The sequence below is a fragment of the Vibrio sp. JPW-9-11-11 genome (assembly GCF_013369335.1).
In the GTDB taxonomy this organism is placed as follows: Bacteria; Pseudomonadota; Gammaproteobacteria; order Enterobacterales; family Vibrionaceae; genus Vibrio.
On the sequence record NZ_SZQJ01000011.1, the window covers coordinates 1 to 52884 of the forward strand.

The window sequence follows — 52884 nt, forward strand, 5'->3', positions numbered from 1 at the left end:
TTATGCGGTATTAGCCATCGTTTCCAATGGTTATCCCCCACATCAGGGCAATTTCCCAGGCATTACTCACCCGTCCGCCGCTCGACGCCGTTATCGCCACCCGAAGGCTTTGATAACTCGTTTCCGCTCGACTTGCATGTGTTAGGCCTGCCGCCAGCGTTCAATCTGAGCCATGATCAAACTCTTCAATTTAAGATTTTGTCGGCTCAATGAATACTGAACACTCCTTTGCTAATAAATAGCTAAAGTAATGTTTGAATTGACTGTGCTGAATCTTTCGATTCAATGGTCACTTCGTTTCATTGAAACCTAAATTGTTTCCGAAGAAACTATTTGGATTATCATCAACGAGTGCCCACACAGATTGATAGGTCTATATTTTTAAAGAGCTTTTTCTAACTTACTTGGCATTAAATGCCTCGTCGTTAGGGGTGCGTATCTTACGCTTCCCGAATTGAGAGTCAAGCATTTTTTCAAACTTTCTTTTCTCTCATTCCAACGCGCTGTGTGACGTTTGTCTCACTCCGTGTCGGTGAGGCGGCATTATAGGGAGGTCTGAAAGGAAGACAAGTGTTTTTTTGAAATTAATTTCTGTTTGGTCAAAAAGAAAACAAAGCGCTGAGAATAGAATAAAATTTCAACATTTGAGACATGTCACATCAATAGGTTGGAAAAACATCAACCATATACGTAATATCCCTGTGTCTATTTTGTTAACGGTAGACTTTTTTTCTCAAACCTAAAAGTTGTATTCCAATATGAATTCAAACAAATCAACCTTAATGATGGTCACCTTAGCGGTATTAGGTGGAATCATCTTTTCGCAGGTCGATGTTTCCCCTGCTTTAAGCTTTGTTGTTGGTGTTGTGGCTTGCGCTTTTATACCTAAACTTTCCACCACAAACATCGAAACAGACTCAACCAAAGATCCAGCGACTAAAACGCTTTATGTGGGGAACTTGCCATATAAAGCTAATGAATCCCATGTGAAAGATCTGTTCGCCAAACACGGTGAAGTGTTTGCCGTGCGCCTTATGAAGGACAAACGGACAGGCAAGCGAAGAGGATTTGGTTTTGTTGTTGTTGCTGCGACCGATGCTCAAGCAACCATTGATGCACTCAATGAGCAAGACTATATGCAGCGCACTTTAAAAGTACGAATCGCTAACGACCCGAAATCTCAAGCGGATAGTAACGAACAGGAGTAAAGCCCAACTCCTTTAATGCTACGTTGAGCGCTCCCTCTTCCCAAGGGGGAGCCGTAGCAAAAATCTCTCGCTTACCGATATGATTCTTTTTCATTTGAGGCGCAAGCAGTGCCTCTACCCTACGTGCAATCGCCTCACCCGAGTCAATCAACACTACATTTTCAGTTAATACCTGATGTATCTCCGCCTTGATGAGCGGAAAGTGAGTACAACCTAACACGGCGACATCAACCTTATTTATCAAGGGCGCTAAAATTGATTGCAACTCATCACAGTCGACAGGTTTGCCGCGCAGCTTTCCCTCCGCCATGTCGACTAACCGCGTTGAACCAATCAATTTAACGGGTTTACGCTGTGAAAAATCACGGATAAGGTCATGGATATAGGGGCGAGTAATGGTCGCAGGCGTCGCGATTAAGCCTACTGCTTGATTGGCAAGGTTTGATGCTGGTTTGATAGCGGGTACAACCCCAACCACTGGGATATCGAGCTTTGCTCTCAAGCTTGGTAACACAATAGTGCTCGCTGTATTGCAAGCGATCACCACGAGATTAATCGCATACTGTTCCACCAGCGATGTCACCAGCGCCTCTACTCTAGTGACCAAAACATCATGCTCTAGTTCACCATAGGGGTAAGCTTTGTTGTCAAAGATATACAGATAATCAAGCTGCGGGCATTTGGTCACAATCTCTTTGTAGACAGAAAGGCCCCCTACTCCGGAGTCAAAGATAAGGATTTTTGCTTGCTGATGGGCCACTTGATTTGCTCGTTAAGTATTGACTTGGCAATAATACTCACTGGCTTGAATTTGGCAATCTCTTCGCGGCATAACGTAGATAAGAGAAGCGCTCTCCAGATTCAATATGACTCGGCGTAACAACCAACTGGCCTGAGAAACTTCGAGTGGCGGTGACCAAAGTGTGAAACTCTCCATTCTCTCCACAAGGGTCAATCCCTGTTGGCAAGCTATCGACAAACTCTCGTGTGTACCATTGACCACAGTAGCGACTCTTAAGTTGGTGACCATCAGTCGTGACAACTAAGGTTTGAATTTCTCGGTCGAGGATCTCTTGGGCCAGCTCAGCACAATGCTCTCCTAATAAAGGAAAAACACACTCCCAGCCCGCAGGATCGATATAGCTGCGGCGATAGTCCGCGATGCCGTTGCAGAACATATCGCCGAACGCAACAGCATCAATCGCTAAGCCGCTTTGTTTGAGTGCATTCACGATCGAAGATTGGTACACCTCGTTACTAGGGAAGACAGCAGGCAGCTCGATTTTAATAAGTGGCAGATCAAGTAATTGCGCTTGAAGTTCCAAAACCTTAATCGGTGTCGCTTGAAATGGTACTTCATCTTTTACAAAAGTCGTGTAAAGCCCTACGACATGATACTCATCGCTCTCTAATAGCCTTTCGAGGGTCAGTGTCGAGTCTTTGCCACTCGACCAACTAATAATGACGTTCTTTTTCATCGTCTTTAGAAAAGTAAAACCGCCCGAAGGCGGTTGTAAGTAGTTAGAATTGGTAAGTTAGGTTGGCAAAATAACGGCGCTCTGGTGCGTTGTAACTTAACGCTGTTTGATACTTCTCATTAGTTAAATTATCGACTCGCGCACGTACAACCAGCTCAGGAGAGATCCAATATCCAACTGACGCATCCCATAAACTTACCGATGGTAATTCATTATTAGGATCACTCACTTCTTTAGGATTGCCCAACCGCTCTCCTGTATAGGTATAGGTCAGATTAAAATCAAAGTCTTCGTAAGATGCATCCAGTAACCATTTGTAGTTTTCATCCGCTCGTTTAGCAAGCTTATTGCCTCGTGAATCTTGGTGATCTTTAAACTCAGCAATAAGCGTATGGTGAATAAAGCCTGTATTGAACGTTCCGCTAATTTCAAGGCCACGTAATTCTGCGTCTACATTCTCTGGATACCACCAAGGAGAACCTTCGTACCATATGATAAGGTTATCAACATCATTGTCGTAAGCACTAACATCCAAAGTGAACAACTCAAACTCACCCGTATATCCGATTTCACGACTGATCGCTTCTTCTGGTTTCAAATCTGAGTTGTTGGTTAAATCAGAGTAGCTCGGCGCTTTAAAAGAGGTGCCTAGTGCCGCTCTTAAAGAGTGAGCTTGCGTAAGGTGATAGCGCGTTCCTAGCGACCAAGTAACATGGTTATCGTATGTATCGTGCTTATCATTACGAACACTGCCCGTAAGTTGTAAATCTCCAAACTGAAAATCAGTAGATATATACACACCCGTTGTATTACGAGACTCTCCAGCTAATTTATCTGGGTTTCCATAACTTAGCGCATCATCATCCAACTTTTCTCTACGCCAATCGACACCGCCACCAACGGTAAAGTTTTCAGAAAACGTATATTGATTAAGGAACTGAAGATTCGTCAAAGAAATTTTCTTCTCAGTACCTGCATTATCTTTACCTTGGGCCTGTGAGTAGTTTAGATTTTCAATGGCTTGTTGGTTGGCTCGAAACGTCGAGCTGAGTTTGTCACCGTTATATTGAACATCCGCAGTAATACTCAGATTTTCTGAATAACCGTAGTTTTTACCGCCTGAATCATATTCAGTTAAACTGTCATACCAACGAACCGATGCAGAGCCTGAGAATTGATCGTTGAAGGCCTGAGAATAGGAAACAAACAAATTTTGGCTTTCATACCCATAATCTAAGTCCGTTGCCGGATCTTTAATATCAAAACCATCGGTCTCCTCAAAACCACCAGCGAGCTTTAAAATACCGCCGTTAGCAAATGCACGCGTCATAGAGAAATTCGCATCTTTTTGAGCATCACTTCCGACGCCCAAAGAAACAACTGTGCCTTCAGTTGATTCACTTGAAGAGGTAATGACGTTAATCACACCGGCGATTGCATCAGACCCGTAAAGGGCACCACCAGGGCCTTTAATGACTTCTACACGCTCGATAATGCCAACAGGAATATGGTTAAAGCTGATCCCACCAGCCGCAGAATTGATACGTACGCCGTCAACCAAAAACAAAACTTGATTGCTATTAAAACCGCGAATAAATACCGAGGTAGAATGACCACGGCCGCCACTTTGAGAAACTTCAACACTTGGTACTCGTTTTAATACGTCAACCAGAGACTTAGCTTGAATCTCTTCAATTTCTTGCTTTGATACAATCGTCGTTGAAGTGATAACTTCACTAAGAGGTTGCTCAAAACGGTTAGCAGTAACGACGATGGTTTCGTCGACAGAGATTTCTTCGGCGGATAAATAAGGGGCATGCCCTAGCAGCGACGTCACTGCTAGCGCTAAAATAGAACGGTTCATGTTGTAATCCTAAATCGCGTAAGTCCTACTGAGTGGTCATCACTCAGCCGCTGGCAGGTATTCGGACTCAAGAGCTCGGCTTCGCCGCCTAATCACTCGACTTCCCACATCAATATAATGCAGTGTCTGATTGAGTTTTCGTTCTCTTTTACCGCTGCGCGTCAGTTCTGGATTCTCACCAGATTCCCTTTTGGCCATCTATACATCTAGACAGCACCAGCTTGGCGATGATGTTATTGAGGATTGAATAATTTGTCCAGCCAATATTGCTCTAATCTATTAATAAAGTGATTAATGAGCTTGGGTTTCTCTCCGCTTTGCCTCAATCTTTGCCGGATCGTCCGCGCAAAACTGGACATAGCGCTGAGATTGAATAAAATCTGCGCTCTTAAATAAAATGCACCCTCCACAGGTACACAGACCAAAGGTAATAATCATGGCGACTCTTGATGTAAACCCACAACGCTACCAAGAACAATTGGCCGAGAAGATCGACCGTCTCACTGAGATGTTCGCAGCTTACAATGTACCTGAGTTGGAAGTGTTTGAATCTCCAGAGCAACACTATCGAATGCGCGCCGAATTTCGCGTTTGGCATGAAGGTGAAGATCTTTACTACATCATGTTCAACCAAGAGACGCGTGAAAAGTACCGTGTTGACCAGTTCCCTGCAGCGAGCCGCTTGATCAACGACGTGATGCCTCTGCTTATTGATGCGATGAAAGACAATGATTCGCTGCGTCGTAAGCTGTTTCAAGTAGACTTTTTATCGACCTTGAGTGGTGAAATTTTGGTGTCGCTGCTTTACCACCGTCAACTCGATGAACAGTGGACCACTGAAGCTAAGGCGTTAAAACAACGCTTAAATGATGAAGGCTTCAATCTCAACCTCATTGGTCGTGCGCGTAAGATGAAAATTGTTCTTGATCGTGACTATGTGATCGAGAAGCTCGATGTCAATGGGCAGCCTTATGTCTATCAACAAGTCGAAAACAGTTTCACCCAACCAAATGGCAAGGTAGCAGAGAAGATGTTGGAATGGGCGGTCGATTGCACCCAAGATAGCCAAGGTGACTTACTCGAGCTCTACTGCGGTAATGGCAACTTTTCATTGGCACTGGCGCAAAACTTTGACCGAGTACTGGCGACTGAGCTAGCCAAGCCATCAGTTGAATCAGCACAATACAATATCAAAGCCAATAATATCGACAATGTTCAGATCCTGCGTCTATCTGCTGAAGAGTTTACCCAGGCAATTGAGGGCAAACGAGAGTTTCGCCGTTTGAAAGATGCTGGCGTCGACCTAAAAAGCTACAACTGCAATACCATTTTCGTTGATCCACCTCGTGCAGGTATGGATATCGATACCTGTAAGATGGTTCAAGGTTATGAACGTATTATGTACATCTCGTGCAACCCAGAAACACTGAAAGAGAACCTCGATGTGCTTTGCGAAACACATCAAATCACACGATTTGCTCTGTTTGATCAGTTTCCATATACCCACCATATGGAAGCGGGCGTACTGCTAGAGCGCAGAAACTAGACCAATCCCAATAAAAAACGAGCCGCTTGAGGCTCGTTCTTTCATTTGGGCTAGCGTTACGACTGCACCTTTTCACTCGAGGTGAGGAAGCCGAGCTTTTTCGCCACCCACAGCAGCAAACCTAAAGTGATGAAAATCGCTAACATATTCGATCCTGCGTCGGGATACTGAGCTTTCACAAACGCAGAGTGACCGAACGCCCCAACAAAGAAACAGGCTAATCCCACCAATGGAATGTCTTCAGAGACAGGGTTAGTCAAATATTCTCGGTACAGAGCTTGTACTGATAGCACTAGCGCTATCAATGGAAAAATAGAGAAAGAGACTTCACTCATCGTTAGCCAAGACAACATGGCATCACCACACATGCCTGCAATCAGAGCGAGTAGCAAGGTTTTTCTTTCAGAGCCACGATTAACTTGGTTTGTTTCATTCGACATTAATCTATCCCACCTTTTAATCGGTTACGTTCACGTTCTTTGCGATACCAGAAAGCCCCTTTGGCTATCATTCGCAATTGCATAATTAGACGTTCCGCGAGTTCATCACGCTGATGTCTATCTAAATCTAACGCCTCAGCTCCTGAGCTAAAGACTAAGGTCACTGACGCTTCGGCTTGGGTAAAAGCTTCATCACGAGCCATACCCGTGCCGATCAAATATTCGGTCATCTCTGCCACAAAATGTTGGATTTCGCGCGCAACCGCATTACGAAATTCAAACGAGGTTCCAGAGCGTTCACGCAGCAGCAAGCGAAATACGTTTGGGCTGCTTTCAATGAACTCCATAAAGGTTTCAACCGAAGTACGGATCACGCTTCCCTCTTTTACGATGCGTTGCCGCGCTTGGCGCATTAGCTGACGCAATAATAGGCCACCTTCATCGACCATGGTCAAACCTAACTCATCCATATCTTTAAAATGACGATAGAACGAGGTCGGTGCAATGCCCGCTTCGCGCGCGACTTCACGCAAACTCAAGTTAGAAAAGCTACGGTCGGCACTGAGTTGACTGAACGCAGCATCGATTAAAGAACGACGCGTCTTCTCTTTCTGCTGTGCTCTAATTCCCATGGATTTCATAAGTTGTCATTCTGTTTTTACTGCGAATGTCCTTAATATACAACGATTGGCTTAACGAGATAAGCCATAATCGTTTGCTTTGATGACCAAGTGGCCATTAAACCGAGCTGAGATCAGAATTCAATCTTATCGCTATCAATTAGAGACATACGGCATACCCTTTAAGCAATTTCCCTTCTTGTGCGTGATCTCGCCGACTCTCTAGTGTGCTTTTCATTTACGCTTGCAGTGAATCAGTTAAAATCTCGCTACAGCAATGTTAAGACTCTATAACAAGGAAAAAGCGCTATGGCCGAGAATAACCACTTTGATGTAATCGTTATTGGTAGTGGCCCCGGTGGTGAAGGGGCTGCGATGGGATTAACCAAAGCAGGATTAAATGTCGCCATAGTCGAAAAGGAAAGCAGCGTTGGCGGAGGGTGTACTCACTGGGGAACCATCCCCTCGAAAGCGCTGCGCCACGCGGTGAGCCGCATTATCGAGTTCAATAACAACCCACTGTTTTGTCACAATAACACCAGCATCCATTCCACCTTCTCCAATATTCTTGGTCACGCCAAGTCGGTGATCGACAAGCAAACCAGACTGCGTCAGGGCTTCTATGACCGCAACCAGTGCTCACTGATTTTTGGTACCGCGCGCTTTATCGATAAATACACCATTGCCGTTATGCAGAGCGATGGAACAGAGGAAACCTACAGCGCCGATCGCTTTGTGATTGCGACAGGATCTCGTCCTTACCAACCTGCCGACGTCGATTTTCTACATGAACGCATCTACGACAGTGACTCAATTTTAAGCCTCAAACACGACCCTCGCCATATCATCATATACGGCGCTGGGGTGATCGGTTGTGAATACGCGTCTATCTTCCGTGGTTTAGGGGTGAAAACCGATTTAATCAATACTCGCGACCGCTTGTTATCTTTCCTTGATAATGAAGTCTCTGACGCTCTGTCATACCACTTTTGGAACAGCGGTGTGGTCATTCGCAACGATGAAACATATGAAAAAATAGAAGGCACTGAAGATGGCGTGATTGTCCATCTTCAGTCAGGCAAAAAGATGCGTGCGGATTGTCTGCTCTATGCCAATGGTCGCACGGGTAATACCGATAAACTAAACTTGGCGGCGGTTGGTCTTGAAGCCGACTCGCGTGGCCAGCTCAAAGTTGATGGCAACTACCAAACCGAGGTCGAGCACATCTACGCGGTCGGCGATGTTATTGGCTACCCAAGCCTCGCCAGTGCCGCTTATGATCAAGGACGTTTTGTCGCACAAGCGATCAATAAAGGCCAAGCGGATGGCAACCTCATCGAAGATATTCCAACCGGCATCTACACCATTCCTGAAATCAGCTCGGTAGGCAAAACGGAGCAGGAGCTAACCGCAGCAAAAGTACCTTACGAAGTGGGCCGTTCCTCTTTCAAACACTTAGCTCGCGCCCAAATCGCTGGTAAAGATATTGGTAGCTTGAAGATTCTGTTCCATCGCGAAACTAAAGAGATCTTAGGTATTCACTGTTTTGGTGAGCGAGCAGCCGAAATCATCCATATCGGACAGGCAATTATGGAGCAAAAAGGCCAAGCAAATACCATTGAATACTTCGTCAATACTACCTTTAACTACCCAACCATGGCGGAAGCGTATCGCGTCGCGGCGCTTAATGGTTTGAATCGATTGTTTTAACCAGAGAAAAGCCGGACCATGTCCGGCTTTTTTAGGCGCTCAGCAAAAACGTTTGCCGACGCCAATGATATAACAATACCGCAGCGAGCGTGACGCCACGCAGCGCCATAAAACTTAGCATCGCTAGCCACAAGGCGTGGTTACCCATTTCAGCATTCGCATAGAACATCACGAAAAAGCCACTGGTTGACACAAACATGGCATTGCGCATTTCTCGACCTTTGGTCGCGCCAATAAAAATGCCATCCAATAGAAAACACCACATCGAGACCAGCGGCATCGCCACCAGCCAAGGGAGATAAGCGGTTGCCATCGCTTGTACGGATTCAATGTCGGTGATCAGGGCGATCAAACGCGATCCGGATATGGCAAATAATCCCGTCAAGATCACGCTGATAATCAGACTCCAAAAGAAAGTGCCAACCAATGAACGAGATAGCTGGCGTTTATCGTTCGCGCCTACCGCTTTACCGACCATGGCTTCCATCGCATAGGCGAACCCATCCATCGCGTAGGAGATCATCATTAAAAAGCTCATCAGCACTGCATTGGCTGCCACAACCTCATCACCAAAACTCGCGCCTTGAAAAGTCATAAAAGTGAACGTCGCTTGCAAGCAAAGAGAACGTAAAAAGATATCGCGATTGAGCCGCACAAAGCGGCTAAGTCCTAGGCTGGTATCTCTGAGCAAGTCGAAAAGCGAAGGTAACGCCTCTTGATGCCATCGACGCCAGACACAAAGTAAACCAAACATCATCCCGGAGTAATCAGCCAATACCGAAGCGAGCGCCGCTCCCTCAACTTTCCAGCCCAAACCAACCACAAACAACAGATCGAGAACAATGTTGGTCACATTGATAATGATCACCATCCACATCGGGGCTTTAGCGTTTTGAGCGCCAAGTAACCACCCCAGTATGACATAATTCGCCAGTGCCGCTGGGGCGCTCCAAACTCGTACAGAGAAATACTCCGCCGCATAGTGTTTCACCTCATCACTGGCCTCGCTGAGCCCCAACACCCATTGACTAATGGGTTCGTGCAATACAAGAAATAACACCGCAAACATCAGCGCCATGACCATGCCTTGAGTCAAGACCAAGCCAAACTGGTGCTTATTATTAGAGCCATAGGCTTGAGCGGTAAGGCCAGTGGTCGACATGCGCAAGAAACCCAGTAACCAAAAAGTCACACTGATCATTGTGCTTCCAAGGGCCACGCCCCCTAAATACCAAGCATGTTCAAGATGGCCAATCACCGCAGCGTCGACTAAACCGAGCAATGGAACGGTAATATTGGAGAGCACCATAGGAATGGCCAACAACAGCACTTGTTTGTGTACCGTGCGGTCGGAAAGAGTTTGTAGTAATGACAAGATGATTACTCGTAGGGGACTTGTGCCACCAGTGTAACTGAGATCACCAACGAAGCTGAACCACTACCGGAGTTAATCGTTGCTTAAAGAACTGGAGTTTAGTTACCAAACGCTGCCATATTTTCCAACGTCCACAGTCGCGTTCTAGTGGAGAATCAATACGCACCCAACGTGCCCAAGGCAAGCAGTTGAGCATGGCATCCCCCGGGGAGCGATAACCATGTCGATAATGAGACGTCCCCATTTTTTGACCGAGTCTGCTATTACAGAGATCGCCCGCCAACACCATACAAACTCGCGCGCTATCAAAGTGACACCCAAGCGCTTGAATAAATTTCGCGACTTGCTGAGCCGTGCAGTCCAATAATGCGTGTTCACACACAATCATCACGGGTGCTTTTTCTGCGATGGGCAACTGACCGAGCCAGCTGAGGTCATCGACGCTGCCGCACAAATGATGGTAGCGTTCACTATGATGGAAGAGCTTCTCACGCCAGAGTAAATGCTCGCTTACATCGAGCTCTAACCAATGACAGCGACCATTATCGACGCGATAAAAACGGGTATCTAACCCCGCACCAACGTTAATAATCCAGCCATCAGGATTACGTTTAATAAAGGCTGAAACGTGCTGATCACACAAGCGAGCCAGTGTCACATGCAGTAGCTGTTTCTGATGAATATCACCGGCGAAGCATTCAGGGGCAAGTTGGCAACGCAGGCAGGCTCGCGTTGCGATAGGATCGTAAACTAGGCCGTTATCGACCAAACTTTCACGGCTACGCAACCACATTGGTTGCAACAAATTCGTTGGGATTTGGTAGCGATGTGTGTTCGCATCTGATTTAGCGGCCATTATCATCTTCCTTTTATACCGAGAAGAAAGATGATAATGAATATCAATTACAAAATCAACAAATGAGAATGACTCTCAAGTGAGATTTACATCCAATCGGTATTGCGAATGATACCGACGGCCAGCCCCTCGATAGTAAGGTGCTGACTGGTCAAATCGACCTTAATTGGAGCGAACTCTTCATTCTCTGCATGGAGTAATATCGTCGAGCCTTTACGCTCTAGACGCTTAACGGTCACATCATCGTCGACTCGTGCTACCACCACTTGGCCATCTCGCACATCTTGAGTTTTGTGTACCGCGAGTAAATCTCCATCCATAATGCCAATATCTTTCATACTCTCACCGTTAACACGGAGCAAGAAATCGGCTTGAGGCTTAAACATGCTGGGATCAACTTGATAGTGGGTTTCGACATGCTCTTGCGCAAGAATAGGCTCACCAGCCGCCACCTGACCAATTAAAGGTAACCCTTCTTCGTCATTGGCCGCATCTTCAAGCAGAATACGAATCCCACGCGATGCGCCTGGAATGATTTCAATCGCTTGTTTGCGAGCTAGCGCTTTTAAATGTTCTTCTGCTGCGTTCGCAGAGCGAAAGCCTAACTCTCGTGCGATTTCGGCGCGAGTTGGCGGCATACCCGTGTCATCAATTTTGCTTTTGATGAGGTCAAATACTTGTTGTTGGCGGGGCGTTAACGGCTTCATAAGTCACCTGTCTTTTTATACAGTTAACTGTGAGTATATCCAGTAATTTGAGAAATGAAAAGCCAATTGATTGTTTTTTAGCAGGTTTAGCGAATTGTCGATGGATTAAGACAAAAAGAGGACTTCAAGCCATACATACCCAGCAAGCAGCATGCTCACCATAACGGCGGCAGACGCCATGTCTTTTGCTCTTTTAGCATAGGCATGATACTCGGTCCCCATTCTGTCAACCGCGGCCTCAATGGCACTGTTGACGAGCTCCACAACGAGCACAAGCACCACGCTACCTATTAAAGCAATGCGCTGCGACGAGTTCTCAGCCAGCAGCACTGCTAACGGAATCAAGATAGTCGCAAGCCATACTTCTTCTTTAAATGCGGGTTCATTTTTAAACGCAGCGCTTAGCCCTTGAAGAGAGTACCTGAGTGCGTTCTTCAGTCGTTTGACTCCATGCGTCGATTTGGTTTGCAAATGCGGTCTCTTGTCTAATGAAATGACGATATTATCGATGTGAGAATTGACGTTTTCCTAATCAATAATAGGTAAAAGGTTCGACCAGTTTCTGGTATCCTTGCCGGCTATAAAAATCACGCTTGGGCACATCTCCACTTCTACAGCAAAAGAACTGGAAATGTGCTTATGCAAACTATTTAATTTTGAGGCCAAGAACCTTATGTCTTCTGGACGAATGTTATCGCACTCTTTACTAAAGTTGCCGATGTCACTGTTAGTAAAAGGGACAACAATTCCTTCAAATCCTATTGAAGATCATAGTATTGATTTAAACAAGCCAATCATTTACGCACTGCCATACCGATCAAATGTTGACTTACTGGCAGTGCAAAAACAAGCGCTTGCTCTCGGCTTACCAGACCCACTGCAAGCGGTTGAAATTAATGGCAAGTCGTTCAATCGCTATGTGTTTACCTCTGCACGCGACACAGTGATCAGCGATGACCAAGACGTCCCCAACGAGTCAATCACTCTATTTTCTGATTTGTTGGAACTGCATAAATTCGACTCAGAGCTGGATGTTCAAGTGATTCCGACCACAGTATTGTGGGGGCGCAAACCGGGTAAAGAGTCACAACATAAGCCCTACCTACAATCACTTAACGGACCACAAAAAGCAAAAGCGGTGTTGGTGTCAGGGCGTGACTGCTTAGTACGCATTAGCCCAGTGGTTTCTCTGCGCTACATGGCCGATTCACACGGTACCGATACCTCCATTGCTCATAAACTGGCGCGTGTTGCTCGTATTCACTTTTCGCGGCAAAAACTGGCGGCTTCAGGGCCTAACCTACCCAGTCGCCAGGCGTTGTTTGATCGTCTGATGAAATCGAAGGCGATTGAGAAAGTGATCCGCGACGAAGCCAACTCGAAAGATGTCTCTATCGATAAGGTACGCAAAGAAGCGCACGCGATTATGGACGAGATTGCCGCTGACTTTTCGTACTCATTGGTCAAAAGCGGTGACCGACTGCTGGGCTGGCTATGGAACCGAATCTACCAAGGTTTAAACATCAACAATGCGGCAACGGTGCGTAAACTGGCGCAAGACGGCCATGAGATTGTCTACGTTCCTTGTCACCGCAGTCATATGGATTACCTGTTGCTTTCCTATGTGCTGTATCACGAAGGCATGGTACCGCCGCACATTGCCGCGGGTATTAACCTCAACTTTTTCCCAGCCGGACCACTATTTCGTCGCGGCGGCGCATTCTTTATCCGCCGCAGCTTTAAAGGCAACAAGCTCTACTCGACCATCTTTCGCGAGTATCTAGCCGAGCTGTTTGCTAAAGGCTACTCGGTTGAATACTTCAGTGAAGGAGGCCGCTCACGCACTGGTCGCTTGCTGCAAGCTAAAACCGGAATGCTCGCAATGACGATTCAGGCGATGCTGCGAGGCCTGAATCGTCCAGTAACGCTGGTTCCGGTCTATATCGGTTATGAGCATGTGATGGAAGTAGGCACCTACGCCAAAGAGCTACGCGGTAAGCGTAAAGAAAAAGAGAACGCCAGTTTGGTGCTGCGCACCATTCGCAAACTGAAGAACTTTGGCCAAGGTTACGTGAACTTTGGTGAGCCAATTCCACTCAATCAATACCTCAACGAGCAAGCGCCAGAGTGGACTAAAGACATCGACCCTATGGGCAGCAACAAACCACAATGGCTTAACCCGGTGGTGAATTCGCTCGCGACTAAGATGATGACCCATATCAATGATGCCGCAGCGGCGAATGCGATGACCTTGTGCGCCACCGCGCTATTGGCGTCTCGTCAACGGGCATTATCGCGCGACAGCCTCGTCAACCAGATCAATTGCTATCTTTCGATTCTCAACAATGTGCCTTACTCTGATACTTATACCGTACCGGAAGAGAGCGCGGAATCACTAGTCAAACATTCCGAGTCTCTGGATAAGTTTGTTATCGAAACCGATAGCATGGGCGATATCGTTTCTCTGGATCGCAACCAGTCGATCTTAATGACCTACTATCGCAATAACATCATTCATTTATTGGCGATCCCATCACTGATTGCCCAGATGTTGGTCCGCCATCAGCAGCTCTCATTACAGCAGATCCAGCACAATGTCGCGCTCATCTATCCGTTCCTAAAACAAGAATTGTTCCTGAGTATTGAGGCGGCAAAACTGGCCGAGCTGACTGAAGCCTATATAGAAGAGCTAGCGCATCAAGGCTTAGTGACCATCGATGACAAACATAATGTAGCGATGAACCAAGCCAATAATCAGGTGCTAGTCCTACTGGGTCGCACTATCACTGAAACACTACAGCGTTACGCGATTGCACTGAACTTGTTGGTTGCGAGCCCCGATCTCGCCAAATCAGATTTAGAGCAGAAAAGCCAAGATATCGCGCAGCGTTTAGGTCGCTTGCACGGGATCAACGCGCCAGAGTTCTTTGACAAAGGGGTATTCTCGGCGATGTTTACCACGCTCAAGCAGCAAGCGTATCTCGACAGTGAAGGGAACAGCGATAGCGTGAAGAGCAAAGAGTTAGCAAAACTGCTCTACTCGATGCTCTATCCAGAGGTGCGATTGACGATTAAAGAGAGCATCTATCAAGCAACCGAACACAAGTAGCGACAAAAAAGGGCATCATAATGATGCCCTTTTTCTTTACCAGAAAGCGATGAACAGACCGATAGTAATGACCATGCCGACATAATTATTGTTGAGGAAAGCACGGAAACAGAGTTCACGATCACGATGGCGAATGAGATGCTGCTGAAAAACAAACAAGGCTCCAGCAACCAGCAAACACCAGTAATAGCTTGCACCAAGTTGGTAGTAAACACCCACCCACATCAGCATAGCTAATGTCGTCAATTGCAACACGCCTATCACCATCTTATCGAAGCGACCAAATAGTATCGCCGTCGACTTAACACCAATTTTCAAGTCATCGTCTCTGTCGACCATCGCATACTGAGTATCGTAGGCGATAGTCCAGAGCGCATTAATCGCAAAAATAAACCAGACCATCATAGGTACCTCATTGGCCTCCGCCGCCCAAGCCATCGGGATAGACCAACTAAACGCCAAGCCCAAAAACAATTGAGGTAAATGGGTGTAGCGCTTCATAAACGGATAGATAAAGGCGAGAAAGATGCCGACAAAAGAGAGCTTTATGGTCAGCGCATTCATACTCATAACCAATAAGAACGAGCTTACGGCGAGTACCACAAACAAGCCAATCGCTTCTTTCGCGCTCACTCTGCCCGAGGGTAACGGACGCTGCTTGGTGCGCTTGACGTGTCCGTCCACCTTACGGTCGGCGAAGTCATTGATCACACACCCTGCCGCACGCATGAAAATCACCCCCAACACAAACACGACAAGAACATTAATGCTTGGCATTCCTTGCGCCGAGATAATCAATGCCCATAAGGTTGGCCACAGTAAAAGCAAGGTACCGATTGGCTTATCCATGCGCATTAACTGCCAGTAAGCAACAGCTTTATCCGCGGTCATTGCAACTATTCTCCTTCGCATAAATCGGGGCGGTGGGCAAAAACAGCTCGGCCACCAGCATAGGTTTGTGATTCATCCATAAACGCGATCGCCGCGCCAATAGGGTTTTACCCTCTAACTCAAGACTTGCCACTTGAAGCGCATCGCGTTTGACGTTGCTAGCGCTAAACACCGTTAATCCAAGTGGGATTTCGCCTTGCTCCGCGAGATCAAAATGCTGCCCCTGCATTGATGTCTGTGGGATCAGCGTTCGCCCCAGTACCCAAGCTTGGCCATCGCCCTTCAATACCACTTTGCGCAACAAACACTGTTCTTGTGCCAATAAGTCAATCTCTTGTGCATTGAGTTTTTCTGCTTTAACGACCTTGTTGTGCAGTAAATCGACGCTCAAGAGTTGGCAATACGACTCCAATAAACGTGATAACGAGCCCTGTTCTAGCAACCAATTCTTCGCTGCAAGAGTGGGAAAGTTAAAATGAGTAGGATCTTGCCATTCAACTTGACGTAAAGCAGATAAATAGAGCGCAGTTGATTGATTCATACTAATATTCAATAAGTAGCCTTATCATCGTACAATAAAGCTTTATTCTTTGATGTTAACCACCGACAAGAGTGTTTAACGCATTTTTATTACAAAAAGATGCTCTATTGTAACAAGACTCAGGCGATTCGAGTATCGTGATTGGAAGAAAGAAAAGTTATAAATATGATTAAACGTTACCTAGCCCAAATAATTATCGCTTGGGGGTTACTCGTCAGCCTGCCGGTATTGGCAGAAGAGGAAGGCGCACCAACACTGGCTTACTTTACCCTAGAGCCCGATTTGACCACCAACTTTTATACCAAGGGTAAAAAGCTCGGTTACATTCAAGTTCGCATCGATATCATGGTTGCCAGCCAAGCCGATCTTAGTGTGATCGAACGTCATCAACCGCTGATACGCGACGCCGTGGTTGAGCTACTGGGTAAACAAACAGAAGAGACTATTACTTCACTCGCCGGCCGAGAAGATCTGCGTAAAACTCTCGTCGAGCAGTTAAACGCCACCCTGCTACCAGAAACAGGCAAGACTATCATTGCCGACCTGTTGTTTACTAAGTATCTCTATCAATAATAAAACGGCGTATCAGCGCCGTTTTTTTATGCTTGTTTACTCACTCGACTAGCATCGACCATTCCCAACACGATCCCCGATAACAAGCCAGCCAAATGGGCGGTATTGGCAATAGCCATAAACGGCTGAACAAACCCCAAAACTAACCACACCAACATAAAACCTATCACGGGCTTGGGCAAAGTCAGCCCAAGCTGAGGCGCTTTATAGCCTAACATCCATAGATAACCGACCAAGGCATAAACCACGCCTGATAATCCGCCAAAGTTCGCGCCTTCAACCCAGTACTGGCCAGCGCCCGACAGCGCCGCAGAAAGCGCGAAGATCTGTATCAACTTAGTCGACCCTAAACGCTGTTCAATGTCACCGCCTAACTGCCACCACCACAATAAGTTAAACGCAATATGCATGACAGAAAAGTGTAACAACGCATGGCTAAACCAGCGCCACAACTGCCACTGTTGGCCTGCCAACGCAGGAAAGTGTAAGGCGTCAAACACGCCTTGCCCGCTAGCAAATTGTTGTAATACAAAAATCATCACACAAGTAAGCATAACGGCCAACGTCATCGGCCCAGCTTTGGCTTTAATCATGGTGAGCATACTGGGAGACTGGTAGCGAAATGCGTTGCGACGTGTTTCGGCTAACTCCCACGAAGCCGCTTGATACTTACTGGCATTCGGGTTGGCCAGAAAGTGGTCGAGCTCGGCTTCGGCTTCCATTTGGTGTTCTGGCTGAAGTAACCATAGCGCAAACTGTCCCTCACCTTCAGGCATCATCTGCACATCGATCTGCCGTGAAGCCATGTAATCAATAAATGCTTGAGCCATTCTTGGATTATTCACAGAGATCAGTCGCACCATACTACTACCCTAGATTCGTTTCCGTTGGTAGCCCAGCTCTATGCCAAGCTTCAAAACCGCCATCAACACTATACACCTGCTCAAAGCCTTGGTTAACCAAATACTGAGCCGCGCCTTGACTGCTGATACCGTGATAACACATCACCAATATCGGTTGATCAAACTCAACCTCATTCATCAATGTAACCATGGTATCGTTGGTCAGATGGAAAGCGTGCTGCGCGTGGTTGACCGCAAAAGACTGCGGGTCACGAATATCGACCATGCGTGCTTGTCCTTGCTCCAATAATGCTTGAGCACCAGACACGTCGATATGTTTAAACTGATCCATAACCTTTCTCTTTTATAGCTTAATTATCTAACGCCATTGTAACCTATCCAGTGGTCAACAAGTACTCTATGGCTGTAAGGTTATCCACTAGCGATCATTATTCGACCATCTGTGGATAAATTTGTGGATTACGTTGATAAGGTGTTTTGAACAGATTAGATCCACAACATATAGTAATGATCCTTATTTGATTGTGTGTAAAGAGAAAACTATCCCCATCGATTTAAGAGGGATCAGCCCTTTATTCACCCTGCTTTCTGACAGATAGCCAATAAATTCCCCACAGAGTTACCCACAGGGTCAAGCGAATCACACGATCCCCTTAGCGCTCTTAATTGAGCTCTGCTCGATCAGACAATAAAAAAGCCGAGATCTCTCGATCTCGGCTTTGTAGCAATCTTATTTTCGGCGGATTAAAACTCACCCACCGCCGCTTTGAGCTTTTTCATCGCATTCTTCTCAAGCTGGCGAATACGTTCTGCAGAGACATTGTACGTTTCTGCGAGTTCTTGCAAAGTCGATTTGCTATCTTCTAACCAGCGTGAACGCACGATATGTTGGCTACGCTCATCTAAACTACTCAGCGCTAAGCTGAGGCGATTGTTGGTATGAGCTTCCCAGTTGGCTGCTTCAACGTTGTCCGCAACATCAGACGACTTATCTTCCAAATACACCATAGGAGCGGTATACGAAGAGGCTGAGTCATCTTCATCATTGGGCATCTCGAATGCCGCATCTTGCGCAGCGAGACGTGATTCCATTTCGCGCACTTCTGATGGCTCTACACCGAGCTCTTTCGCGACCGTCTCAACTTCGCCATTATTGAACCAGCCAAGACGCTTCTTAGATTTGCGTAAATTGAAAAACAGTTTGCGCTGCGCTTTGGTGGTGGCAATCTTAACGATACGCCAGTTACGCAACACGTATTCGTGAATTTCAGCTTTGATCCAATGCACAGCGAAAGAGACCAAACGCACCCCGACTTCAGGGTTGAAGCGCTTAACGGCCTTCATCAGGCCAATATTGCCTTCTTGAACAAGGTCGGCCATCGGTAGGCCGTAACCAGAATAACCTCGAGCGACGTGTACCACGAAACGCAAATGCGAAAGGATCAAGCCTTTTGCGGCTTCGATTTCGCCGTCATAGTGCAGTCTCTCAGCAAGTTCACGTTCCTCTTCAGCGGTCAGCATTGGGTAGCTGTTTACTGAGCGGATATAGCTGTCTAAGCTATCTTGTGTAACAACCGCCATTGGATATGCTTGGTTAGTCATTCCGTTCCTCATCAATCTCTGATCTGGACTAAGTTTTAACCCATCAATCTTGAACCTAAAATGAACAAGATTCAAGCGGGGGACAGCAATTATGCATAAACACATCGTCTATACAAGTAAGAAGTATACGGTAGCGTCTACTTTTTTCAATAGTATGACAACGTCCAAACAAACGGGTTCCAATTAAACCGGTTCAATTTCTTTCAAGTGACGTTGGGCAGACACTTTCGCCGCCAGACAACCAAGGAACGTCCCTAGCATTACCAGCAGCAAAGATTCGTCCCAACTCAGTCCGACCAAGCGGAAGCGACTGTCGTACAACAACGCCAACTGTTCAACACGACTGTTGAGTAATACGGTGATCAGCGCGGTTAAGATCCAAGCACTCACTGCGCCCAACACGCCAAACCACATCCCTGAATAGAGGTATGGACGCAAGATGTAGCTGTTGGTGGCTCCAATCAGCTTCATGGTTTGAATCTCTTCTTTATTGGCGAGTACGTTAAATCGTAATGTGTTGCCGACAATCAAAAACACCGAACCGAGCATCAAGACCGACAATGTAATCACAATACCGCTCACTAGATTCTTAATCGCATCGAGGCGCGTCAACCAATCTTCATCCAGACGGACATCGGTGATTTCTTTCTGCTGGGACACCTTATCTGCCAGCTGCTTGATCATCTGTTGGTCATCTCGACTTGGCGTGATAACTAAAACACCCGGCAGCGCATAATCGTCCAATAGACTAATGGCTTGCTCAAATCCCGAATACTGGCTCAAGTCGTCGAGCCCTTGTTGTGGCGAGATGTATTCCACTCGGGAAACATCAGCATCACTTTCGAGTTGATCTTTCAGCACCATGACCCGCGCTTCCGGCGTGCGCTCTTCAATGTAAGCACTCACTTGCGATGGGCTGGTGACATCGCTCGAAGCTTGAGCAATGTTTTTTCCTAACAAATACAGCACGGAAGGCATGGCGAGTGCCATAGATATGACAGCCAAAGTAAGCAAATTACCGAGTGGGCGCTGCCAGAGCTCACTCAGCGAGTGCTTAGCCTGCTTGATGTGCACTTTTAAAAAGCTGTCTTTTTTAACCCGGTTCTTAGCGGTCGCGCGACTGCGAGCTTTATTGGCCATAATCTTCCACCTCGCTCAAAAAACCTTGATTCAGCTCTAAGTGACGGTACTGCGGACGTGTATTGACCAACCCGATATCGTGAGTCGCGAGCAAAATGGTCACCCCGGCACGGTTAAATTCTTCAAACAGTTTCAGCACGCGACTAGACAGTTCGGGATCTAAGTTTCCTGTCGGTTCGTCAGCCAGAAGCAAGGTCGGACGGTTGACCACGGCGCGCGCAATACCCACGCGTTGTTGCTCCCCACCCGACAACTGACTGGGCAGACATTTGGCTTTATCGAGCAAGCCGGTTTTGTCGAGGGCCGCTGACACACGACGCTTAATTTCATTTTCAGCGATCGACTCAATTCGCATCGGCAAAGCAACATTGTCAAACACGGTCCGATCCATCAGCAAGCGATGGTCTTGAAAGACAATACCAATATTACGACGTAGAAAAGGGATGTCTTTGCTTGGAATTCGCGTGATGTCGTGACCGTTGAAACTTATCTTGCCATCGGTTGGCCGTTCAATCGCACAAATTAATTTGAGCAGCGTACTCTTACCGGCGCCAGAGTGCCCGCCGAGAAAAGCCATCTCACCGCGACGCAGATGAAAGTCGACCTTTTGTAGCGCTTGTCGTCCACCGCGATAAGCCTTGCTCACTTGCTGAAACTTTATCACCCGAAATCCCTCTTACGAACTTCTATACCGTATCTATACCCGCGTTAAGTGCACAGCCAAGATACCCTTGCACACTACGCCTTGGGATCACTCTTCACGACTGAATAGCGCGTCAATAAACTCTTGTGTCTCAAATGGACGTAGGTCGTCAATACCCTCACCCACACCAATGTAACGAATTGGGATCTGGAATTGGTCTGCAAGCGCAAAAATCACCCCACCTTTCGCCGTGCCGTCGAGCTTCGTTAAGGTAATCCCGGTGAGTGGCGCGACATCGCTAAACAGTTTCGCTTGGCTAATCGCATTTTGTCCGGTTCCGGCATCTAACGTCAGCATAATTTCATGCGGCGCCGAGCCATCGACTTTCTGCATCACACGCACGATTTTACGCAGCTCTTCCATTAGGTTCGCTTTATTCTGTAAACGACCAGCGGTATCAGCGATAACGACATCGACCCCTTTCGCTTTGGCCGATTCAATGGCGTCGTAGATAACCGAAGCACTATCGGCACCAGTGTGCTGTGCTACCACAGGCACGTTGTTACGATCGCCCCAAACTTGGAGCTGCTCAACCGCGGCTGCGCGGAAAGTGTCGCCAGCCGCCAGCATGACCTTTTTGCCTTGCGCTTGAAATTGCTTCGCTAACTTACCAATAGTGGTGGTTTTACCCACGCCGTTCACGCCGACCATCAAGATCACGTACGGCGATTTTTGCGTATCGATTTCCAACGGTTTTTCAACATGGGAGAGGATTTCCGCCAGCTCTTCTTTCAACAGACCGTAAAGGGCTTCTCCGTCTTTCAGTTCTTGACGGGAGGCTTTCTCGGTCAAGTTATCGATGATTTTCAGTGTGGTATCCATACCGACATCGGCGATAAGCAGCTGCTCTTCCAGCTCTTCAAACAGTTCATCGTCGATCTGTTTGCCTTTAAACAGGCCGAAAAAGCCTGCTCCAATGTTGGTTTTAGTTCGCGCCAGGCTACGCTTTAAGCGGGCGAAAAAGCTCTCGCTCGGTTTTTCCTGTTCCGTGATTCGAGGCTCTACCGGCGGTACCGATGCCACTTCTTCCTCAAGATCTACTTCTGCTTCTGCTTCTGCTTCTGCTTCTGCTTCTGCTTCTGCTTCTGCTAGTTCAGCCTCGGTTTCTTCAATAGGTTCGTCAACCTCACTTGGTCGCTCATCGTGTTGTTGTTCGATAGTTTGTTGTTCTTCAGCGGGTTGCTTAGTTTGTTCTTCATCACCAAAACCAAGCCATGAGAGCAATCCGCGCTTCTTTTTTTCCGTCATCTGGGGCTATCCTAGATCGTCTTAATTAACTCAGACTCTTTTTGCCGCGAGTATCGTCAGCAAGAAAAGAAACATGACAGCAGAGTGAAAAGTTTTCACTATTAGAGCGATGGTATACACTCTGTCATCAACAAATTTGGGCTGTATGTTAGCGCTCAACAGCAGAGCGACTGGCTATAGTATCACTTTATTAGCGGTCAAAAAATCTATGGTAAGACGTCGCCAGCAAAACACATCACAAAAAAAGCCCTCAACTGGCTTTGTTCGTATTATTAGCGGTTTATGGAGAGGACGTAAACTCCCTGTGCACGACGCACAAGGATTGAGACCTACTACAGACCGAGTTAAAGAAACGCTGTTTAACTGGATCGCACAAGATGTGCCACGAGCTAAATGTCTTGACCTATTCGCAGGATCCGGAGGCTTAGCTTTTGAAGCGGCATCACGCCAAGCCGATATGGTGACCTTAATTGAGCTCAATGCAACGGCCTTTAAACAGCTAAAGAGTAACATTGCCGCGCTCAACGCCAGCAATCTTAACCCCATCAATAGTGATGCGTTAAGTTATTTGCGGCAGCAGGGGACACCGCACGATGTGGTATTTATCGACCCTCCCTTTCGCCAAGGTTTATTAAGCGAGACCATTCAACTACTTGAACAAAACGGTTGGCTGACTGAACAAGCCGTAATCTATATTGAAACCGAGAAAGAGCTCTCTCTCGATGGCGTGATCCCGGCAAACTGGCAGCTACATCGTGAAAAAACCGCAGGACAAGTGAGTTTTCGCCTGTTTAATCGTCACCCCCTACAACAAGGACAATAGAATGAAAGCATTGATATGGTTAGCCAAGGGCGCAATTGGTTTTGTCTGGTTGGTGTTGATTTACAACATGTTTATGCCATTTCCAGGCAACGCCGCTATCGCTCTGTACATCATGACTGCTTTTCTATTCATCATGCACGGCTTACAAATGGCAATTTTTATCGGTGCGTTTGGTGACAAAATAGAGATCAGCCGTTGGGAGAAGTGGTCAATCTTGATTTTTGGTATTTTTGCCCTGCTCGACATTCGTCGCAAGCATATGTCTTAACGAAAAAAACCGCTCATTTGAGCGGTTTTTTTATCATTGGCCCTTAGGCCATATAGCCTTTGACTCCATCCAAAAACATCTGGGTCGAAATCATAATCAATAGCAAACCCATCAAGCGTTCGACCGCCTTCAAGCCTCTTTCTCCCAATATTCGATGGAAGAAGTTATAGAACATCAAGAGAAAAGAGGTCACGCCCCAAGCCAGCAAAACGGCACCAGAAAGTTCGAGCAGTTTATCAGGGTGCTGACTAGAGAGCAGCAGTAACGCGGCGATCACAGAAGGCCCGGCAATCATGGGAATCGCCATCGGTACGATGAAGGGTTCTTCCCCCGCCGCCAAACCGGTAATACTGCCACCACTTGGGAATATCATCTTAATAGCGATGATAAATAGAATAATACCGCCAGAAATACTCAAGGTTTCAGGCTGAACGTGAAGGAAGTTAAGGATGCTTTTTCCTGCAAATAGGAATAGCATCAAAATGCCGAGAGCAAAGAGTAGCTCTCTAATCAATACTTTACGTCGACGCTTTGGATCTAAGTGTTTTAAGATCGATAGGACAATAGGCAAGTTGCCAAGCGGATCCATAATCAAAAACAGCATGGTCGCGGCAGAAAGAATGTCCATTGGGGACCTCCAAAGTGATAATCAGTCGGGCAAAGCAAAGTCGCCGAAGTATAACAACCTCGTTGCTCAATTTGGAGCATGTCGGACAATTAATCTTACGCGATGATTAAGTAAAGCGACCGCTTGGTGAAACGATGGTATCAGAAGCGGCACACGCGCTCTGCAATAAGCGCCCAACAGCATTACTCATCCTCATCAATTGGTGTCACAAACAATAGCGAACAAGATCAGCTTTATCGTTTGATTCTAGACAAGCAAAGAGGCAGTGATCAGGCTGTGGGCCAATAGATAGCTTCCAGATATCAGATAACGGCCTTTATCGATGGGGTGCCGATAGTCGTGTATCGCCAGCAACATCGCGGAAAGTGTCAAGGTTAACGACCCCGTGAAGCCGAGGGCACTCGCCAGCGTACGATTGAGCAACCAAACTTCTCCCGCCGCCCAGTTGAGCTGTAACAATACCATCCCCATCATGACGACAGGAAAGATCAATCGATCAATTTTCGGTAGCAGGAGGAAAAAGGCGACAATCCCAATCCCCAGTAACATAGCGGGTAGCCACCAGACGATATCGCCCGACAATTTAACCCAGAAGGAGGCGCTGTAGCAGAGTTGCGCGGCGATGAACCCCGCAAAGCAGAGTCTGAGGTGTTTTTTGATGATATAGAGCCCATCGGCAATCATAGAGACAATGAGCCCCAACGATACCCACCAAACTGCGACACCAACAAGTCCATCCTGACTCCAAAGCATCACCACCAGCATAAGCAAGGTTAAGGTTTTAAACATCGCCGCTTGTTTGATGTGATTCCCTTCAATCGCGGAAATACTGATATACCCAGATAAGGCAACCGATAGCCAGCTCCACATTCGAACACCTCATAAAAAATGAGCTGCTAGTGTAGGCAGCACGGAAAAGATGTCTAGCTCCGAGAGGCAAAACTTGGATCTTGATAATACTTCTCGAGCGCCACTTTTTTAGCCCTTAACGGTTTATCGGCTTTATCTATCGTATCTTTAAAGCAAAATGCCGCCATTACAGCCTAACCGATAGAAAGTGCAAAATTAATAGAACCCACCGCCAAGAAATAAATAAAAAATATTATATATCAACACCTTAAACACAAAATAAATTGTTTATAAGATGTAAAAAAAGAAATTATCTTCACAAACAATTGACCAAAACCTGACGCTGATATGCAACATAGAAAATTAATAGGGAATTCATCTAATCAAAAACACCATTCAACCAGATTATAGAACTTCAAGCACCTAAAGCCACATAATACAAACAAAACACAATCAACCGATAAAAAACCCAAACAAAACATCAAACAAAACAACAATTTAAATAGAAATCAGTATAGTATTAACGCATAAAGCCATGGTCAATTCTCAAGCAAAAATAAATAAAGTTACGATAAAAAGGCTTAATCGACACGAGAAAAGTTATTTTTTTAAGGCACAATAGAACATAAACTTGATCTAGCCACAAAAAACCTGCTATTCTCTTTATCACACCATTAAACATCAATTTACAGGAGCAGTGCTATGATTTCTTCTTCACAAAAACAAGGACTTGTAATGATCGCCGTAGTCATGGGTCTAATGACACTGCCGATGATGTACTAAGTTAACGAACGCAAACAAAAAGGGACGCATCTGCGTCCCTTTTTTGATTTATGTGGCAGTTTATTGACCTATTTGATGTGAAAAACAGCGGTATGTCGACGTTTTCAGCAAAGCATAAAAAGTGAGATTTTTGGCCGTCATACTACAAATGTTTGGATAGTTCATCCCAATGAGCATAGTAGAACAATAAAGCAGCTAAGGTAATCAAGGTCATCAATGTAATCGCAGCCCGCCAAACAAACCGGCTACTGCGCGGTGTCAGTTCTTTTTCACACTCATCACAGGTCGTCATAAACTGTTTTCGGCTATCTAGCTTAAAGTCGTGCTCATGGACGATTTTATTACGTATCGTCGCGATATAACGCAATTTTCCAATCACATCATGAGGTAAGCGCTCCTCACAGCTGGTGATCAACTGATGCAGTCCCTTTCCGTCCGCATGATATTGAGTTCGTAATAGTGACTCAATCTTTCTTGTTCTTGTCACTACGCTTTCGATATCAGACATAACATCCCTCCACGCTCTAAGTTTAGGGGGTATTTGATCCTTCTTCTATCTAATGTCCCACTTTTTATGCCTATTGCAAATAGGTTTGTGTAAAAGAATCAAAGAGTAAAGAAGGTGGCTTTTCACCGCCCCAGTCAAATGTGACATGCCTCGAATAAATTTGTCACACCGATGATTTTGTCTATGCAGCAAGACCCGTGCCCAGAATCGCAACAAAAATATCGTTAGTATGAACACTAATCATCGCGGGGAGGGAGACGAGTACATGCCTATTACACTGTTTATTGCTATTGCTGTTGTGGCTCTTGTTAGTGGCTGGGCATTCACACATCTATTTCGGAAGCATATCCAAGGAGAGAACGCTCCCGAACAAAAAGTCGAGGTGACGATTCTCGATAAACAGTCCATCGCGATTGACGACCCTCAACCTGGGCAAGAGGACCAAGAGTATTGGATATACGTCCAGAAAGGACGTATTGGCCCTAAACGAGAGTTTCAAGTCGGCGTGCACTACTTTCATGCGCTCAATCCAGGTGATAAAGGCCTACTCACCTACCGAGGTGATACTTTTATTCATTTTGCACTACATCGTTAAGGCAATAACCAACGCGTTCTGTTTGAACATGATATTAGATAGCTCAAGCCCAGTGCCCCGCAACCACTGACAACAATCCAAACTGGGATCACCCATAACGGATGACCCTGATGCCAACCGAACGCTTTCATCGGCCATAGAAATATCGGGTGCAACAGGTAAATGCCTAAGCTATGTTGACTAATAAAGCTCACCACGCGATGAGCTCGATTGGATAACCCTTCCCCATAGTAGCGACACAACATAAACACCATACTCGCCGCCAAAACCACGTTCAGCGTTTTGTATGATAGCCAGCGACCAACGGTATACTTTTCTGCGACTAAACTATGCCCGATCACCATCCAAGCCGTGACAGCCAGCGCCATCACACCCAGAGAGGTAAACAGCCAGACACTCCTGCGCCCCAAGGGGACACGCTGATAAAGCAAGTAACCGAGCGGCAAGTAACCGCTATATAACCACAGTTGGTTGCTCCAAATTCCATCAAGTCCGATAAGATAGAGCCAGGTGGTAAGCAGCCAAATCGCAACGTAAGCATAAAGGGCTGGGTCGCCGTAATAACGCCGCACAAACTGAAAGATAGGAATCAAAAAATAGAGTGGAATAAAATAATAAAAGAAACCGAGGTGGTAGTAGGTTGCATGCCAAGGACTCTCTGCCAAGACTTGCTCGGTCACGCTAGCATCATAGCCGCTTAAACTTACCCCAGAGAGCAAAGCATAAAACAGCGACCAAACCAGAAACGGCACTAACACTTTACCGACTCGACGCTTGAGATAGTACTTGAGATCAAATGGACGTTGATCTGTGAGCATTAACGCGCCACTAATCAAAATAAAGACTGGCACAGCCCAACGAGAAAGACTATTGATAGTGACCGCTGACGCCCACTCGTCGACCGGAATCACACCAAGCAGTTGGCGGTAAGGCGCTAACACATGAATAGCAATCACGGCAATCGCTGCGACGCAACGCAACAAGTCAAAAAATAACACCCTTTCTCTCACGCCGCGCCTCACTCTCCGCTGATAACTGGATGACTATAACAATAAAAAAGCTGACCTAGGTATCGGCTAGGTCAGCTTTTAGTCAACACTTCTCGTCGTTAAGCAGTGACGTGTTTAAGTTTCGGTAGTCTGAGAGATATCACTGTGGTTAGCAACAAGAAAGCAGCCGAGACCCACAAACACGCTGCCAGCCCTGCCATTTGGAACACCCAGCCAGAGAGAATTGTACCGATCAAGCGCCCCATCGCATTCGCCATATAATAGAAGCCCACGTCGAGTGAAACCCCATCGCCTTTGGCGTAGCTGACAATCAAATACGAGTGTAGTGACGAGTTCACCGCAAAAATAGCGCCAAACAACATTAGACCGCCAACAATCACCAACTGCGGCTGCCAGCCGACTTGCACTGCATAAGCGATTGAAGCGGTGATAAGCGTTAGCAAGCCTGCCCATAGTAAGGCCGCGTGTCCATCTGGAACTTTGCCTTGCGCCTTACCCGTGATACGTGGCGCCACTCCTTGGACGATACCATAGGCAATGGTCCAGGCGGCAAGAAAGCCACCGACAGATAAATGTGACCAACCAAACACCGAGCCGAGATAAATAGGCAAGGCGACCACAAACCAAACGTCGCGCGCGCCAAATAAGAACAAACGCGCTGCCGATAAAATATTGATCGACTCTGACTTAGAAAAAATCTGACTAAACTTAGGCTTGTTTTTGGCCTTACCCATGTTGCTCTCAAGGCCAATAAGACTGCCAATAAACACCAGAGCCAATACACTTGCCATCAACAACACGGCGTATTTAAAGCCCACCAGCGACAGCAATAATCCGCCAATAAAAAAGCCCGCACCTTTGAGCGCGTTTTTTGAGCCAGTGAGTATCGCCACCCACTTATACAGTGCACCTTGCTGTTCATCGGGGACTAAAGTTTTAATAGAGCTCTTCGCGCTCATTTTATTCAGATCTTTCGCAATTCCAGATAACGCTTGCGCCGCCATCACCCACGGAATCGTCAACCAACTGGTGGGCACGGCCAACATCGCCAAAGCAAAAATTTGCATTCCGAGGCCAATATTCATGGTTTTGTTTAGCCCTAAGCGTGCCCCTAACCAACCACCAATTAAGTTGGTGACTACGCCGAAAAACTCATAGAACAAAAACAAGGAGGCAATCTCTAAAGTGGAATAACCCAGATCATGAAAATAGAGCACCACCAGCATACGCAATGCGCCATCGGTAATGGTGAAATTCCAGTAATTGAAAGTCACCAGCATGTACTGGCGAACGCTTTTACTCAAACTCGACAACATCTTCCTTCGCACCTATTGGTTATGTGGTAGAACAAGAGCTTTTGGCCTACAGGTAACCAAAAGCTCTCAAGCGTGTTATTGCGCCGCGACTGCTGTGATGTAGTCCAGTTGGACCGGCTTAGTAAAGGCGCCCGGTCTCAATGCTTGCACCTGCGTGATGATGTTCTCTAGCGGCCAACCTTTTTCAAGCAACAAGTGGGCAGCAAAAAGGCCAGTGCGACCCGAACCGCCCATACAATGCAGCGCGACTTTTCCGCCACGATCAACAATCTGGTGCAACACAGGGCTCGCTTGTTGCCATTTAGTGGTAAAACGTTGGTCCGGTGCACAGTCATCTTCGATTTCAATTTGAAACCACTGCATACCGAGTTGCTGTGTCTCTCGCCCTAATGCCTCCACTTGCTTACTCGCCAACTCTGCGTCATCGAGTGCAGTGACAATCGCTTCAACACCTTGCTGCTTTAGCTGTTCGAGCGATGCCATAAGACCAACGCCCTTTGTCCCCGGACACGGGGTAAGAACCAGCGCGCCACTATCTAGGTTTAGTTGCCAGGTTGGGTGTGTCATTGCTATCTCCTTACGCTAAACCCACTTTACGTACTAACTCGGCGGTACGAGTCGCGTAGCCCATCTCATTGTCGTACCACGCATAAATTTTGACCATACGAGTTCCGACGACCATAGTAGACTGCGCATCGACGATGGTTGAACGCTGGTCACCACGGTAATCAATAGAGACTAAAGGACGTTCTTCAAAGCCGAGAATGCCTTTAAGTTCACCTTGAGCGGCTTCTTTTAGCAGTGCGTTGACCTCTTCAGCAGTGGTATCACGTTTCACATCAAAAATGATGTCGGTCAGCGACGCGTTCGCCAGCGGTACGCGCACGGCGTGGCCATTGATCTTGCCTTGCAACTCGGGGAAGATTTCCACAATCGCAGTCGCACTGCCCGTGGTAGTCGGAATCAAACTCATGCCACAAGCACGCGCACGACGTAAGTCTTTATGGGGGGCGTCCAGAATCGTCTGCGTATTGGTTAAATCGTGAATCGTGGTAAATGAAGATTGCTCAATGCCGAGTTTTTCGTGAATCACTTTCACCACCGGAGCAATACAGTTGGTGGTACAAGATGCGGCCGTAACAATACGATGGCGGTTAGGATCGAAAATCTCCTCATTGATACCAACCACGATATTCGCCACGCCAGGTTCTTTCACTGGTGCAGACACCACCACGCGCTTCACTCCTTGTTCTAAGTAACGGTTGAGCAACTCCGTTTTGCGGTGAACCCCAGTCGCTTCAATCACCACGTCGCAACCAGACCAATCAACCGCATCAATCGCTTTCTCTTGACTGGTTTTGATCACTTTTCCGGCGATCACCAACTCGTTGCCACCCGCTGACACTTCATGGTGCCAACGACCTTGAACCGAATCGAACTCCAGCAAGTGACCAAGTGTCGCGGCGTCTCCAGCCACATCGTTGATATGGACAAATTCGAGTTCGGGCCAGTCAAAGGCGGCGCGAAGTGCAAGACGTCCAATTCGGCCAAAGCCGTTAATCCCTACTTTAATAGTCATAGTTCACTCTCTTAACTCAATTATTGGCAACACACAGGGCGAACCTGCATGGCATGCAGACGTTTAATGTCTTGCTGGTACTCAGTTTTTAAACAGTTGGATGCCACCAGATCGTCGATCAGTTTTTTCATCCACCCAGGCAAATCATTGGCCAGTCGGTAAAACACCCACTGGCCTTGTCGAACATCGACCAAGACACCACTCGCGCGAAGTTGGGCGAGATGACGAGAAATTTTAGGTTGGCTTTGATCAAGCGCTTGGGTCAGCTCACCGACGCTCAAGCACTGCTCCCGCATGATCAGCATCAGGCAGCGCACGCGAGTTTCGTCGGCAAGAAGTTTGAAAAACTGATGAGGCAACATTTAATATACTCACATATGGATATGCGAATATCTTTGCTCAACAGAGGAGGAGAAGCAATCCCTAAACCAAGATTGTCACAAATATTTCATATTCGAACGGCGCGTCAGCCAACTCGATTCAGTTCACTGCTCCAACGCTGAGCTTCAGACAGGCGGGGCATGACTTCCCCGATTGAGATATTGAGTTGCTGGCACGCACTCTCCATCCCTTCCCAATCGGCACTCTCGTAACACTCTTCAAGATCAATAAGCAGACCATAGGGACCTTGGCGCTCTAATAGCGCCTGCTTAATGGTAGTACACAGAGGCAATTGGGCCACTAAGTCCGTCAATGACATTTCGAGCATCGCATCGAGCATCGAGAACAGGCCAATCAAAAACGCTTGGTCGCGATGCTGACTGAACGGATTGTCTCGTGACATCAACATAAAGAATTGTGCGCGCTGTAAACTCAGGGTATAGAGTTCTTTTGGTTTATTGACCGACACATACGAGGCCACCGCGAGTGAGACAAAGATTTTAATTTTGTCTTGCCCTAGGTACACCAAGGCTTGACGAAATGAGGAGATCGGCACGGCAATCCGATCAGACATTGAGTTGACAAAGCGCAGCAGTTTGTACGACAGCGCCACATCGCGCGCCACTATCCGCTCGACTTTGAGAAAATCGACTTCAGGCTTACAAACCTCTTGAAAGAGTTCCATCGCGATCAAGTGCTCTGGACTGACATAGCGCTGGCGTACAACCTCAGGCTTGCTAAAGAAGTAACCTTGAAAGAAGGTAAACCCCGCCGAACGCGTGGCAAGAAACTCCTTTTCCGTTTCGACTCGCTCGGCGAGAAACTTACGTTTGACGCCCATTGCTAACCGCTCTTTCACTAATGCGCAAGAAGCCTCAAGCCCCGTCGCCATAATGTCGATCTTGACGATGTGCACCAATGGAAGAAACCGTTCCCATTCTGGCTTATAAACAAAATCATCCAGGGCAATGATATAGCCTTGGCTGTGGATCTGTTGCACCGCGTCGTACAGCTCATCATTGGGCGTACAAGTTTCTAAAATCTCAACCACGATTTTGTTTTTAGGTAACGACAAGGGCAACAAGCGCAACAGAGATTGCTGGGGAAAGTTAATAAAGCAGCGTGAGTTCGCCATTGCGGGGTTAGTCCCCAACGACAGAAAATTTTCAACAATAATTCGATAGGTCGCTCGATTGGAGTCGACATGTTCGGGGTAAGCGTTACTTTCTCCATCGCGAAACAACAGCTCATAGCCAAGCGTTTGCCGCTTGGCGTTTAAGATTGGTTGTCTCGCGACAAAAGTGTCTTTGGTTCGTCTATACATGAGCGCGAGTCTAATTAGGCTTTCGCTGCCGCGAGTAATGCGCCGCAGCCCATAAACATCGAGCCAAATAGCTTATTAATTTTCGACATCATTCGCTCTGAACGAATAAAGCGTCCCATTTGCGCGGCTAAGCTGGTGTAACCTAACATCACGCACGCATCAATGGTCACCGTTGTGACCCCCAGCACCAAGAGTTGCGTCAGTTGATCTTGGCTAGGGTCGATAAACTGAGGAAAAAGTGCGACCAAAAAAACAATCGATTTTGGGTTGGTCAGGTTGATTAACACGGCTTTGCGCATCAGTTTTATCCCTGACAGCGCTTGGCCACTTTCGAGCGTATTTAAGCTCGAGCGGTCTCGCCACTTTTGAATACCGAGCCAAACAAGATACACCGCCCCGGCCCATTTGATCACGCTAAAAGCGACTGCTGACTGCGCGACCAATGCACCGATCCCCGCCCCGACTAACACGATGTGAATGGCTAGACCAATTTGTAATCCAGCGATGGCAGACAGCGAGCGGCGCGTGCCATAACTTAAGCCGTTGCTGATTGAGTTAACCGTCCCCGATCCTGGCGCCAAGCTAAACACTATTGCGGTTACTACATAAGCAAGCCAAACATGCATATCCATCGTTTTTTCCTCTCGACTAAAGCGAGCTAGCCACACATAATCTGTTGTTGAACAGTGAAATCGAACTTAGGGTTAACCCTCATGAATGACTCCAGTTGCAACATTACTCCTCCTTATACTCAAGAGTCCGATTTTGAGCAAGCTATCAAAAGCAATATTGCTACATTCTGGTGCTCTCGTCAGGAAGGGAACTTAAAAACGTTTGATAACAAATCGTTGTACTGGACCCGCTTTACCTCTGCCGAGCACACCAAAGCCATCTTGGTGGTGAATGGTCGTATTGAGTGTTGCGCCAAGTATCAAGAGCTATTTTACGATCTTTTCCAACAGGGGTATGACGTCTACTCGTACGACCATCGTGGTCAAGGTTGGTCGGATCGAATGATCGAAGACAGGCAGATGGGCTATGTCGATGAGTTTGACGACTATGTACACGACCTCGACGCGCTAGTGAACCATTTTAAGCTTGAGCACTATCAAAAGCGCTATCTGCTGGGCCATTCAATGGGAGGCAACATCACTACCCGCTACTTGCAAACTCACCGCAACCCATTTGATGCCGCGGCATTGAGCGCGCCTATGTTTGGCGTCAACGTACCTTGGCACTTACGCCCTTTTGCGCCAATGATCGGCCAACTACTGACGGCCTGGCACGCCACACCCACCTTTGCGCCCGGACAAGTGGCTTACTTTCCTAAACCCTTTGTCGGCAATTTACTTAGTCAAAGTGAAGTGCGCTACCAATGGTTTCGCAATCTGTACGAACAGCACCCAGAGCTCAGAATCGGCGGCGCTAGCACACGTTGGGTCTGGCAAGGGTTAATAGCGTGTAAGCAGTGCTATCTGATGACTCGTCACCTCAACACGCCTCTATTGGTGATGCAAGCAGGCGAAGACCAGATCGTTTCCAACTCCGCGCAAACACGCCTAGTCAAAAAGCTCAAAAAAACACAGCCAGAGTGCCAACTGCATGTGATTGTCGGCGCACGCCACGAGCTGCTGTTTGAACAGGATCAGTACCGTAACCAAGCGCTGGACGCGACCTTGGCCTTTTTCGACCAGTATTAAAATAGGAAATGCAGCAAGGAGATCTTTACCCTCTTTTTCCCCTTTCGGTTCGAGTAAACTGTGGCCTTATTAGCCAATCAGGCTCATCAACACACTGTTACTGAGGGTGATATGTCAGACTCACGCAAAGATACTCCTTTTCATATCGTGGCTTCGGATCTCGATGGCACGTTGCTCGCCCCTAACCACCAATTAAGCGAGTTTTCAAAGCAAACTCTGCAAGCGCTGCATGAAAAAGGCTTCACCTTTGTCTTTGCTACGGGTCGCCACCACGTTGACGTGGCCAGCATTCGCCAAATCGCAGGTATCCCCGCTTATATGATCACCTCGAATGGCGCGCGCGTGCACGACCAGAACGATCAACTGATGTATAGCAAAAACGTCCCTGCTGAACGGGTTCAGTCAGTGATCGATGTGATCAAAGGCGATCCGAAGGTTTTTATCCACATGTACCAAAACGAAGATTGGCTGCTTGATAGAGACGATGAGACTCTGGCGAAATTCCACAGTGAATCGGGCTTTAGCTACAAGCGCTTCGATGCCAACGCGGCGCCCACCGACGGCATCGCCAAGATTTTTTTCACGCACCCGGATCACGATCACGACCATTTGGTGAACTATGAACACATGCTGCGTGAACAATTTGGTGACCAACTGAATATCGCTTTTTCTACACCTTGGTGTTTAGAGGTGATGGCGGCTGAAGTGTCAAAAGGCCACGCGCTCGACGCCGTAGCCAAATCGCTCGATTTAACCTTGGATAACTGCATCGCATTTGGTGATGGAATGAATGATGCTGAAATGCTCGAGATGGCAGGTAAAGGGCTGGTCATGGCGACCGCACACCACAAAGTTAAACAGGCGCTGCCCGATATTGAAGTGATTGGCAGCAACGCGGATGACGCCGTTGCTCATTATTTACATCGACACCTGTTCTAATCCACCATGCTTAAGGGCTGCCATTTGGCAGCCTGTTCATACCCATCGCATTAGTTAGATGTTCAGAAAATGGGTGTGACTGGTATCCTTACCTTTGGCTCGGCAATCTCTCTTTGCCAAGGATTGCCAGCCACTCCTCTTCACTGACTGGCATCACTGACAAACGGTTGCCCCGCTTTACCAGCGGCATGTTTTCCAGCTCAGGCATCGCCTTTAACACCGACAACGGGATCAGCCGCTGCGTGTGGCGCACATATTCGATATCGACCATAAACCAACGCGGACTATCAGGCGTAGATTTAGGGTCGTAATAATCGCTGCTAGGGTCGAACGAAAAGTGATCGGGATAAGCGGCTTTGGTCACTTTTGCCACACCAGCCACGCCAACGTTTTTGCATGATGAGTGATAAATCAAAACGAAATCTCCGACTTTGACCTCATCGCGCAGCATATTTCGCGCTTGGTAATTGCGCACACCTTCCCAACATGAGCGATTTTGTGTACGAAGCGTGTCAATAGAAAAGGTGTCCGGTTCAGTTTTGAATAACCAATATGCCATAATAGAGTCCGCCAGTTTCTGAAATAGGGAAGGTATAACATGAAGGCGCTTCGAAACCCAGCTACACTCTTCACGCTGCTAACATTACAAGCGTGCTCATTGTCTACGCCCACTAACAGCCCAAATACTGAGGCAGAAAGAGCCAGTCTAGATGTTCCAAGTTCCATTCAAGCCCAACCGTTTGTGATGCGTGGCGAAATTGTACTGGGTCACGAAGTACGTTCTATCACACCATGCGGGAGCAAGAAACAGTATTGGCTGGAACTGAGCAATGATCGATTTCAACAAGGGTTAAAACTGGTGCGAAGCCCCTATCAACCTCTATATGGCGAAGTAATTGGTCATTTAGAAACAGGGAAAACGGATGGGTTTGTTGCCGATTATAGCGCTCGCTTCGTGGTCGACTCGTTTAACCTCCTTAGCGCCGAAAACCCACAACGTTGTGCCCAAGCGGCTCAAGAGACGCGCGCATTTGGCACAGAACCATTTTGGTCACTTCGTCTCACCGACAGTCAGTGGGTGTTTGCGAAAATGGGCGAAGAACAGCAACCACTTGAACTGATTTCTCGTCAGATTAGCGCCCACCAGCACCATTATCAATTTGCCGAGGGAGAGTTGGAGCTCAATCAGCGCAGTTGCGTCGATGGCATGAGCGACTCATTGTATAGTTGGAGTGCCACACTTAAGCTCGACGACACCAGCTACCAAGGCTGCGCGACCTTGTCCAATCAAGATATCACCCAACAGTGGACTGGCTTTTATCAAGCAACCTCGACTCAAACGAAACAGTTCAGCGTTTTTCTCGATCTTAACCGCGACCATAGTGCGACCACCACTTATCGCTATGATAACGGTCAATCTGACTCGGTCGAACGCGGGTACTGGCAACAACTTAACCCACAGCAGGTACAAGTGGTCATGACCCATCACCAACAGCAACCGCTACTTTCAGAGCGTATTTTTACCCGTCAAGGTGAGGCGCTTACTGCCGAGAAAGAAAAAGTCGGTGCCGTGGTTTATGACATCGCGGACGGGGGCCTGCGTTTATTTAGTCGCGCACAAAATCAAGCGGAAGGTACCCGCTCTTTCTCTGCACAACCGCTAGCCGCCAACGCAATCCCATCGTCAGCAGAGTACAACCCCATGGTGGCTAACGCGCTCACAACGTATTTCCAGCAAACCAATACACCTGCGTCAGGCACGCGTTATCGCTGGTTGGTTTACGATCTCAATGGCGATGGCAACAATGAACTTTTGGTCCAACTCGACTGGTGTGGCAGCGGCGGTTGTACTTTGTTGATTTTCGACAACCAAGCACAAACCTGGCGCTTCAACAGCCGGATTACCCAAGTAACAACGCCATTAAGCCTTGGCCGAAACCAACATCAAGGCTGGCAAGACCTGGTGTTTTTCGTCAGCGGCGGTGGGGCGATACCTAATCAGCACCTACTTCAGTTTAACGGCGAGCAGTATCCACTCAACCCCAGCGTTGCCCCTGTTGCCAGTTATGATGACATCAGCACGGTTCAGCTGTTTGCCGACGGCTTAACGCCGCAGCAAGAAGGGGCAACATTGTGAGCCCAATGACCGCCCCGCCAGCTTGTCCTGGTTGTCAGTTGCGTTTCCAGTGTGTATGTCACTTGATCCCTCAGATAGACGCAGAGCTCCACATCGCTTTACTGATGCACCCCAATGAACCCACGCGAGACACCAACACCGGACGCTGGCTAGAGAAAAGCCTCATCTCCTCTAGTCGTCATATTTGGCAGCGAACTCAGGCTTGTCCAGAGCTCATCAAGCTAATCCAAAGCGAACATTATCAGGCCTATCTGCTCTATCCTGCCGAAGACAGTCAACCGATCGTGACCCTGACTGGCAACACCTCGCAACAGCAAAAGCAGCCCTTGTTGATTATTCTTGATGGGACATGGCAAGAGGCGAACAAGATGCTGCGTAAGAGCGATTGGTTGCAAGCCCTGCCCAAGCTACAGCTCCAACCAACGACAAACTCTCAGTATCGCTTGCGCCGCAACCAACAACCGGGACACTTATGTACCTTAGAAGTCGGGGTGCAGGCCATCAGTGAACTGGGCTATCGACCTCAAGCTCAGCAGCTAGAGGCGTTTTTCCACCACTATCTTGACGTTTTTCAAGCGGACAAAAGTGGTCATGCACTAAAACAAACCCAAGATTAGAATAACCGACTTGGCTCGGCTAGGTAAAAACCTTGCAAGTAGTCAACCCCAAGGTCCTCAACGATGGCGCACACTTCTTGGTTGTGAACAAACTCGGCCACCGTTTTGGCATTCAATACTTGGCATAGCTTCACCAACTGGCCAGTGATCTGGCGTTGCTTGGGGTCTTTGTCTATCGACTTAATTAGGCTGCCATCGAGCTTGATCACATCGGGCTCAAGACGAATTATTTCGTCAATATTGGAGTAACCTGAGCCAAAGTCATCTACCAGTAAGCGCACCCCCATCCGCTTGAAATGGCTGCAAATCTCTGCCATACGGCCAAAGTCTTTGATCTGTTCAGACTCCAATACTTCCAAACCCAAACGATAAGGATCGTTAAGCTTACCGATGGCTTGCTCGAGCAAAGACATGGTTTTATCACTCAACATATCTTGCGGAGATAAGTTGATCGAGAACGCACCGGACTTGTCACACATGTAGTCAATGGTGGACGTCAACATATGACGACTCAAACGAGTATAGAGGTGGGTACCCTCGATAATGGGCAGAAAGCGCCCAGGGGAGATAATTTCGCCGTCATCTTCAATACGCACTAAACACTCTTGAGCGACCTGAAGACGCTCGTGGGCAGAAAAAATCGGCTGCGAATACGTGAGAATTTGCCGATTGAGAATTGCCCGGCTCGCAGTCGCCATGAGTTCTAACTTCTCTTGCTGCTCCATGGCACTCAAAGCACAATGTTTGGCATTGTAAAGATGGGTATTGCGCGCCATACCTGTGCGCCGCGCATCAATCGACTTAAGCAGTAACTCTTCGCCTTCCACACCAACAAAGTCACACCGGCTGGCAATCCCCCCGGTGATCGAAATCGACAAATGGTCGATTTCGGGCAAGCCATAGGGCTCAAAGTTGATATGTTCTATCTGATCGGCAAACAACGCAAAATCTTGCTGGATAGCTTCACTAGAGGTCTCAGCGCTGAACACAACCGCCCACTCTGCCGTACCGATATAATAGAGGTGCTGGACATAGTCGAGACCGCGTAGATCGGACAGGCGCTGAGAAAAGTGCTCGGTCAAATCACGAATCAACTCGTCTGCAACCTGATAACCATATTTCTCATTAACTTGATGAAAGTTAGACAGTTTCAAGGTGACGATATGCTCATCGCGCTGAATGACTTTTAACCTCTCTTGCAGTGCGACGCGATTTTTCAGTCCGGTGTGTTTATCCACCCGATAGCTGTTAATCAGTCGCTCTGTTTGCTTAGCCAGTTTACGCTCCATGTCCAAGCGCGTTTGATCTAGCTCTGCGATCGAATAGCGAATTAAATGGAACAGTGGAGAAACCGGAAACGCATCACTCGGCGTACTCGGCAATGGTGGGCGTTGGTCATCTTCACTCAATGCTAAGTAAGTCATACTATGGTGCAGTATCTGCTGCTGTTGATCGCGGTACAGCTCGCCCAGACAGTAAGAGCCGCTACAGTGTTCAAACTCGGCAAACGGCTTGATTTCACTCGTCCCTTCAAGAAACTCCAGCCGGGATTCGCAATTGTAAATAAAAACAGATTCTGGATTGCATCGCGCCAATTGGCTGGCATCGTAGCGGACCTGTTCAAGCGTTAATGAAGGATGGTTATAGCACAGCCGTACTTCGTCCCCAATGCTGACAGGGTGGTCGAGCTCAATACTGCCATCGGGGTAAATCTCTCGAGGGCAGCTCACTTCGCCATTCAAGCGACTCTGCAATGGAAAACTTAACATGTGCTCCAACGTCAACCTTTGCCCTTCAGCCAAACGTTGCTGATACAGAGTATAAGCTGGTTGATGGTCTAGCGTTATTAAACGGGAATCTCGTGCGTCGGTGACCGTCAGTGTGCTGCCTATCGGTGTCCACTCAGCAAACGCATTGCGCCATACCTGCAGTTGCTCACTATGCAGCGCAACCGCCACGGCATGTTTATACAACACCTGCTGACCATATAGAGTCCATGCGCAATTACCATCAACGTGCGCCGCGACGCCCCCACTGATTGGCACCTCAGTCATCGTCCCTAGCGCTTGGTAAAGGTTGAAATCGTGTCGCTGAGTGTGCTGGGAGAAACTCACGATGGCCTTAGAACAAGGCGTAAGATCTAACTGCTCCAGCAGCAGCGCAGCCTCGACATTCGGATTATCTGAAAGCGCCACACAAGCAGATGTAAGCTCAGTGTGACGAAAAAAAGAGAGCATGATTAACGTGCCATGCACAATCTGCTGTTGATGGATGACATGACGGGTACTGTGACCAATGATGTGGGCTTGAGGTAGCAATTCAGCGACTTGGGCTGCATAACTGGCTACAAGATGCTCAGATTGACTAGACAACAGCTGCACCAAACACGCCTGCGACGATACCGGTCTAGCCTCTAGAAAGTCAATCAGTGCTTGTTCACTGCCAATCAGAGCTGAATAAGTACGCATTTATAGTCGCCTAAAAGACATTTCCCATCAATTACATAGCGATCTAAGCTAATGGATAGTGACTCTTAAGGAAAGGGCTGATGTTAGCGGATGATAATTACCTCGCACTCAATAGCAGTAATTGATGCAATCGGTTGACTTCCACATCGGGCAATATCCGCGCTTTAACCGTGCGATAAATATTCACTTGGCGATCATTAAACCAACAGGCTTGCAGACCGCTTTGTTTCGCGCCAAGCACATCACTAGTCACATGATCACCTACGTGGAGAATATTTTCTGCCGGTACGCCTAAATGTTGCTGAGCCTTGTCGAAAAGCTGGCGATGCGGTTTCGCATAGCCATCGGGGCCCGCTTTAAGCACGAGAGAAAAATAGTCCGCTAAACCAATTTTCTCTACGTCTACGTTGCCGTTGGTAATCGCCACCAGCGGCAATCGCTCGGCAAGCTCGCTCATCACACGATGCGTCTCTTGCGGCACGGTAAAATCACTGCGTAAACTCAGGACTTTATCAATGGCTTGCTGAGCGGCTTGATGGGCTTGCGTCGCGCTATAGCCCAATTGCAGCAGCCCCTGCTCAATTTGTTTGAAACGCCATAGTGTCACATCATTAACCAGCCAAGCGTCCTGTCGGGCCAATTGAAGCTTAAGCTCTCGCCACCAACTCAATGATTGTGAAGCGGAAACGGGGTGGGTGGTATGCAGCCAACGCACCATCTGCTTTTCAACCTGACGAATAATAGGACGATTATCATACAGGGTGTCGTCTAAATCGAACGTCATCGCTTTGATGGGTTTTAACTGGCGAAAAAACTGCACTATTCACTGCCCTTCTTTTTGGCTCGCGGATGAGCCTGATCGTAAACCTGAGCTAAGTGTTGAAAGTCCAAATGGGTGTAGATCTGGGTTGTCGAAATATTCTCATGCCCGAGCAGCTCTTGTACCGCTCGCAAGTTGTTGCTCGACTCCAACATATGTGTGGCGAAAGAGTGACGCAATTTATGTGGGCTGATATGACTCGCGACCGCTTGTTTTTGTCCCCACTCAGCCATACGTTTTTGTACGTTACGATGAGAAATTCGACCACCAAGCTTGGACACAAATAACGCGGGTTCACCACTTTGTGCTAGGGTGGCACGCACCTTGAGCCATTTATTGACCCACTCAGCCGCCATCCCAGAAAACGGTACTTTGCGTTCCTTATCACCCTTACCGACCACTCGCAACTCACCAGAAGACAAGCTGATATCTTTGACGTTCACGCTGACCATTTCAGCCAAGCGCAAACCTGCGCCATACATTAGCTCCATCATTGCTCGATCACGAATCGATAAAGGGTCATCCTCATTAACTTCGAGCAATTGGCCTACTTCATCGACGTCAAGGTTTTTAGGTAACGGGCGTTTCTTGCGCGGTGCCGAAACGCCTTTGGCGGGGTTAGCACTCATTTCACCGCGTAAAATGAGAAAATCAAAAAAGCTGCGCAAAGACGAAAGACGCGTGGCGAGACTGCTCGCCTTCATTCCCTCTCGCATCCCTTTACTGGCCAATTGACGTACCCATCCGGCGTCCACTTGCTGCCACTCTTTGAGACCAAGATGATGAAGATGTTGTGCCATGGTCTCCAATTGCTGCTTGTAGTTACGCTGAGTATGCAGACTCAACCCTTTTTCGCTCCTCAAATACTCATAGAAGCGCTCTAAAGGTTTCTGGAGCCCTCTAGGCAGAGGTATTGCTGATTCGCTCATGCGCGTCACTTTGCCATGGGAGGGAGTCAATCAAATGCGAAACGACCAGCGCCAAGTGGCGCAAAAATAGGGTGTCCATATGGGGCTGAAAATGCCCACCATCACTACTCGAAAAGACCAACACGCCTTGTAAGCGTTTTTTCTGCAGCGGCAACACCACATATGACCCCATTTCTGGAGCGTGAGAATGCTCACCAAACAGCAGTTCACGGTCAACTTTACGCATACGGCCTAGGTATGCCTCTTTGCCATTGAGGTGGTTGGTTGCAAAGCGTTGATAATGCTCGCGACTGAGCCCATAACGACTCGATTCACTGTCAAATAAACGCAAGTAGGCGACTAAACCGAGTGACTTCGCCATCTCTTCAATCGCTTTTACCACCTCAACCAGTGCATCACATTTCAAGATCTGCTCTTGAAGTTGCATAAACTCATGAAAGGTTTGATCGTTGCTTTTCGCCAGCGACATTAACGCCGTGATCTCTTCCTCCAGCTCTTCAATACGCTGCCTCTGGCGGTTCATTTGTACATGAACCAAGGAGACTGCGCCTTGCTCTTGATGGTTGAGGGCCAGCCTGTCGACCAACTCGCGGCGGTGGTGAAAAAAGTCCGGATTATCACGTAAATACTCGGCGACCACTTCCGCCGTCAGTGCATCCGCTTCGATTTGAGACACTTGAATTCCTTTTATTGTTAGCAGCTGAGCTGGCCGTCAAACACATGGGTTGCAGGGCCTGTCATATAAAGTGGTTTACCCGGGCCTTGCCAGCGAATCTTGAGCGTCCCACCTGGCAAACGAACCGTGACTTTTTCGTCGAGCAGCCCTTGAACAATGCCTACCGCAACCGCGCCACAAGCGCCGCTGCCACACGCCTGCGTTTCACCCGCACCACGCTCATACACGCGCAAGTTCACTTCAGTGCGGCTAACGACTTGCATAAAGCCCGCGTTCACTCGCTCCGGGAAACGCTCATGCGACTCCAATAGCGGGCCTAGTGTTTCGACATCTGCGGTCGCGACATCATCAACCACAGTGACGACATGTGGATTGCCCATACTAACCGCACCGCAAAACAGTGTTTTGTCCTCGGTACGTAAAATATAGGTTTTTTCGCTTTGCTTGGCTTTAAACGGGATCTTGCTTGGCTCAAATTCAGGCACACCCATATTTACCGTGACCTGATCATCTTCTTCAATGTTGAGCACCATTTTGCCTTTCTTGGTACTGACACCAATGCTGTATTTATTGGTCAAACCTTTCATGCGTACAAAACGGGCAAAACAACGCGCACCATTGCCGCATTGCTCGACCTCACTACCGTCGGCATTAAAAATACGGTAGTGGAAGTCGCTCTCTGGATCATAAGGCGCTTCAACCACCAGCAGTTGGTCAAAACCCACGCCGGTGTGACGATCCGCCAAGCGGCGGATCAAATCTGGGGAAAAGAAAATGTTTTGGGTAATGCAGTCAACAACCATGAAGTCATTCCCCAAACCGTGCATTTTAGAAAAATGGAAATGCATAAGACTTCAATTACTCCGGCAGTACGTTTTCAAGCGCCCATAAGCTCGAGAGCTCTTCTCGCTGACGAACTAAATGCGCTTGGTTACCATCGACCATCACTTCAGCGGCGCGGCAACGTGTATTGTAGTTAGAAGACATAACAAAACCATAGGCGCCCGCTGAGCGCACAGCAAGCAGGTCATTCTCTTGCAGCACCAATGCGCGGTCTTTACCTAAGAAATCCCCGGTTTCACAAATTGGACCCACTAAATCATAGGTCAAGGCTTCACCGTCTCTCGGCGTAACAGGCACAATATCTTGCCACGCTTGGTAGAGCGCCGGGCGCATCAGATCATTCATCGCAGCGTCGATGATGGCAAAATTCTTGTGTTCAGTATGCTTGAGGAACTCGACTTTAGTCAGCAATAGACCCGCGTTTGCGGCTATTGCGCGTCCAGGTTCAAAAATCAGCTCTAAGTCTTGGTGGTTGGTCAAACGACCCAACAAGGCTTTGGCGTAATCCGAAGGCTCAGGTGGCAGCTCATCACGGTACACAACGCCAAGACCACCGCCGACATCCAAGTGCTCTATGGTGATACCTTGTGCTTTTAAATCATCAATCAGTGCTAACAATCTGTCTGTCGCATCAATAAATGGGTCGATGTCTGTCAGCTGAGAGCCAATGTGACAGTCGATGCCCTTCACCGTCAGATTCTCTAAGCTTGCAGCAAACTGATACACCGCAGGCGCACGGTCAAATGCAATGCCAAATTTATTGTCACGTAGGCCCGTTGAGATATAAGGGTGAGTATTGGCGTCAACGTCTGGGTTGATGCGCAGCGAGATAGGCGCTTTCACGCCAAGCTCACCAGCAACTTTATTCAAGCGTTCGAGTTCAGGCTCAGACTCGACGTTGAAGCATTTGATCCCAAGCTCTAGCGCGCGTTTCATTTCCGCTTCTGTCTTGCCCACCCCTGAGAAAACCACCTTGCTCGGCTCACCACCGGCCGCGATCACGCGTTCAAGCTCACCGCCAGAAACAATATCAAAGCCCGAACCTAGACGTGCCAACGCATTCAACACCCCTAAGTTTGAATTGGCTTTCACGGCATAACAAACCAAATGCGGGTGCTCTCCGACCGACTTATCGAATGCATGCCAGTGGCGCTCCAAAGTCGCGCGTGAGTAGACATAAAGTGGCGTGCCAAACTGTTGAGCCAACTCGGTTAATGCGACACCTTCGGCCCAAAGCTGGCCATCATCCTGATAGTTGAAGTAATCCAAAGTACTTTCCCTTATATTCTGATTCTAGTTATTGCGCCGACGGCTCATTTTGTTGAGCATCTTCTGGCATATAGAGTGGCCCTGTTTGACCGCAACCCGCTAAGCCAAGGACTGAAAAGATAAATAGCGTTATGAGTGATTTTTTCATCGGTTGTATCGTGATTATTCTGTCAATGCCCCCTATAATCGCACCACACTCAAGAAAAGCAATAGGATAGATAGGATGAACGAGACTGAATTTCATCAACTTGTAGATGTTAAAATGCAAATCATCGAAGAAATGATTGATGAGTCAGGCGCAGACATCGACTATGAGACGTCTGGTAACGTAATGACCTTAGAATTTGAAGATCGCAGCCAGATTATCATCAACCGCCAGGAACCAATGAAAGAAGTTTGGTTAGCCTCTAAATCGGGCGGTTTTCACTTTGCTTATGTTGACCAAGAGTGGCGCTGCTCAAAAACCGGACTTGAGTTAATCGCTATGGTTAAGCAGGAGTGTGAAAAACACGCCAGCGAAGCGATCGATTGGGCTTAACAAGCCTCTAACGCAAGATATAAAAAAGAGCATCTCAGATGCTCTTTTTTGTTAGCCGTTAACGATTTTACTCGGTCTGGAGTAAGTCGCTCCATCATTGCGATACGGAACGATATAGGATTCATCATCGTCAGGATGAACAATTTGGTAATACTGCGGTAAGTTGAAGTTAATCAACTTCGAAGACAAGGGGTTATCATCTTGCACTGACGTATAAAAGCTATTAACGCTCGCGATCATCTCATCTTTTTCACCTTTGAACTGGTGATACACTTCTACTCGATTTGCCTCATCTAACACGTAGATATTAAAGCCTTTCTCGTTGTCTTCAAAAAAGAACTGCACCAGACCTTCACTCGCAAAGCCATCAATCACATCAGGCATTTGGTAGTCTTTCTCTTTGTCCAGCATTAACAGCGGCGAGCCTTGCAGTTTGTTGGTAGAAATGCTGCGGTAGAAGTCGACTGAGTTTTCTAACATTTGAACCGAAACGCCACGGCGTTCAAAGAAGAGTCCAAATGTTTGTTGGCCAAGACGCAACGCTTTAAAACGGCGACGCTTTTCTTGTTCTACTGGCTTAAGGCGCAAATCAATGCACTCCGCCAACAGTTGATATACTTTATTGCGCATGACACCACGCAAGTTCTTGCTATAGCAGAACACATCTACCGATTCAGGTGGAATCGCGTCTTGGTGCATTTTACCCAATACGGTTTTTAACGCGTCTAGCATCGCGGTTTGCCCCTGAAAATGCAGGGTGCGCACTTCATGCCAAGAGTTGCGGTAGACTAAATCGACACTGCCAACTAAGCACTTTTGCTCACTGCCGAAACTAAAAATGTCGGTCGTTTTCGGATCGAGTTTGAGTGATTTGCCACTCAGCTCTGTGGTTGGGTCATTCTCAAAATTGATGAACATCGCCAACTGGCTGATCTCACAAGGGCTAGACAGAGCTTGCATGGTAGGGCGGCGCTTGCGCAGCGAGAAGGTGTTACGTAAATCACTGACCATCTGATAGAACTTGTCGATATCAAGATGTGCTTCTCGGATCACTGAGTGCAAACGAGTGGACTCAGTGATTAAGCCGTTGAAGAACGACCACGCGACCAACTTACTCAAATACTCGTTATGTTCGAGCGGCGCTTGGCCGATGATGCGATGTGGTGTCAGCGGCTGTTTGTATAGGTACCAGCCGGCCTTGTTGGTACGCCCTGGGCGCACTTCAATAAAAGTAAGGTCTGGCTCATGCAAGTCAGGTGAAATCTGAGGATTAAGCAGGGTCACTTTGCCTGGTAGCACCTCAAAAGCCGCATAGAGTTTACGCGCTAAGATACTGATATCTTGTGGGCTAATAGCCGAGGTGATGTCATTGCGACGCGCAAACTGAATCAAGTTACGGTAACTTTGCATCAAGGCATCAAGCAACGCATGATGCACGACCTTAACCTGTTCCACTTTCCAGTTTCGGCGGTCGTCTAACTCGGCAATGACGTCACTCGACCACTGCCACTGCTCAACCATTTCGCCCAGCGCCTGACGTCGCCACGCCACCGAACCAACATTTGGCTCTCGTGACAGCTTCTCATGGGTTTTGAGATAGAAACAGCGACGCACTAGGTCAAGTCGAGTGAAGTCACCTACTCGCTCAAGGTAGCGGGTCACTTTTTCCAACATCAAGTAGTACGCGTCCATACCGTAAAGGTCTGGTTCGTGAGCAAAGAAGCGTCGCTTGGTGTCGATACTTAACAGTTGAGTGTGTGGGTACTCCCACGAATACGCCTCGAGCAAAATAGCTTTGAGCACCGATTTGTAGGGCGAATCGATGCTTTTGTATAACTGCCACAAATTGGAGCCGAAATACTCTTCGGCTGGAATTCGGTTCAACTTACCGAAATCTATCCAATCACCGCAATCGATATGGCCTTTACTGCACAGATCCTGGACGTATTCGTCGTAGCACTCTTCCATTTCAGGCGGCACAATTTGCCACAACAGGCGCTGACCCGCTAAACGCACCGCACTACGATAAAACTCATCAAGCAACAATAGATGCTGTGAAGACCCGCAGTTATCACCCGTCATTGCTTCCGAACGATTGGTACGAAAACGTTGTTCGTCCATCAAGAAGAAATTAGCTTCCACCCCTTGAGTTTGTGCCCAATCGGTGATCAGCAGGCATTTGTTCGTCAAGCTTTCACGCGCATCGCAATCCATTGTTGGCGACACACAGACCCAGATGTCCAAATCACTGGACGTACTTTGACCAATAGAGGAAGTGCTCCCCATGGTATACAGCCCTAAGATCTCAGGATGCTCGCTGGTCGTGAGTGGCTGCCCTATGGTCAACTCTGTATCTTCAACAAACTGTTGTTGGATCTCATTGAGTTCAAAGTCACGAATCCCATAAGGGACATGGGCGTCATAATAGCCGGGAAAAAGTGGATGATTGAAGTGAAGAAGTGTAGGAATAAGGTGGAATACTCGTTGACTAGACAAATCCATAAGAGCCAGCGCACGCTCGATGCGTTGCTGGTTTAGGTTGTCGAGTCTAGTTGTAAGCGTATCGGTATAAGCCTGCAAGGGAGTTTCCTTGATTCATTTCCTAACTGGCGCCTTGACTAATAATTGTTCTAAAGCACCAACAAAACGTGATCAATCTATCATTTTTCTTTGGATTGGTAAAGAAATGTACGATCGATTCGACACATTTTTGTCCATCTGACGTTGCCGCTGTTAGTGTGGTACGTAACTACTATTAATAATAATAGCCTATTTTGCAAACGAGACCTAAATCACACTCTTTTGATGATTATGTGCTAGTGGCACCTATCTCTCAACCGTTTGAGTATGCAGTAATGCTTTTTTGTTCGACAATGGTAGGATGATGTCCATTCACTTGCTATCACTAGAAGACTATGACTGAAAACACTCCAATTCGTATTGCGACACGCAAAAGCCCCCTCGCCCTCTGGCAAGCTCATTTCGTTAAAGACGCGTTACAAGCCGCTCATCCAGGCTTAGAGGTTGAGCTGGTCACTATGGTGACCAAAGGCGATATTATTTTGGATACTCCACTGGCCAAAGTAGGTGGTAAGGGCTTGTTTGTTAAAGAGTTGGAAGTGGCGATGTTAGAAGGACGCGCCGATCTTGCGGTTCACTCAATGAAAGATGTGCCCGTCGATTTCCCACCAGGACTAGGCCTAGTCACTATTTGTGAGCGCGAGGACCCACGTGATGCTTTTGTGTCGAATACCTACAACTGTATTGATGAATTACCGCATGGCGCCATCGTCGGCACTTGTAGTCTGCGCCGTCAATGTCAGCTAAAAGAAGCACGGCCAGATCTGGTGATCAAAGAGCTGCGTGGTAATGTGGGGACGCGTTTGGGTAAACTTGATGCCGGAGAATACGATGCCATTGTTCTAGCCGCCGCAGGGCTTAAACGCCTCAAATTAGAAGAACGCATCAAGAGTGTTATCGAACCAGAACAATCGCTTCCAGCCGTTGGACAAGGCGCCGTCGGCATAGAATGTCGTTTGGATGATGAGCGTTTGATAAAGCTGCTCGAGCCACTCAGTCACCAAGAAACCACCGATCGCGTGCTGTGCGAACGCGCGATGAACTTAACCCTTGAGGGAGGTTGCCAAGTACCGATCGGTAGCTACTCATTGATCCAAGGTGACGAAATTTGGTTACGCGCACTAGTGGGTGAGCCCGATGGTTCAAAAATTGTGCGAGGTGAAATTCGTGGTCAACGACAAGATGCAGAGAGCCTCGGCGTGCAGCTTGCCAATCAACTACTCGCAGATGGCGCCAAAGAAATTCTCACTAAACTCTACGCGGAACACGAGTAACTAGGATGGCAGTACTGGTCACTCGGCCGGGACAACAAGGCCGCGATCTGTGTCAACAACTCTCAGAGGCTGGGATTACCAGCTATCATCAGCCTCTTATCGATATTCTTCCCGGGGAGCAACTTCCCGGGTTAGAACATTCTATTGATGATTTCGATATCATTATTGCTGTCAGTCAGCACGCCGTCACCGAAACAGACCGTTATCTCTCTCAACACGTCCACGCCTGGCCAACGCATGCAACCTACCTTGGCGTCGGTCAAAAAACTGCACATGTTTTAAGCAAAGCCACCCAACAAAAAGTACACTATCCTGAGCGCGGCGATAGTGAGCATCTACTGAATTTAGATGCCCTAAGCAAAGTATCAGGACAACGAGTGTTGATTCTGCGTGGTAACGGCGGTCGAGAACTAATCTTTGACACGCTATTAGCGCGCAAAGCTAAGGTTGAGTATCGAGAAGTCTACAAACGGCAAAACCTCGCTCTCCGCTCAGATTTACTGATCCCAGTCTGGCAAGATAAGCAGATAACGCAATTGATCGTCACCAGTTCAGGTCAGTTAGAGCACTTACTTTCACAATTGACGCCCGCTCAACAGAACTGGTTATTTACGCTCCACTTATGGGTACCTAGTGAGCGTATCGCACAACAAGCACGAGAAATTGGTTTTAAACTGGTGACCAACACCTTAAGTGCCTCGAATTCAGTGTTATTGGCTACTCTCCGGCCAACCCAACAGGATATAAGTAATGACAAGTAAAAATAACAAAGACAACATTGCCCCTGACCGCGAAGAACATCAGGTAGAAGAAGCAAAATCAACAGATATTGAAGCGTCTGACAACAACAGCCAAAAAACAGCAGAAACAAGTCATGAAGCAACGCCGGTTTCGCAACAAGCTGTTTTCGAAGAAAGACAGGGGAAGCGAGGCGTCAAACTCGGCACCGTTGCCATTATTCTTTCTCTACTTTTTGGTGGCGGACTTAGTTTTCAAATGCAACAAAAACAAGCCGAATACCAAGGTCAAATCAAGGCACTGCAAACCCAACTGGCACAAACTCAAAACTCACTTCAATCCCAACTTGATTCCGCAACACAACAGACCTTAGCCAAAGCAAGTGAAATGACCCACCATGCGGAAACCGTGTTAGCTCAACAACAGAAAAGTATCGAAAGCTTACAAGTGGCTATGGCTGACGTCAAAGGACGCCGACCAAACGATTGGCTACTCGCTGAAGCCGATTACCTCGTCAAACTAGCCGGACGTAAGCTGTTCTTAGAACAAGATGCAGAGAGCGCCACTCGACTAATGGAAAGCGCCGATCAGCGGATTGCGGCCTTGAATGATCCGAGTTTAGTACCACTGCGTAAATCGATGGCCAACGACATCACCAAATTGAAAACCATCCCGAACATTGACCGAGAAGGGCTAGTCCTGCGCATCACTGCGCTTCAGCAGCAAGTGGATAACTTGCCATTGGCGAACGCTCTACTCCCTGAAGCAGAACAACAAGAACCGCAAGTGGTGTCACAAGATATTGTCGACTGGCAAGACAACTTACTCACCTCTTTGAAAGATTTTTCTGAGAACTTCATTACCTTCCGTACCCGTGATGGAAACGTGATTCCGTTGCTTTCGCCCCAGCAGCACTTCTATCTAAAAGAGAATATTAAGGCAAAACTCGAGACCGCAATTAAAGCCGTCTATGTTGAGCAACAGGAAATATATACGACAGCCCTGACAACAGCAGATAAATGGTCGTCAACCTTTTTCAATCAGGATTCAAATCAAGTGGTCGAGTTTAATAAAGCACTCGATCTATTGAGCAAACAACAAGTTCAGGTCGACTACCCAGTCAAGCTCGAGACCCAACAGCAATTGTCTGATGTGATTCGCGAACGTTTACGTCGTGAAGTCACAACACTGGTCACGGAGGATAAATAATGTTTCGCATGATTTTTTTATTTATCGTCCTTGGGCTGGGATTATTTGCTGGTACCCAATATTCAGGCCAACAAGGCTATGTATTGATCTCTATCGCCGACAAGACCATTGAAATGAGTGTCACAACATTGGTGATATTCATAATAGCAGCATTAGCGGCACTGTTTGGCGTAGAGTACTTTGTTAAAAAAGTACTCTACGCTAGCTCAGCAACGTGGAACTACTTCAGTGTACGTAAGATGCGCCGATCACGCCGCTATACCAATGAAGGCATCATTAAACTGCTCGAAGGTGACTTCAAGCAAGCAGAAAAAAAGGTCACTAAATGGGCTAATCATCATGATATGCCGCTACTCTGTTACTTGGTCGCATCAGAAGCAGCTCAAGGCCTTGGCGATAACAAACAGCGTGATCGCTATTTAGAACTTGCCGCTAAACAGGACAATGCCCAACTCGCTGTAGAGTTAACTAGAGCTAAACAGCAACTTAGAGATGCAAACTATAGCGAAGCTTTCGATACCCTATCGAGCCTAAAAAGTAGTTACCCAAATAACTCAGTAGTTCTCAACCTACTTAAACAGGTCTATATAGAGCTTAAACTATGGCAACCGCTGCTAGATTTAGTGCCGAAACTAGCAAAGAACAAAATCATTAGTGAACAAGAGCAGTTACCGCTAACCCAGCGCGCACAATGTGGCCTGATTAAAGAGGTGGCGGAAAATAATGGCAGCGAGGGATTGATCGCACACTGGAACACCTTGCCACGTAAAGCGAAAGCTGACCTGCATTTAGTACAGTGCTTTGCTGAGCAGCTTATCGCTCGTCAAGCGGATCACGAAGCGTTTACCCTTATCAAAGAGACACTTAAGAAGCATCCTAATAGCGACTTGTACCAATTGATTCCTCAAATTCGATTGGCAGACAGCCACCCTGCTATCACATTCTTGGAGGAGGTGTTGCGTAAAGATGGCAACAATGCCTCCGCCAACAGCGCAGTCGCACAACTTTACCTACGCAACGAGCAATGGCAAAACGCTCAACAACACTTAGAAAAAGCACTCTCTGTTCGTTCTAGTGTGTCTGATTATAGCTATTTAGCGACTGCTCTAGAAAAACAGAACCTGACTAATGCTGCCCATGAAGTATCGAAAAAGGCGCTTACATTGGTCAACGAGCCAGCAGCTTAATTAACCCTCTTCTATCGACTACAACAAAGCCACTCCCGCAGTGGCTTTGTTGTTATTACCCAATGACTTTAGCCACACCCAATATCGACACAAGGCAGCCTATTCGCACTACTCTGAATATGTTATCTCTTACCGAGCGTTTAAAGTCGGATGGAATTTGTTGATAGATACCGCTCACTAGAGCAACAAAGTCACCTCATCCCTCGCACTACCAACTGACTGCCAGAACCCTTTTATCGCTATAACGACACCAAATACGAAAAAGCCCCAGCATTGCTGCTAGGGCTTCATCTAATAAATGGCTGAGAGCGTAGCGTCTAATCCAGGAATGTGGACACCGGGACTCATTTCCTACAAGGGAAGAGGCTGTGCTTTAAAACGACAAAAGCCAGTCCTAAGACTGGCTTTCTAAATAAGTGGCG

The 52884-nt window shown here is 47.5% G+C and carries 53 protein-coding genes, 1 rRNA gene and 1 riboswitch; of the genes, 17 read left to right on the top strand and 37 right to left on the bottom strand.

Features of this window, described 5'->3' with window-relative positions; translation table 11 throughout:
* Positions 1-192, bottom strand: a 16S ribosomal RNA gene (locus tag FCU94_RS14740); the annotation flags it as partial.
* Between the two features lie 566 nt (positions 193-758).
* On the opposite strand from FCU94_RS14740, the gene FCU94_RS14745 reads away from it, so the two are divergent.
* Positions 759-1208, top strand: a complete 450-nt coding sequence (locus FCU94_RS14745; RefSeq protein WP_176289279.1) for an RNA recognition motif domain-containing protein — start codon at positions 759-761, stop codon at positions 1206-1208.
* Here FCU94_RS14745 and murI read toward each other — a convergent pair.
* The 3 genes from murI to FCU94_RS14760 are packed head-to-tail and all read right to left on the bottom strand — an operon-like array spanning position 1165 to position 4550.
* Positions 1165-1968: a glutamate racemase gene (gene murI / locus FCU94_RS14750; protein ID WP_176289280.1), complete on the bottom strand. Its 804-nt coding sequence runs from the start codon at positions 1966-1968 to the stop codon at positions 1165-1167. The genes FCU94_RS14745 and murI overlap by 44 nt on opposite strands.
* Before the next feature lie 37 nt (positions 1969-2005).
* On the bottom strand, positions 2006-2686 hold the full coding sequence (locus FCU94_RS14755; protein WP_176289281.1) for an ATPase: 681 nt from the start codon (positions 2684-2686) through the stop codon (positions 2006-2008).
* 43 nt (positions 2687-2729) lie between these two features.
* Positions 2730-4550, bottom strand: a complete 1821-nt coding sequence (locus FCU94_RS14760; RefSeq protein ID WP_176289282.1) for a TonB-dependent receptor domain-containing protein — start codon at positions 4548-4550, stop codon at positions 2730-2732.
* 35 nt (positions 4551-4585) lie between these two features.
* Positions 4586-4786: riboswitch (cobalamin riboswitch) on the bottom strand.
* A 200-nt stretch (positions 4787-4986) separates the two neighbouring features.
* Here FCU94_RS14760 and trmA point away from each other — a divergent pair.
* Positions 4987-6096, top strand: a complete 1110-nt coding sequence (gene trmA, locus FCU94_RS14765) for a tRNA (uridine(54)-C5)-methyltransferase TrmA (RefSeq protein ID WP_176289283.1) — start codon at positions 4987-4989, stop codon at positions 6094-6096.
* Positions 6097-6152: 56 nt separating this feature from the next.
* Here the strand turns inward: trmA and FCU94_RS14770 are convergent, their stop codons facing one another.
* Both FCU94_RS14770 and fabR read right to left on the bottom strand, forming a co-directional pair.
* The gene (locus tag FCU94_RS14770; protein ID WP_176289284.1) at positions 6153-6536 is read right to left on the bottom strand and encodes a YijD family membrane protein; all 384 of its coding nucleotides are present in this window, start codon (positions 6534-6536) and stop codon (positions 6153-6155) included.
* Complete coding sequence (gene fabR, locus FCU94_RS14775; RefSeq protein ID WP_176289285.1) at positions 6536-7177, bottom strand: HTH-type transcriptional repressor FabR; 642 nt, start codon at positions 7175-7177, stop codon at positions 6536-6538. The genes FCU94_RS14770 and fabR overlap by 1 nt, the downstream gene beginning before the upstream one ends.
* 288 nt (positions 7178-7465) lie before the next feature.
* Here fabR and sthA point away from each other — a divergent pair, with 288 nt between their 5' ends.
* Complete coding sequence (sthA, locus tag FCU94_RS14780) at positions 7466-8866, top strand: Si-specific NAD(P)(+) transhydrogenase (RefSeq protein ID WP_176289286.1); 1401 nt, start codon at positions 7466-7468, stop codon at positions 8864-8866.
* 31 nt (positions 8867-8897) lie between these two features.
* Here the strand turns inward: sthA and dinF are convergent, their stop codons facing one another.
* The 4 genes from dinF to FCU94_RS14800 form a co-directional block, all read right to left on the bottom strand.
* Complete coding sequence (dinF, locus tag FCU94_RS14785; protein ID WP_176289287.1) at positions 8898-10241, bottom strand: MATE family efflux transporter DinF; 1344 nt, start codon at positions 10239-10241, stop codon at positions 8898-8900.
* Positions 10242-10284: 43 nt separating this feature from the next.
* Positions 10285-11097, bottom strand: coding sequence for a class I SAM-dependent methyltransferase (locus tag FCU94_RS14790; RefSeq protein ID WP_176289288.1), 813 nt, complete (start codon positions 11095-11097; stop codon positions 10285-10287).
* 86 nt (positions 11098-11183) lie between these two features.
* A complete protein-coding gene (lexA, locus tag FCU94_RS14795; RefSeq protein ID WP_176289289.1) occupies positions 11184-11804 on the bottom strand; it encodes a transcriptional repressor LexA in 621 nt (206 codons plus the stop codon).
* 105 nt (positions 11805-11909) lie between these two features.
* A complete protein-coding gene (locus FCU94_RS14800) occupies positions 11910-12275 on the bottom strand; it encodes a diacylglycerol kinase (RefSeq protein WP_176289290.1) in 366 nt (121 codons plus the stop codon).
* Between the two features lie 202 nt (positions 12276-12477).
* Between FCU94_RS14800 and plsB the strand changes: the two genes are divergently transcribed.
* Positions 12478-14913 carry a glycerol-3-phosphate 1-O-acyltransferase PlsB gene (gene plsB, locus FCU94_RS14805; protein WP_176289291.1) on the top strand — a complete coding sequence of 812 codons (2436 nt, stop codon included), beginning with the start codon at positions 12478-12480 and terminating at the stop codon, positions 14911-14913.
* A gap of 36 nt (positions 14914-14949) precedes the next feature.
* Here the strand turns inward: plsB and ubiA are convergent, their stop codons facing one another.
* Both ubiA and FCU94_RS14815 read right to left on the bottom strand, forming a co-directional pair.
* Positions 14950-15804 carry a 4-hydroxybenzoate octaprenyltransferase gene (gene ubiA, locus FCU94_RS14810; protein ID WP_176289292.1) on the bottom strand — a complete coding sequence of 285 codons (855 nt, stop codon included), beginning with the start codon at positions 15802-15804 and terminating at the stop codon, positions 14950-14952.
* Positions 15791-16345 (bottom strand): chorismate lyase, encoded by a 555-nt coding sequence (locus FCU94_RS14815; RefSeq protein ID WP_176289293.1) that lies wholly within the window; start codon positions 16343-16345, stop codon positions 15791-15793. The genes ubiA and FCU94_RS14815 overlap by 14 nt, the downstream gene beginning before the upstream one ends.
* A 165-nt stretch (positions 16346-16510) precedes the next feature.
* Here FCU94_RS14815 and FCU94_RS14820 point away from each other — a divergent pair, with 165 nt between their 5' ends.
* Positions 16511-16918 carry a flagellar basal body-associated protein FliL gene (locus FCU94_RS14820; protein ID WP_176289294.1) on the top strand — a complete coding sequence of 136 codons (408 nt, stop codon included), beginning with the start codon at positions 16511-16513 and terminating at the stop codon, positions 16916-16918.
* 26 nt (positions 16919-16944) lie between these two features.
* Here the strand turns inward: FCU94_RS14820 and glpG are convergent, their stop codons facing one another.
* The 6 genes from glpG to ftsY form a co-directional block, all read right to left on the bottom strand.
* Positions 16945-17781 carry a rhomboid family intramembrane serine protease GlpG gene (glpG, locus tag FCU94_RS14825; RefSeq protein WP_176289295.1) on the bottom strand — a complete coding sequence of 279 codons (837 nt, stop codon included), beginning with the start codon at positions 17779-17781 and terminating at the stop codon, positions 16945-16947.
* 4 nt (positions 17782-17785) lie between these two features.
* Positions 17786-18112: a thiosulfate sulfurtransferase GlpE gene (gene glpE, locus FCU94_RS14830; RefSeq protein WP_176289296.1), complete on the bottom strand. Its 327-nt coding sequence runs from the start codon at positions 18110-18112 to the stop codon at positions 17786-17788.
* A 413-nt stretch (positions 18113-18525) separates the two neighbouring features.
* Positions 18526-19383 carry an RNA polymerase sigma factor RpoH gene (gene rpoH / locus FCU94_RS14835; protein ID WP_176289297.1) on the bottom strand — a complete coding sequence of 286 codons (858 nt, stop codon included), beginning with the start codon at positions 19381-19383 and terminating at the stop codon, positions 18526-18528.
* A 183-nt stretch (positions 19384-19566) separates the two neighbouring features.
* The gene (ftsX, locus tag FCU94_RS14840) at positions 19567-20523 is read right to left on the bottom strand and encodes a permease-like cell division protein FtsX (protein ID WP_176289298.1); all 957 of its coding nucleotides are present in this window, start codon (positions 20521-20523) and stop codon (positions 19567-19569) included.
* Entirely contained in the window at positions 20513-21187 is a 675-nt protein-coding gene (gene ftsE, locus FCU94_RS14845) for a cell division ATP-binding protein FtsE (protein WP_176289299.1), read from the bottom strand. Before ftsE ends, ftsX begins: the two co-directional genes overlap by 11 nt.
* Positions 21188-21274: 87 nt before the next feature.
* Entirely contained in the window at positions 21275-22474 is a 1200-nt protein-coding gene (gene ftsY / locus FCU94_RS14850; RefSeq protein WP_176289300.1) for a signal recognition particle-docking protein FtsY, read from the bottom strand.
* 208 nt (positions 22475-22682) lie between these two features.
* Here ftsY and rsmD point away from each other — a divergent pair, with 208 nt between their 5' ends.
* Positions 22683-23297 (top strand): 16S rRNA (guanine(966)-N(2))-methyltransferase RsmD, encoded by a 615-nt coding sequence (rsmD, locus tag FCU94_RS14855; protein WP_176289301.1) that lies wholly within the window; start codon positions 22683-22685, stop codon positions 23295-23297.
* 1 nt (position 23298) lies between these two features.
* On the top strand, positions 23299-23565 hold the full coding sequence (locus tag FCU94_RS14860; protein ID WP_176289302.1) for a DUF1145 domain-containing protein: 267 nt from the start codon (positions 23299-23301) through the stop codon (positions 23563-23565).
* 43 nt (positions 23566-23608) lie between these two features.
* On the opposite strand, the gene FCU94_RS14865 is transcribed toward FCU94_RS14860, so the two are convergent.
* From FCU94_RS14865 to FCU94_RS14875, 3 genes are all read right to left on the bottom strand, one after another.
* Complete coding sequence (locus tag FCU94_RS14865) at positions 23609-24193, bottom strand: YhgN family NAAT transporter (RefSeq protein WP_176289303.1); 585 nt, start codon at positions 24191-24193, stop codon at positions 23609-23611.
* 246 nt (positions 24194-24439) lie between these two features.
* Positions 24440-25063, bottom strand: coding sequence for a lysoplasmalogenase (locus FCU94_RS14870; protein ID WP_176289304.1), 624 nt, complete (start codon positions 25061-25063; stop codon positions 24440-24442).
* Between the two features lie 904 nt (positions 25064-25967).
* The gene (locus FCU94_RS14875; RefSeq protein ID WP_176289305.1) at positions 25968-26333 is read right to left on the bottom strand and encodes a DUF4145 domain-containing protein; all 366 of its coding nucleotides are present in this window, start codon (positions 26331-26333) and stop codon (positions 25968-25970) included.
* A 265-nt stretch (positions 26334-26598) separates the two neighbouring features.
* Between FCU94_RS14875 and FCU94_RS14880 the strand changes: the two genes are divergently transcribed.
* Positions 26599-26928, top strand: coding sequence for a DUF2500 domain-containing protein (locus tag FCU94_RS14880; RefSeq protein WP_176289306.1), 330 nt, complete (start codon positions 26599-26601; stop codon positions 26926-26928).
* Here the strand turns inward: FCU94_RS14880 and FCU94_RS14885 are convergent.
* The 7 genes from FCU94_RS14885 to rhtB all read right to left on the bottom strand — a co-directional run bounded on the left by FCU94_RS14885 (position 26925) and on the right by rhtB (position 33170).
* On the bottom strand, positions 26925-27938 hold the full coding sequence (locus FCU94_RS14885; RefSeq protein WP_176289307.1) for an acyltransferase: 1014 nt from the start codon (positions 27936-27938) through the stop codon (positions 26925-26927). The genes FCU94_RS14880 and FCU94_RS14885 overlap by 4 nt on opposite strands.
* Positions 27939-28036: 98 nt before the next feature.
* A complete protein-coding gene (gene arsJ / locus FCU94_RS14890; RefSeq protein ID WP_176289308.1) occupies positions 28037-29254 on the bottom strand; it encodes an organoarsenical effux MFS transporter ArsJ in 1218 nt (405 codons plus the stop codon).
* A 75-nt stretch (positions 29255-29329) separates the two neighbouring features.
* A complete protein-coding gene (locus FCU94_RS14895) occupies positions 29330-29821 on the bottom strand; it encodes a cyclin-dependent kinase inhibitor 3 family protein (protein WP_176289309.1) in 492 nt (163 codons plus the stop codon).
* 10 nt (positions 29822-29831) lie between these two features.
* Positions 29832-30833 carry an ArsJ-associated glyceraldehyde-3-phosphate dehydrogenase gene (locus FCU94_RS14900; RefSeq protein ID WP_176289310.1) on the bottom strand — a complete coding sequence of 334 codons (1002 nt, stop codon included), beginning with the start codon at positions 30831-30833 and terminating at the stop codon, positions 29832-29834.
* 20 nt (positions 30834-30853) lie between these two features.
* Complete coding sequence (locus FCU94_RS14905) at positions 30854-31195, bottom strand: metalloregulator ArsR/SmtB family transcription factor (protein WP_176289311.1); 342 nt, start codon at positions 31193-31195, stop codon at positions 30854-30856.
* A gap of 104 nt (positions 31196-31299) precedes the next feature.
* Positions 31300-32538, bottom strand: coding sequence for an EAL and HDOD domain-containing protein (locus FCU94_RS14910; protein WP_176289312.1), 1239 nt, complete (start codon positions 32536-32538; stop codon positions 31300-31302).
* A gap of 14 nt (positions 32539-32552) precedes the next feature.
* Complete coding sequence (rhtB, locus tag FCU94_RS14915; protein WP_176289313.1) at positions 32553-33170, bottom strand: homoserine/homoserine lactone efflux protein; 618 nt, start codon at positions 33168-33170, stop codon at positions 32553-32555.
* Positions 33171-33251: 81 nt separating this feature from the next.
* Between rhtB and FCU94_RS14920 the strand changes: the two genes are divergently transcribed.
* Both FCU94_RS14920 and FCU94_RS14925 read left to right on the top strand, forming a co-directional pair.
* Positions 33252-34238: an alpha/beta fold hydrolase gene (locus tag FCU94_RS14920; RefSeq protein WP_176289314.1), complete on the top strand. Its 987-nt coding sequence runs from the start codon at positions 33252-33254 to the stop codon at positions 34236-34238.
* A gap of 111 nt (positions 34239-34349) precedes the next feature.
* Complete coding sequence (locus tag FCU94_RS14925; RefSeq protein ID WP_176289315.1) at positions 34350-35177, top strand: Cof-type HAD-IIB family hydrolase; 828 nt, start codon at positions 34350-34352, stop codon at positions 35175-35177.
* Positions 35178-35265: 88 nt separating this feature from the next.
* Here the strand turns inward: FCU94_RS14925 and FCU94_RS14930 are convergent, their stop codons facing one another.
* Positions 35266-35736 carry an EVE domain-containing protein gene (locus FCU94_RS14930; RefSeq protein WP_176289316.1) on the bottom strand — a complete coding sequence of 157 codons (471 nt, stop codon included), beginning with the start codon at positions 35734-35736 and terminating at the stop codon, positions 35266-35268.
* Between the two features lie 39 nt (positions 35737-35775).
* Here FCU94_RS14930 and FCU94_RS14935 point away from each other — a divergent pair, with 39 nt between their 5' ends.
* Both FCU94_RS14935 and FCU94_RS14940 read left to right on the top strand, forming a co-directional pair.
* On the top strand, positions 35776-37314 hold the full coding sequence (locus FCU94_RS14935) for a COG3650 family protein (protein WP_176289317.1): 1539 nt from the start codon (positions 35776-35778) through the stop codon (positions 37312-37314).
* 5 nt (positions 37315-37319) lie between these two features.
* Positions 37320-37931, top strand: a complete 612-nt coding sequence (locus FCU94_RS14940) for a tRNA-uridine aminocarboxypropyltransferase (RefSeq protein ID WP_176289331.1) — start codon at positions 37320-37322, stop codon at positions 37929-37931.
* On the opposite strand, the gene FCU94_RS14945 is transcribed toward FCU94_RS14940, so the two are convergent.
* The 7 genes from FCU94_RS14945 to lptM form a co-directional block, all read right to left on the bottom strand.
* Positions 37928-40399 (bottom strand): bifunctional diguanylate cyclase/phosphodiesterase, encoded by a 2472-nt coding sequence (locus FCU94_RS14945; protein ID WP_176289318.1) that lies wholly within the window; start codon positions 40397-40399, stop codon positions 37928-37930. The genes FCU94_RS14940 and FCU94_RS14945 overlap by 4 nt on opposite strands.
* Positions 40400-40496: 97 nt before the next feature.
* The gene (gene yigB / locus FCU94_RS14950) at positions 40497-41219 is read right to left on the bottom strand and encodes a 5-amino-6-(5-phospho-D-ribitylamino)uracil phosphatase YigB (protein ID WP_176289319.1); all 723 of its coding nucleotides are present in this window, start codon (positions 41217-41219) and stop codon (positions 40497-40499) included.
* On the bottom strand, positions 41219-42148 hold the full coding sequence (xerC, locus tag FCU94_RS14955; RefSeq protein WP_176289320.1) for a tyrosine recombinase XerC: 930 nt from the start codon (positions 42146-42148) through the stop codon (positions 41219-41221). Before xerC ends, yigB begins: the two co-directional genes overlap by 1 nt.
* Positions 42120-42824, bottom strand: coding sequence for a DUF484 family protein (locus FCU94_RS14960; protein WP_176289321.1), 705 nt, complete (start codon positions 42822-42824; stop codon positions 42120-42122). The genes xerC and FCU94_RS14960 overlap by 29 nt, the downstream gene beginning before the upstream one ends.
* A 17-nt stretch (positions 42825-42841) precedes the next feature.
* Complete coding sequence (gene dapF, locus FCU94_RS14965; protein ID WP_176289322.1) at positions 42842-43672, bottom strand: diaminopimelate epimerase; 831 nt, start codon at positions 43670-43672, stop codon at positions 42842-42844.
* Between the two features lie 10 nt (positions 43673-43682).
* Positions 43683-44936 carry a diaminopimelate decarboxylase gene (gene lysA / locus FCU94_RS14970; RefSeq protein WP_176289323.1) on the bottom strand — a complete coding sequence of 418 codons (1254 nt, stop codon included), beginning with the start codon at positions 44934-44936 and terminating at the stop codon, positions 43683-43685.
* Positions 44937-44964: 28 nt separating this feature from the next.
* Complete coding sequence (gene lptM / locus FCU94_RS19470; RefSeq protein ID WP_441351748.1) at positions 44965-45084, bottom strand: LPS translocon maturation chaperone LptM; 120 nt, start codon at positions 45082-45084, stop codon at positions 44965-44967.
* A 75-nt stretch (positions 45085-45159) separates the two neighbouring features.
* Here lptM and cyaY point away from each other — a divergent pair, with 75 nt between their 5' ends.
* Positions 45160-45474 (top strand): iron donor protein CyaY, encoded by a 315-nt coding sequence (gene cyaY, locus FCU94_RS14980; RefSeq protein ID WP_176289325.1) that lies wholly within the window; start codon positions 45160-45162, stop codon positions 45472-45474.
* Between the two features lie 51 nt (positions 45475-45525).
* On the opposite strand, the gene FCU94_RS14985 is transcribed toward cyaY, so the two are convergent.
* Positions 45526-48054, bottom strand: coding sequence for a class I adenylate cyclase (locus FCU94_RS14985; RefSeq protein WP_176289326.1), 2529 nt, complete (start codon positions 48052-48054; stop codon positions 45526-45528).
* Positions 48055-48389: 335 nt separating this feature from the next.
* On the opposite strand from FCU94_RS14985, the gene hemC reads away from it, so the two are divergent.
* Genes hemC through FCU94_RS15005 form a run of 4 tightly spaced genes read left to right on the top strand, consistent with a single transcriptional unit; the run spans position 48390 to position 52462 of the window.
* Positions 48390-49328: a hydroxymethylbilane synthase gene (gene hemC / locus FCU94_RS14990; protein WP_176289327.1), complete on the top strand. Its 939-nt coding sequence runs from the start codon at positions 48390-48392 to the stop codon at positions 49326-49328.
* A gap of 5 nt (positions 49329-49333) precedes the next feature.
* Positions 49334-50089, top strand: coding sequence for a uroporphyrinogen-III synthase (locus FCU94_RS14995; protein WP_176289328.1), 756 nt, complete (start codon positions 49334-49336; stop codon positions 50087-50089).
* Positions 50079-51275: a uroporphyrinogen-III C-methyltransferase gene (locus tag FCU94_RS15000; protein WP_176289329.1), complete on the top strand. Its 1197-nt coding sequence runs from the start codon at positions 50079-50081 to the stop codon at positions 51273-51275. Before FCU94_RS14995 ends, FCU94_RS15000 begins: the two co-directional genes overlap by 11 nt.
* Positions 51275-52462 carry a heme biosynthesis protein HemY gene (locus FCU94_RS15005; RefSeq protein WP_176289330.1) on the top strand — a complete coding sequence of 396 codons (1188 nt, stop codon included), beginning with the start codon at positions 51275-51277 and terminating at the stop codon, positions 52460-52462. Before FCU94_RS15000 ends, FCU94_RS15005 begins: the two co-directional genes overlap by 1 nt.
* Positions 52463-52884 lie beyond the last annotated feature (422 nt).

Bases quoted from the DNA above. Each gene is read 5' to 3' on its own strand.
- FCU94_RS15005 (WP_176289330.1), top strand. From the start codon at position 51,275: ATGTTTCGCATGATTTTTTTATTTATCGTCCTTGGGCTGGGATTATTT.
- FCU94_RS14770 (WP_176289284.1), bottom strand. From the start codon at position 6,536: ATGTCGAATGAAACAAACCAAGTTAATCGTGGCTCTGAAAGAAAAACC.
- ubiA (WP_176289292.1), bottom strand. From the start codon at position 15,804: ATGACCGCGGATAAAGCTGTTGCTTACTGGCAGTTAATGCGCATGGAT.
- FCU94_RS14920 (WP_176289314.1), top strand. From the start codon at position 33,252: ATGAATGACTCCAGTTGCAACATTACTCCTCCTTATACTCAAGAGTCC.
- FCU94_RS14755 (WP_176289281.1), bottom strand. From the start codon at position 2,686: ATGAAAAAGAACGTCATTATTAGTTGGTCGAGTGGCAAAGACTCGACA.
- FCU94_RS14865 (WP_176289303.1), bottom strand. From the start codon at position 24,193: ATGGACATTCTTTCTGCCGCGACCATGCTGTTTTTGATTATGGATCCG.
- FCU94_RS14760 (WP_176289282.1), bottom strand. From the start codon at position 4,550: ATGAACCGTTCTATTTTAGCGCTAGCAGTGACGTCGCTGCTAGGGCAT.
- glpE (WP_176289296.1), bottom strand. From the start codon at position 18,112: ATGGATCAGTTTAAACATATCGACGTGTCTGGTGCTCAAGCATTATTG.
- FCU94_RS14905 (WP_176289311.1), bottom strand. From the start codon at position 31,195: ATGTTGCCTCATCAGTTTTTCAAACTTCTTGCCGACGAAACTCGCGTG.
- cyaY (WP_176289325.1), top strand. From the start codon at position 45,160: ATGAACGAGACTGAATTTCATCAACTTGTAGATGTTAAAATGCAAATC.
- arsJ (WP_176289308.1), bottom strand. From the start codon at position 29,254: ATGTTGTCGAGTTTGAGTAAAAGCGTTCGCCAGTACATGCTGGTGACT.
- plsB (WP_176289291.1), top strand. From the start codon at position 12,478: ATGTCTTCTGGACGAATGTTATCGCACTCTTTACTAAAGTTGCCGATG.
- xerC (WP_176289320.1), bottom strand. From the start codon at position 42,148: ATGAGCGAATCAGCAATACCTCTGCCTAGAGGGCTCCAGAAACCTTTA.
- FCU94_RS14940 (WP_176289331.1), top strand. From the start codon at position 37,320: ATGACCGCCCCGCCAGCTTGTCCTGGTTGTCAGTTGCGTTTCCAGTGT.
- FCU94_RS14895 (WP_176289309.1), bottom strand. From the start codon at position 29,821: ATGACACACCCAACCTGGCAACTAAACCTAGATAGTGGCGCGCTGGTT.
- glpG (WP_176289295.1), bottom strand. From the start codon at position 17,781: ATGGTGCGACTGATCTCTGTGAATAATCCAAGAATGGCTCAAGCATTT.
- FCU94_RS14790 (WP_176289288.1), bottom strand. From the start codon at position 11,097: ATGGCCGCTAAATCAGATGCGAACACACATCGCTACCAAATCCCAACG.
- trmA (WP_176289283.1), top strand. From the start codon at position 4,987: ATGGCGACTCTTGATGTAAACCCACAACGCTACCAAGAACAATTGGCC.
- FCU94_RS14945 (WP_176289318.1), bottom strand. From the start codon at position 40,399: ATGCGTACTTATTCAGCTCTGATTGGCAGTGAACAAGCACTGATTGAC.
- rpoH (WP_176289297.1), bottom strand. From the start codon at position 19,383: ATGACTAACCAAGCATATCCAATGGCGGTTGTTACACAAGATAGCTTA.
- FCU94_RS14900 (WP_176289310.1), bottom strand. From the start codon at position 30,833: ATGACTATTAAAGTAGGGATTAACGGCTTTGGCCGAATTGGACGTCTT.
- hemC (WP_176289327.1), top strand. From the start codon at position 48,390: ATGACTGAAAACACTCCAATTCGTATTGCGACACGCAAAAGCCCCCTC.
- rhtB (WP_176289313.1), bottom strand. From the start codon at position 33,170: ATGGATATGCATGTTTGGCTTGCTTATGTAGTAACCGCAATAGTGTTT.
- FCU94_RS14880 (WP_176289306.1), top strand. From the start codon at position 26,599: ATGCCTATTACACTGTTTATTGCTATTGCTGTTGTGGCTCTTGTTAGT.
- FCU94_RS14815 (WP_176289293.1), bottom strand. From the start codon at position 16,345: ATGAATCAATCAACTGCGCTCTATTTATCTGCTTTACGTCAAGTTGAA.
- FCU94_RS15000 (WP_176289329.1), top strand. From the start codon at position 50,079: ATGACAAGTAAAAATAACAAAGACAACATTGCCCCTGACCGCGAAGAA.
- FCU94_RS14995 (WP_176289328.1), top strand. From the start codon at position 49,334: ATGGCAGTACTGGTCACTCGGCCGGGACAACAAGGCCGCGATCTGTGT.
- sthA (WP_176289286.1), top strand. From the start codon at position 7,466: ATGGCCGAGAATAACCACTTTGATGTAATCGTTATTGGTAGTGGCCCC.
- FCU94_RS14930 (WP_176289316.1), bottom strand. From the start codon at position 35,736: ATGGCATATTGGTTATTCAAAACTGAACCGGACACCTTTTCTATTGAC.
- dapF (WP_176289322.1), bottom strand. From the start codon at position 43,672: ATGCATTTCCATTTTTCTAAAATGCACGGTTTGGGGAATGACTTCATG.
- rsmD (WP_176289301.1), top strand. From the start codon at position 22,683: ATGGTAAGACGTCGCCAGCAAAACACATCACAAAAAAAGCCCTCAACT.
- ftsX (WP_176289298.1), bottom strand. From the start codon at position 20,523: ATGGCCAATAAAGCTCGCAGTCGCGCGACCGCTAAGAACCGGGTTAAA.
- FCU94_RS14820 (WP_176289294.1), top strand. From the start codon at position 16,511: ATGATTAAACGTTACCTAGCCCAAATAATTATCGCTTGGGGGTTACTC.
- FCU94_RS14935 (WP_176289317.1), top strand. From the start codon at position 35,776: ATGAAGGCGCTTCGAAACCCAGCTACACTCTTCACGCTGCTAACATTA.
- fabR (WP_176289285.1), bottom strand. From the start codon at position 7,177: ATGAAATCCATGGGAATTAGAGCACAGCAGAAAGAGAAGACGCGTCGT.
- ftsY (WP_176289300.1), bottom strand. From the start codon at position 22,474: ATGACGGAAAAAAAGAAGCGCGGATTGCTCTCATGGCTTGGTTTTGGT.
- FCU94_RS14925 (WP_176289315.1), top strand. From the start codon at position 34,350: ATGTCAGACTCACGCAAAGATACTCCTTTTCATATCGTGGCTTCGGAT.
- FCU94_RS14745 (WP_176289279.1), top strand. From the start codon at position 759: ATGAATTCAAACAAATCAACCTTAATGATGGTCACCTTAGCGGTATTA.
- lptM (WP_441351748.1), bottom strand. From the start codon at position 45,084: ATGAAAAAATCACTCATAACGCTATTTATCTTTTCAGTCCTTGGCTTA.
- FCU94_RS14910 (WP_176289312.1), bottom strand. From the start codon at position 32,538: ATGTATAGACGAACCAAAGACACTTTTGTCGCGAGACAACCAATCTTA.
- FCU94_RS14875 (WP_176289305.1), bottom strand. From the start codon at position 26,333: ATGTCTGATATCGAAAGCGTAGTGACAAGAACAAGAAAGATTGAGTCA.
- FCU94_RS14860 (WP_176289302.1), top strand. From the start codon at position 23,299: ATGAAAGCATTGATATGGTTAGCCAAGGGCGCAATTGGTTTTGTCTGG.
- lexA (WP_176289289.1), bottom strand. From the start codon at position 11,804: ATGAAGCCGTTAACGCCCCGCCAACAACAAGTATTTGACCTCATCAAA.
- FCU94_RS14870 (WP_176289304.1), bottom strand. From the start codon at position 25,063: ATGTGGAGCTGGCTATCGGTTGCCTTATCTGGGTATATCAGTATTTCC.